The 57,269-nt window shown below is 37.0% G+C and carries 64 protein-coding genes and 1 pseudogene (1 of these 65 running past the window's edge); 58 read left to right on the forward strand and 7 right to left on the reverse strand.

Going from position 1 to position 57,269, the window contains the following annotated elements:
- Window positions 1-22 precede the first annotated feature (22 nt).
- Together ACYPXO_RS00010 and ACYPXO_RS00015 are read right to left on the reverse strand one after the other, a co-directional pair.
- Window positions 23-1,810 (reverse strand): aminopeptidase P family protein, encoded by a 1,788-nt coding sequence (locus ACYPXO_RS00010; RefSeq protein ID WP_459638702.1) that lies wholly within the window; start codon window positions 1,808-1,810, stop codon window positions 23-25.
- A gap of 138 nt (window positions 1,811-1,948) precedes the next feature.
- Window positions 1,949-3,319 (reverse strand): peptide MFS transporter, encoded by a 1,371-nt coding sequence (locus tag ACYPXO_RS00015; protein WP_459638703.1) that lies wholly within the window; start codon window positions 3,317-3,319, stop codon window positions 1,949-1,951.
- A gap of 498 nt (window positions 3,320-3,817) precedes the next feature.
- On the opposite strand from ACYPXO_RS00015, the gene ACYPXO_RS00020 reads away from it, so the two are divergent.
- The 18 genes from ACYPXO_RS00020 (at window position 3,818) to ACYPXO_RS00105 (ending at window position 19,933) form a co-directional block, all read left to right on the forward strand.
- Window positions 3,818-5,254, forward strand: a complete 1,437-nt coding sequence (locus ACYPXO_RS00020; RefSeq protein WP_459638704.1) for an acyl-CoA carboxylase subunit beta — start codon at window positions 3,818-3,820, stop codon at window positions 5,252-5,254.
- Between the two features lie 14 nt (window positions 5,255-5,268).
- Complete coding sequence (locus ACYPXO_RS00025; RefSeq protein WP_459638705.1) at window positions 5,269-6,033, forward strand: OadG family transporter subunit; 765 nt, start codon at window positions 5,269-5,271, stop codon at window positions 6,031-6,033.
- A 23-nt stretch (window positions 6,034-6,056) separates the two neighbouring features.
- Entirely contained in the window at window positions 6,057-6,416 is a 360-nt protein-coding gene (locus ACYPXO_RS00030; RefSeq protein ID WP_459638706.1) for a biotin/lipoyl-containing protein, read from the forward strand.
- Between the two features lie 63 nt (window positions 6,417-6,479).
- Window positions 6,480-7,631 carry a sodium ion-translocating decarboxylase subunit beta gene (locus ACYPXO_RS00035; RefSeq protein ID WP_459638707.1) on the forward strand — a complete coding sequence of 384 codons (1,152 nt, stop codon included), beginning with the start codon at window positions 6,480-6,482 and terminating at the stop codon, window positions 7,629-7,631.
- A gap of 14 nt (window positions 7,632-7,645) precedes the next feature.
- Window positions 7,646-9,058, forward strand: a complete 1,413-nt coding sequence (locus tag ACYPXO_RS00040; protein WP_459638765.1) for an oxaloacetate decarboxylase subunit alpha — start codon at window positions 7,646-7,648, stop codon at window positions 9,056-9,058.
- A 133-nt stretch (window positions 9,059-9,191) separates the two neighbouring features.
- Complete coding sequence (locus tag ACYPXO_RS00045) at window positions 9,192-10,121, forward strand: MurR/RpiR family transcriptional regulator (RefSeq protein ID WP_459638708.1); 930 nt, start codon at window positions 9,192-9,194, stop codon at window positions 10,119-10,121.
- Entirely contained in the window at window positions 10,122-11,351 is a 1,230-nt protein-coding gene (locus ACYPXO_RS00050; protein ID WP_459638709.1) for a BaiN/RdsA family NAD(P)/FAD-dependent oxidoreductase, read from the forward strand. It begins immediately after the preceding gene.
- 15 nt (window positions 11,352-11,366) lie between these two features.
- The gene (gene cmk / locus ACYPXO_RS00055; protein WP_459638710.1) at window positions 11,367-12,023 is read left to right on the forward strand and encodes a (d)CMP kinase; all 657 of its coding nucleotides are present in this window, start codon (window positions 11,367-11,369) and stop codon (window positions 12,021-12,023) included.
- A 10-nt stretch (window positions 12,024-12,033) separates the two neighbouring features.
- Window positions 12,034-12,888, forward strand: coding sequence for a 4-hydroxy-3-methylbut-2-enyl diphosphate reductase (ispH, locus tag ACYPXO_RS00060; RefSeq protein ID WP_459638711.1), 855 nt, complete (start codon window positions 12,034-12,036; stop codon window positions 12,886-12,888).
- Window positions 12,869-13,960 carry a 30S ribosomal protein S1 gene (gene rpsA / locus ACYPXO_RS00065; protein WP_459638712.1) on the forward strand — a complete coding sequence of 364 codons (1,092 nt, stop codon included), beginning with the start codon at window positions 12,869-12,871 and terminating at the stop codon, window positions 13,958-13,960. The genes ispH and rpsA overlap by 20 nt, the downstream gene beginning before the upstream one ends.
- A 191-nt stretch (window positions 13,961-14,151) precedes the next feature.
- A complete protein-coding gene (gene rsxC, locus ACYPXO_RS00070) occupies window positions 14,152-15,468 on the forward strand; it encodes an electron transport complex subunit RsxC (protein ID WP_459638713.1) in 1,317 nt (438 codons plus the stop codon).
- Between the two features lie 18 nt (window positions 15,469-15,486).
- Entirely contained in the window at window positions 15,487-16,419 is a 933-nt protein-coding gene (locus tag ACYPXO_RS00075; protein WP_459638714.1) for an RnfABCDGE type electron transport complex subunit D, read from the forward strand.
- A complete protein-coding gene (locus ACYPXO_RS00080; RefSeq protein WP_459638715.1) occupies window positions 16,419-17,027 on the forward strand; it encodes an RnfABCDGE type electron transport complex subunit G in 609 nt (202 codons plus the stop codon). Before ACYPXO_RS00075 ends, ACYPXO_RS00080 begins: the two co-directional genes overlap by 1 nt.
- Window positions 17,020-17,718: an electron transport complex subunit RsxE gene (gene rsxE / locus ACYPXO_RS00085; protein WP_459638716.1), complete on the forward strand. Its 699-nt coding sequence runs from the start codon at window positions 17,020-17,022 to the stop codon at window positions 17,716-17,718. Before ACYPXO_RS00080 ends, rsxE begins: the two co-directional genes overlap by 8 nt.
- Window positions 17,719-17,729: 11 nt before the next feature.
- On the forward strand, window positions 17,730-18,305 hold the full coding sequence (gene rsxA, locus ACYPXO_RS00090; RefSeq protein ID WP_459638717.1) for an electron transport complex subunit RsxA: 576 nt from the start codon (window positions 17,730-17,732) through the stop codon (window positions 18,303-18,305).
- A 12-nt stretch (window positions 18,306-18,317) separates the two neighbouring features.
- A complete protein-coding gene (locus tag ACYPXO_RS00095) occupies window positions 18,318-19,109 on the forward strand; it encodes an RnfABCDGE type electron transport complex subunit B (RefSeq protein ID WP_459638718.1) in 792 nt (263 codons plus the stop codon).
- 9 nt (window positions 19,110-19,118) lie between these two features.
- Complete coding sequence (locus ACYPXO_RS00100; protein ID WP_459638719.1) at window positions 19,119-19,556, forward strand: DUF2752 domain-containing protein; 438 nt, start codon at window positions 19,119-19,121, stop codon at window positions 19,554-19,556.
- 41 nt (window positions 19,557-19,597) lie between these two features.
- Window positions 19,598-19,933, forward strand: a complete 336-nt coding sequence (locus ACYPXO_RS00105) for a hypothetical protein (RefSeq protein ID WP_459638720.1) — start codon at window positions 19,598-19,600, stop codon at window positions 19,931-19,933.
- Between the two features lie 19 nt (window positions 19,934-19,952).
- On the opposite strand, the gene ACYPXO_RS00110 is transcribed toward ACYPXO_RS00105, so the two are convergent.
- A complete protein-coding gene (locus tag ACYPXO_RS00110) occupies window positions 19,953-20,948 on the reverse strand; it encodes an FAD:protein FMN transferase (protein WP_459638721.1) in 996 nt (331 codons plus the stop codon).
- Between the two features lie 125 nt (window positions 20,949-21,073).
- Here ACYPXO_RS00110 and ACYPXO_RS00115 point away from each other — a divergent pair, with 125 nt between their 5' ends.
- The 12 genes from ACYPXO_RS00115 (at window position 21,074) to ACYPXO_RS00170 (ending at window position 31,209) form a co-directional block, all read left to right on the forward strand.
- Window positions 21,074-21,430, forward strand: a complete 357-nt coding sequence (locus ACYPXO_RS00115; RefSeq protein ID WP_459638722.1) for a NusG domain II-containing protein — start codon at window positions 21,074-21,076, stop codon at window positions 21,428-21,430.
- A 9-nt stretch (window positions 21,431-21,439) separates the two neighbouring features.
- Entirely contained in the window at window positions 21,440-21,931 is a 492-nt protein-coding gene (locus ACYPXO_RS00120) for a Gx transporter family protein (RefSeq protein WP_459638723.1), read from the forward strand.
- Window positions 21,932-21,949: 18 nt separating this feature from the next.
- The gene (gene ruvA, locus ACYPXO_RS00125; RefSeq protein ID WP_459638724.1) at window positions 21,950-22,555 is read left to right on the forward strand and encodes a Holliday junction branch migration protein RuvA; all 606 of its coding nucleotides are present in this window, start codon (window positions 21,950-21,952) and stop codon (window positions 22,553-22,555) included.
- A gap of 16 nt (window positions 22,556-22,571) precedes the next feature.
- Window positions 22,572-23,573 carry a Holliday junction branch migration DNA helicase RuvB gene (gene ruvB / locus ACYPXO_RS00130; protein WP_459638725.1) on the forward strand — a complete coding sequence of 334 codons (1,002 nt, stop codon included), beginning with the start codon at window positions 22,572-22,574 and terminating at the stop codon, window positions 23,571-23,573.
- 73 nt (window positions 23,574-23,646) lie between these two features.
- The gene (locus ACYPXO_RS00135) at window positions 23,647-24,057 is read left to right on the forward strand and encodes a cell division protein ZapA (RefSeq protein WP_459638726.1); all 411 of its coding nucleotides are present in this window, start codon (window positions 23,647-23,649) and stop codon (window positions 24,055-24,057) included.
- A gap of 39 nt (window positions 24,058-24,096) precedes the next feature.
- Window positions 24,097-26,463 carry a U32 family peptidase gene (locus ACYPXO_RS00140; RefSeq protein WP_459638727.1) on the forward strand — a complete coding sequence of 789 codons (2,367 nt, stop codon included), beginning with the start codon at window positions 24,097-24,099 and terminating at the stop codon, window positions 26,461-26,463.
- Between the two features lie 8 nt (window positions 26,464-26,471).
- Complete coding sequence (locus tag ACYPXO_RS00145; RefSeq protein ID WP_459638728.1) at window positions 26,472-27,908, forward strand: FtsW/RodA/SpoVE family cell cycle protein; 1,437 nt, start codon at window positions 26,472-26,474, stop codon at window positions 27,906-27,908.
- A 115-nt stretch (window positions 27,909-28,023) separates the two neighbouring features.
- On the forward strand, window positions 28,024-29,355 hold the full coding sequence (locus ACYPXO_RS00150) for a peptidoglycan D,D-transpeptidase FtsI family protein (RefSeq protein WP_459638766.1): 1,332 nt from the start codon (window positions 28,024-28,026) through the stop codon (window positions 29,353-29,355).
- Window positions 29,356-29,380: 25 nt separating this feature from the next.
- Window positions 29,381-29,719, forward strand: coding sequence for a hypothetical protein (locus ACYPXO_RS00155; RefSeq protein WP_459638729.1), 339 nt, complete (start codon window positions 29,381-29,383; stop codon window positions 29,717-29,719).
- An 8-nt stretch (window positions 29,720-29,727) separates the two neighbouring features.
- Window positions 29,728-30,594 carry a DUF2953 domain-containing protein gene (locus tag ACYPXO_RS00160; protein WP_459638730.1) on the forward strand — a complete coding sequence of 289 codons (867 nt, stop codon included), beginning with the start codon at window positions 29,728-29,730 and terminating at the stop codon, window positions 30,592-30,594.
- A 23-nt stretch (window positions 30,595-30,617) separates the two neighbouring features.
- Complete coding sequence (locus tag ACYPXO_RS00165) at window positions 30,618-31,013, forward strand: GerW family sporulation protein (protein WP_459638731.1); 396 nt, start codon at window positions 30,618-30,620, stop codon at window positions 31,011-31,013.
- 49 nt (window positions 31,014-31,062) lie between these two features.
- Window positions 31,063-31,209 carry a hypothetical protein gene (locus ACYPXO_RS00170; RefSeq protein WP_459638732.1) on the forward strand — a complete coding sequence of 49 codons (147 nt, stop codon included), beginning with the start codon at window positions 31,063-31,065 and terminating at the stop codon, window positions 31,207-31,209.
- A gap of 61 nt (window positions 31,210-31,270) precedes the next feature.
- Here ACYPXO_RS00170 and rpmB read toward each other — a convergent pair whose 3' ends face one another.
- On the reverse strand, window positions 31,271-31,456 hold the full coding sequence (gene rpmB, locus ACYPXO_RS00175; RefSeq protein WP_009320597.1) for a 50S ribosomal protein L28: 186 nt from the start codon (window positions 31,454-31,456) through the stop codon (window positions 31,271-31,273).
- 194 nt (window positions 31,457-31,650) lie between these two features.
- On the opposite strand from rpmB, the gene ACYPXO_RS00180 reads away from it, so the two are divergent.
- The 6 genes from ACYPXO_RS00180 (at window position 31,651) to ACYPXO_RS00205 (ending at window position 37,176) form a co-directional block, all read left to right on the forward strand.
- Window positions 31,651-32,010, forward strand: a complete 360-nt coding sequence (locus ACYPXO_RS00180) for an Asp23/Gls24 family envelope stress response protein (RefSeq protein WP_459638733.1) — start codon at window positions 31,651-31,653, stop codon at window positions 32,008-32,010.
- Window positions 32,011-32,028: 18 nt separating this feature from the next.
- Window positions 32,029-33,690 carry a DAK2 domain-containing protein gene (locus tag ACYPXO_RS00185; protein WP_459638734.1) on the forward strand — a complete coding sequence of 554 codons (1,662 nt, stop codon included), beginning with the start codon at window positions 32,029-32,031 and terminating at the stop codon, window positions 33,688-33,690.
- 72 nt (window positions 33,691-33,762) lie between these two features.
- Window positions 33,763-35,823, forward strand: coding sequence for an ATP-dependent DNA helicase RecG (recG, locus tag ACYPXO_RS00190; RefSeq protein WP_459638735.1), 2,061 nt, complete (start codon window positions 33,763-33,765; stop codon window positions 35,821-35,823).
- A 117-nt stretch (window positions 35,824-35,940) separates the two neighbouring features.
- A complete protein-coding gene (locus tag ACYPXO_RS00195) occupies window positions 35,941-36,420 on the forward strand; it encodes a DUF2975 domain-containing protein (protein WP_459638736.1) in 480 nt (159 codons plus the stop codon).
- A 19-nt stretch (window positions 36,421-36,439) separates the two neighbouring features.
- On the forward strand, window positions 36,440-36,661 hold the full coding sequence (locus tag ACYPXO_RS00200; protein WP_459638737.1) for a helix-turn-helix domain-containing protein: 222 nt from the start codon (window positions 36,440-36,442) through the stop codon (window positions 36,659-36,661).
- Entirely contained in the window at window positions 36,658-37,176 is a 519-nt protein-coding gene (locus tag ACYPXO_RS00205; RefSeq protein WP_459638738.1) for a hypothetical protein, read from the forward strand. Before ACYPXO_RS00200 ends, ACYPXO_RS00205 begins: the two co-directional genes overlap by 4 nt.
- A 33-nt stretch (window positions 37,177-37,209) precedes the next feature.
- Here ACYPXO_RS00205 and ACYPXO_RS00210 read toward each other — a convergent pair whose 3' ends face one another.
- The gene (locus ACYPXO_RS00210; protein WP_459638739.1) at window positions 37,210-38,109 is read right to left on the reverse strand and encodes a class I SAM-dependent methyltransferase; all 900 of its coding nucleotides are present in this window, start codon (window positions 38,107-38,109) and stop codon (window positions 37,210-37,212) included.
- A gap of 149 nt (window positions 38,110-38,258) precedes the next feature.
- Here ACYPXO_RS00210 and ACYPXO_RS00215 point away from each other — a divergent pair, with 149 nt between their 5' ends.
- The 11 genes from ACYPXO_RS00215 to ACYPXO_RS00265 all read left to right on the forward strand — a co-directional run bounded on the left by ACYPXO_RS00215 (window position 38,259) and on the right by ACYPXO_RS00265 (window position 46,158).
- Window positions 38,259-38,465 (forward strand): small, acid-soluble spore protein, alpha/beta type, encoded by a 207-nt coding sequence (locus ACYPXO_RS00215; RefSeq protein ID WP_459638740.1) that lies wholly within the window; start codon window positions 38,259-38,261, stop codon window positions 38,463-38,465.
- 271 nt (window positions 38,466-38,736) lie between these two features.
- Window positions 38,737-39,618: a helix-turn-helix domain-containing protein gene (locus ACYPXO_RS00220; protein WP_459638741.1), complete on the forward strand. Its 882-nt coding sequence runs from the start codon at window positions 38,737-38,739 to the stop codon at window positions 39,616-39,618.
- Between the two features lie 132 nt (window positions 39,619-39,750).
- Complete coding sequence (locus tag ACYPXO_RS00225; protein ID WP_459638742.1) at window positions 39,751-39,876, forward strand: hypothetical protein; 126 nt, start codon at window positions 39,751-39,753, stop codon at window positions 39,874-39,876.
- Between the two features lie 21 nt (window positions 39,877-39,897).
- Window positions 39,898-40,182, forward strand: a complete 285-nt coding sequence (locus ACYPXO_RS00230; RefSeq protein ID WP_459638743.1) for a hypothetical protein — start codon at window positions 39,898-39,900, stop codon at window positions 40,180-40,182.
- Between the two features lie 21 nt (window positions 40,183-40,203).
- Window positions 40,204-42,891 carry a hypothetical protein gene (locus ACYPXO_RS00235; protein WP_459638744.1) on the forward strand — a complete coding sequence of 896 codons (2,688 nt, stop codon included), beginning with the start codon at window positions 40,204-40,206 and terminating at the stop codon, window positions 42,889-42,891.
- Window positions 42,892-42,949: 58 nt separating this feature from the next.
- Window positions 42,950-43,666, forward strand: coding sequence for a hypothetical protein (locus ACYPXO_RS00240; RefSeq protein ID WP_459638745.1), 717 nt, complete (start codon window positions 42,950-42,952; stop codon window positions 43,664-43,666).
- Entirely contained in the window at window positions 43,656-43,922 is a 267-nt protein-coding gene (locus tag ACYPXO_RS00245; RefSeq protein WP_459638746.1) for a PqqD family protein, read from the forward strand. Before ACYPXO_RS00240 ends, ACYPXO_RS00245 begins: the two co-directional genes overlap by 11 nt.
- A gap of 1 nt (window position 43,923) precedes the next feature.
- Complete coding sequence (locus tag ACYPXO_RS00250; protein WP_459638747.1) at window positions 43,924-44,376, forward strand: S24/S26 family peptidase; 453 nt, start codon at window positions 43,924-43,926, stop codon at window positions 44,374-44,376.
- 141 nt (window positions 44,377-44,517) lie between these two features.
- A complete protein-coding gene (gene rsmD, locus ACYPXO_RS00255; RefSeq protein WP_459638748.1) occupies window positions 44,518-45,087 on the forward strand; it encodes a 16S rRNA (guanine(966)-N(2))-methyltransferase RsmD in 570 nt (189 codons plus the stop codon).
- A complete protein-coding gene (gene coaD / locus ACYPXO_RS00260; protein WP_459638749.1) occupies window positions 45,081-45,557 on the forward strand; it encodes a pantetheine-phosphate adenylyltransferase in 477 nt (158 codons plus the stop codon). Before rsmD ends, coaD begins: the two co-directional genes overlap by 7 nt.
- Before the next feature lie 16 nt (window positions 45,558-45,573).
- Window positions 45,574-46,158, forward strand: coding sequence for an ATPase (locus tag ACYPXO_RS00265; RefSeq protein ID WP_459638750.1), 585 nt, complete (start codon window positions 45,574-45,576; stop codon window positions 46,156-46,158).
- 4 nt (window positions 46,159-46,162) lie between these two features.
- Here ACYPXO_RS00265 and ACYPXO_RS00270 read toward each other — a convergent pair whose 3' ends face one another.
- Together ACYPXO_RS00270 and ACYPXO_RS00275 are read right to left on the reverse strand one after the other, a co-directional pair.
- Window positions 46,163-46,516, reverse strand: a complete 354-nt coding sequence (locus tag ACYPXO_RS00270) for a hypothetical protein (RefSeq protein ID WP_459638767.1) — start codon at window positions 46,514-46,516, stop codon at window positions 46,163-46,165.
- A gap of 219 nt (window positions 46,517-46,735) precedes the next feature.
- Window positions 46,736-47,095: pseudogene (locus ACYPXO_RS00275) on the reverse strand (nucleoside recognition domain-containing protein); the annotation flags it as partial.
- A gap of 112 nt (window positions 47,096-47,207) precedes the next feature.
- Here ACYPXO_RS00275 and ACYPXO_RS00280 point away from each other — a divergent pair.
- The 11 genes in view from ACYPXO_RS00280 to hisE are tightly spaced (at most 52 nt apart) and all read left to right on the forward strand, a layout consistent with a single transcriptional unit that may run on beyond the window.
- Window positions 47,208-48,656: an aminoacyl-histidine dipeptidase gene (locus tag ACYPXO_RS00280; protein ID WP_459638751.1), complete on the forward strand. Its 1,449-nt coding sequence runs from the start codon at window positions 47,208-47,210 to the stop codon at window positions 48,654-48,656.
- Window positions 48,657-48,698: 42 nt separating this feature from the next.
- Entirely contained in the window at window positions 48,699-49,538 is an 840-nt protein-coding gene (locus tag ACYPXO_RS00285; RefSeq protein ID WP_459638752.1) for a M23 family metallopeptidase, read from the forward strand.
- 52 nt (window positions 49,539-49,590) lie between these two features.
- Entirely contained in the window at window positions 49,591-50,976 is a 1,386-nt protein-coding gene (locus ACYPXO_RS00290) for an RsmF rRNA methyltransferase first C-terminal domain-containing protein (RefSeq protein WP_459638753.1), read from the forward strand.
- Window positions 50,973-51,677, forward strand: a complete 705-nt coding sequence (locus ACYPXO_RS00295; RefSeq protein WP_459638754.1) for a pseudouridine synthase — start codon at window positions 50,973-50,975, stop codon at window positions 51,675-51,677. The genes ACYPXO_RS00290 and ACYPXO_RS00295 overlap by 4 nt, the downstream gene beginning before the upstream one ends.
- Complete coding sequence (locus ACYPXO_RS00300) at window positions 51,671-52,339, forward strand: HAD family hydrolase (protein ID WP_459638755.1); 669 nt, start codon at window positions 51,671-51,673, stop codon at window positions 52,337-52,339. The genes ACYPXO_RS00295 and ACYPXO_RS00300 overlap by 7 nt, the downstream gene beginning before the upstream one ends.
- Complete coding sequence (locus tag ACYPXO_RS00305) at window positions 52,340-54,238, forward strand: YgiQ family radical SAM protein (RefSeq protein ID WP_459638756.1); 1,899 nt, start codon at window positions 52,340-52,342, stop codon at window positions 54,236-54,238.
- 15 nt (window positions 54,239-54,253) lie between these two features.
- Window positions 54,254-55,006 (forward strand): SDR family NAD(P)-dependent oxidoreductase, encoded by a 753-nt coding sequence (locus ACYPXO_RS00310; protein WP_459638757.1) that lies wholly within the window; start codon window positions 54,254-54,256, stop codon window positions 55,004-55,006.
- Window positions 55,007-55,024: 18 nt separating this feature from the next.
- On the forward strand, window positions 55,025-55,600 hold the full coding sequence (locus ACYPXO_RS00315) for a hypothetical protein (protein WP_459638758.1): 576 nt from the start codon (window positions 55,025-55,027) through the stop codon (window positions 55,598-55,600).
- 14 nt (window positions 55,601-55,614) lie between these two features.
- Window positions 55,615-56,580 carry an RluA family pseudouridine synthase gene (locus ACYPXO_RS00320; RefSeq protein ID WP_459638759.1) on the forward strand — a complete coding sequence of 322 codons (966 nt, stop codon included), beginning with the start codon at window positions 55,615-55,617 and terminating at the stop codon, window positions 56,578-56,580.
- Window positions 56,581-57,123, forward strand: coding sequence for a Holliday junction resolvase RecU (locus tag ACYPXO_RS00325; RefSeq protein WP_459638760.1), 543 nt, complete (start codon window positions 56,581-56,583; stop codon window positions 57,121-57,123).
- Window positions 57,124-57,136: 13 nt separating this feature from the next.
- Window positions 57,137-57,269: the 5' end (the start) of a phosphoribosyl-ATP diphosphatase gene (gene hisE / locus ACYPXO_RS00330; RefSeq protein WP_459638761.1), read on the forward strand. Its footprint extends 1,121 nt past the window's final position; the window shows 133 of its 1,254 coding nt (coding positions 1-133); its start codon is at window positions 57,137-57,139; the stop codon falls past the right edge of the window.

Consider the following 57,269-nt stretch of genomic DNA (forward strand, 5'->3'; position numbering starts at 1 on the left):
CAAACTTTGGGATGCTCCCGAATTAGATGGCGCGAGTATATTCTTTTAACCATTCTCTCTCTTCTTCTGTAAGATGAGGAGCGATTTTTTCGTATACCTGCGCATGATAGTTGTTTAACCATTCAATCTCGAATTTTGTCATATATTGCGTATCGATACCGTCCAAGTCGATAGGAGCGAAAGTGATTGTTTCAAATTCCATAAACTGACCGTATTTATTTTGTTCTGCTTTTTTTACAATAAACTCATTTTCGATACGGATACCGAATTTGCCATCTTCATAAATACCCGGTTCATCTGTGATAACCATACCTTCTTCTAACTGATGATGTTCGTTTTTACTTGGAACAACATACCAACGGAAACCGGTAGGTGCTTCGTGAATATTTCCTAAGTAACCTACACCGTGTCCTGTACCACATTGGAAATCTAACCCTAAATCCCAGATAGGTCCTCTTGCGAGAATATCAAGGTTGTAACCGTAGCAACCGTATAAGAATTTTGCCCTTGATAAATTCATCATGGCACGAACAACTGCCGTGAAGTATTTTTTCATCTCATTGTCAACAGAACCGAGTACAAATGTTCTTGTAATATCCGTAGAACCTTCAAAATATCCTCCACCTGTATCGTTCAAGAAGAAAGCTCCGCTTTCTAATTTTACGTCTGTTTCAGGACAAGGAGAGTAGTGCATCATTGCTGCATGATCTTTAAATGCACAGAGAGGTTCAAAACTGTCGCGAATGTAACCTTCCTGCTCAGCGCGGAAACCTGTCAGTTTGTCGGCAGAACTTAGTTCTGTGATGGTTTCTTTGTCGTAGCGTGTTTTAATCCAGTGCATAAATTTTGTGATGGCAACACCATCTTTAATATGCGCCTGCCTGATGTTTTCTAATTCCACAGGATTTTTCATTGCCTTGAAAAGAATAGTAGGATTAGCGTGTTCTACGATTTTGCAAGGAATATTTTTGTAGAGCGCATAATTCATTTTCATTGGGTCGATCATAATGGTGTCATTGGCTGAAAGTGTTTTAATATCTTCGTAAATATCATTGTATGGATGAATATTTACATTGTTTTTGCCAAATTCAGATAAGATTTCATCATTTAATTTTTTCTCGTCTATGTATAGTTCAACGCTGTCCATCTTGACAATGGCATAGGAAAGCAAAAGTGGGAAGAAATCAATATCATCTCCGCGTACGTTTAAAAGCCAGCATACATCGTCAAGAGAAGCGATTGCATGAACAGTAGCGCCGTGTTCACGCATAACCTGACGTACACGCTCCAATTTGGAAGAAGTGCTTTCTCCCGAATATTTTTCAGGAAGGAAAAATGCAGGTTTATCTGAAAGTGGAGGTCTGTCCGTCCAAACTTTATCGATTAAGTCTTCAGAATAGTCAATGGAAATGTTTTTTGGTGAAAGGGCTTCTTCGTATTCCTGTCCTTCGCCCATTGATAATACACGCCCATCAAAACCTACTTTTCCGCCTTCTTTTACATTTGATGCGAGAAATTCCGTTACAGAAGGAGTGTCACCCACGAACATTTTCATTAAGCGTATTCCGCTTCCTTCCAATTCATTTGTTGCCTGAAAGAAGTATCTTCCGTCTGTCCAAAGACCTGCATCTTCTTGCATAATAACGGCAGTTCCGTAAGAGCCGCTAAATCCTGTGATGAATTTTCTTGACTTGAAATGTTCTCCTACATATTCACTTTGATGAAAATCAGCAGTTGGAACAACGTAAGCGTCAATTCCTTTTTCTGTCATTAGTGAACGAAGGTTTGCAATTCTTTCTGTTACTTTCATGTTGAAATAACCTCCTATTCGTATAATTTAAACTATACTAATATTTTATCACAGAAAAAAATAGAATCAATATTTTCATATAAAAAAACAGCCTGATTTCAGACTGTTTTTTTATGGAGCTTTAAGTAAATCTAATTCTTATTCTTCTCCTTCTGATGTTAAACCGTTTAATGGTTTGATTAAGAAGAACATAACGATTGCACAAACGAATGAAATAATCATGAATGCTAACATGATGTTAAAGTCACCCATTTTTTCAACAAGTTTCATGATTTCACCATTGATTGTTGAAGCAATGAAAGAAGCCATTGTCCAAATACCCATTAACAATGATAAGTATTTTTTAGGAGCAAATTTACTTACGAATGAGTTTCCAAGTGGAGAGAAGCAAATTTCACCACAAGTGATTAATACACCGAATAAACAGATCCATAAGAAGTGTGCTTTACCTGCACCTCTAATGATGTCCATAAGTGCTAACGCACCGTAAGATAATCCTAAGAATACGAATGATAAAGTAACTTTCTGGAACATAGATAAGTCACCCTGAGGTCTGGCTGAAAGTTTCTCCCAAAGTTTAGCAGCAGCCAAACTCATGAAGATACATAATAAACCGTTCCATGTTGTTGTTAAGTGAGCAGGTGAAAGTTCAAATCCACCAATTGTACGCATTACATTATCACGAATATAGAATGTAAGGAAAATGTCTTGCTGATAGTATGCTAACCAGAATACAACTGAGAATAATGTAACTAAAAGAATAGCAAGTACATTCTTTTTCTGTAATGTTGTAAGTGGAGCAGTAGATTTTTCTTTCTTTTCATGACTCTCCTGTCCGATAACATTTCCCTGTGTATCTGTAAGGTATTTGAAAGGTAATTTTCCTTGTCCCTGTAATAATCCGTAGCAGGCTGTGAAAATAGCGCCACCGATGAAGATAAGGATTGCACAGAGGAAGAATACCTGTCTGTAACCTAATACATCGCCTTTTTTGAATGTTGACATATATAATGCCGCACAAATCATCGAACCAAAGAAGGCACCGATATTAACGAATGAGTACTGAATTGAGAACGCAGTGTCAAGAAGTTTTTCATCATCAAACAAACGTCCGATGATAGCAGCAAGGTTTCCTTTGAAGAATGCTGTACCGATAGCTACGACAATAATCATAGCCCAAACCATTCCGACACTGTGAGATTGCCATCCGAGTAAATATCCGATACCCATTAAAATACAACCAAGTGTTACTGCATATCTAGCACCCAAGAAACGGTCGCAAATCCAACCGCCGATGATTGGTGTGATGTAAGTAAATGATGTTAATGCTGCTGCGATAGGAGCTGCATCAACTTCGCTAAGTCCAATACCACCTTCTGCAACTGAAGTTGCAAGGAAAAGTGCTAAAAGTGGTTTTGTACCATAGAAAGCGAAACGTTCAAATGTGTAAGTAATACAACAAATCCAATATCCAATAGGATATTTTCCTTTTTTTGCTGTTGCGCCCATAAGTTTAAACCTCCAATAAAAAATAAAATTTGTTTTCTCTTTTGTGAAAAAAGAGATTGCCATCAGAACTGGCGTGTAAATGAAAAAAACAAATTTCATTCGTGATATGTAAGGCTCCAGACTTACATAACTTAAAGCCATATGTTATTTTCAAAGTACACGTTTCTAGCGCCTTGCCTGTGCGGACAAAATAGTCCGTTACGGGATAGAAACAAAGCGTTAGGAATTTACTGATGTAATCATTTATCCCATGAAACTAATTATAACATAAAATACTATGGTGTGCAAATATAATTCTTTTCTTTTTTTAGAAAAACTTAAGAAAAATTTAATATACCCAGTATAGAGAAAACGAATAAAAGTATGTGAAAAAAATATCAGATCTTTTACGAAAATCATTGCTATTTGGAATATCGTATTATATAATATAATCGGCAGAGAATTTGGTTGAATTTTTTAAAATTTTATAGAAATTTAAAGAAAATGGAGGGCTTAAACATGAGCAACACAACAGCAAACCCAGCAAGTATGAGAATTGCCGCTTTACTTGATTCGGGAAGTTTCGTTGAAATTGGCGGCGCTGTTACAGCGAGAACAACTGATTTCAATATGCAGACAAAAGATACTCGTGCAGACGGTGTTATTACCGGATACGGAGTTATCGACGGCAATCTTGTATATGTATACAGTCAGGATGCTACTGTATTAAACGGGTCTATCGGAGAAATGCATGCAAAGAAGATTGCGGCTATTTACGATATGGCAATGAAAATGGGAGCGCCGGTTATCGCTTTGATTGACTGTGCGGGACTAAGACTTCAGGAGGCAACGGATGCGCTTCATGCTTTTGGAAGCCTGTATTTCAAACAGACAATGGCTTCGGGAGTAATTCCACAGATTACCGCTATATTCGGCACTTGCGGTGGAGGGCTTGCGATGGTTCCTGCTCTCACTGATTTTACTTTTATGGAAGAAAAACAGGGAAAATTATTTGTAAATTCACCAAATGCAATATCGGGAAATTCAGTAGAAAAATGTGATACAGCATCAGCTAAGTTCCAAAGTGAAGAAACAGGGCTTGTTGACTGTATCGGAAGCGAGGAAGAAATTTTAAGCCAGATTCGTTCTCTTGTAACAATACTTCCGGCAAATAATGAAGATGACCAGTCTTACGATGAATGCTTGGATGATTTGAACAGAGTCTGCGAAGGTATTGAAAATGCTTATGGTGATGCGAGAATGACTTTGGCAATGATTTCGGATAATTATGCATTTTTTGAAACAAAGAAAGAATATGCAAAAGAAATGGTGACGGGATTTATCCGTCTGAACGGAATGACTGTAGGTGCAGTTGCAAACTGCTCAAAACGTTATGATGAAGAAGGAACTCTTCAGGAAGAGTATGTAACTGATTTAACTGTAAATGGATGTAGAAAAGCGAAAGAATTTGTGGATTTCTGTGATGCATTTAATATTCCTGTGCTTACATTGACAAATGTAACGGGATTTGAAGCAACAAAATGTTCAGAGAAAAACATCGCAAGAGAAGTTGCAAAACTTACTTATGTTTTTGCAGATGCGACAGTTCCGAAAGTAAACGTAATTGTTGGAAAGGCATACGGAAGTGCCTATGTAGCGATGAACAGTAAATCAATCGGAGCGGATATGGTATACGCATGGCCTACTGCAGAAATCGGTATGATGGATGCTGTACTGGCAGCAAAGATTATGTATGCAGATGAGGGTGCAGATACTATTAAGGAAGAAGCAGAAAAATATAGAGAATTACAATCAAGTCCGCTTTCGGCAGCGAGAAGAGGTTATGTAGATACAATTATCAATCCGGCAGATACAAGAAAGTATGTGATTGGAGCGTTTGAAATGTTATTTACAAAGAGGGAAGAGCGTCCATCTAAAAAACACGGAACGGTTTAGTGAGGTGAAACAAAGTGAAAAAAAGAATTAGTTTATTGCTATGCGTTTTTGTGCTTACATTTAGTTTTGTCGGATGTGGAAGTGAGAAGAAAACGGTAGAGTATGATAGAGAGATGCTGGAACAGAGTGCGGAAATCATCATTCAAAGTTTTTCGGAGATGGACGATGAAACTTTTGCACAGTATGAAGACGGCTCGGAATTACAGGTAAATATGATGCTGCTTCAGTCAGGACTTCCGATAGAGAAGGAAGAGTTTGTATCTATGATTCATTCATGGCAGGCGTCTGTTGATGAGTGCGGAGAATATAAAAAACATGGAAAGTATAAAGTTGAAGTGAAAGCGAAAGAAGTTATTTTAAGTACGGAAGCAACATATGAGGAAAGGAAAGCAACTATTGAATTTAAGTTTGATGATAAATCAAATATGGAGTCTATGGATGTTTCAGCAAAATACTCAACAGCGGAAATACTTAAAAAAGCAGGAATGAACACGGTATTAGGTATGGGTACGGTGTTTGTAGTACTGATTTTCCTTGCGTTTATTATTTCTTTGTTAAAATATGTTCCTATTATCATGGGAAAATTCGGAAAGAAAAAAGAAGAGAAGGAAACGGTTGAAACAAAACCTGTAGTAGCAGAGCAGAAAGAAACTTCGGCTATGGACGATTTGGAATTGGTAGCGGTTATTACAGCGGCGATTGCAGCGGAAACCGGAACATCATCGGATGGGTTTGTTGTTCGTTCAATTAAACGAAGAACGTCGAATAATTGGAATTAGAATGAATTTAGGAGGAAATCATAATGAAAAATTATACAATTACAGTAAACGGAAATGTATATGACGTAACAGTAGAAGAAAAAGTTGGAGGAGTAGCACCGGCACAGAGAGCAGCAGCGCCAACAGTACCGGCAACAGCGCCGGTACAGAAACAGGCAGCCGCAGCAGGAAGTATTGAAGTAAAAGCAGGGGCAGCCGGTAAAGTGTTCAAGGTAGAAGCAAGTGTGGGACAGAAAGTATCAAAAGGAGATACGGTAATCGTTGTTGAAGCGATGAAAATGGAAATTCCGGTAGTAGCACCTGAAGACGGAACAGTTGCTAGTATTGATGTAGCAGTAGGGGATGCAGTAGAAGCAGGAGCAGTCATGGCTACATTAAACTAGGAATTACAAATATGAAAAATAATTGTAAATTCCCAAATTTAACGTAAAGTGGGAGGTTAAAAAATGGAATATATTACAAGTACATTAGGAAACCTCATGGACCAGACGGCGTTTTTTAATTTAACATGGGGAAACTATGTTATGATTGCTGTTGCCTGCGGGTTCCTATATTTAGCAATTAAAAAAGGATTTGAACCGCTTTTATTAGTTCCGATTGCTTTTGGTATGCTATTGGTAAATATTTATCCGGATATTATGTTGTCGATTGAGGAATCTTCAAATGGAGTTGGAGGACTGTTACATTACTTTTATTTATTAGATGAATGGGCAATTCTTCCGTCATTGATTTTTATGGGCGTAGGTGCAATGACAGATTTCGGTCCGCTGATTGCAAATCCGAAAAGTTTCCTTTTGGGAGCTGCGGCACAGTTCGGTATTTTTGCAGCATATTTAGGTGCAATGGCAATGGGATTTTCAGATAAGGCTGCCGCTGCTATTTCTATCATCGGTGGAGCAGACGGACCTACATCTATATTCCTTGCGGGTAAATTACAACAGACGGCTATTTTAGGACCGATTGCGGTTGCGGCATATTCATATATGTCATTAGTTCCGATTATTCAGCCGCCTATCATGAAATTATTAACAACGGAAGAAGAACGTAAAATTAAAATGGAACAGTTAAGACCGGTTTCACAGTTAGAAAAAATTCTTTTCCCGATTATTATTACAATTGTTGTATCCCTAATTCTTCCTACAACAGCACCGCTTGTTGGTATGCTTATGTTAGGTAACTTATTTAAAGAGTGTGGAGTAGTAAGACAGTTGACGGAAACAGCATCAAATGCATTGATGTATATCGTTGTTATCTTGCTTGGGACATCGGTAGGTGCAACAACAAGTGCGGAAGCATTTTTGAATATGGATACACTTAAAATTGTAGCATTAGGGTTAGTAGCGTTTTCATTTGGTACGGCGGCAGGTGTGCTGTTCGGTAAACTGATGTGTAAGATAACCGGCGGAAAGGTAAATCCTCTGATAGGTTCTGCCGGAGTATCCGCAGTGCCTATGGCGGCCAGAGTATCACAGAAAGTCGGTGCGGAAGCAGACCCTACGAACTTCTTATTGATGCACGCAATGGGACCAAATGTTGCGGGAGTTATCGGTACTGCTGTTGCAGCCGGAACATTTATGGCGATTTTTGGTGTTAAATAAAGATGGAGGACAATATAATGGAAATCGAAAAAAAACCAATTAAAATTACAGAAACAATTTTGCGAGATGCACATCAGTCTTTGATTGCAACAAGAATGACTACAGAACAGATGCTTCCGATTATTGATAAAATGGATAAAGTCGGTTATCATTCCGTAGAGTGCTGGGGTGGAGCGACATTTGACGCATCTCTTCGTTTTCTAAAAGAAGATCCTTGGGAAAGACTTCGTAAATTTCGTGACGGATTTAAAAACACAAAATTACAAATGCTATTCCGTGGACAGAATATTTTGGGATACCGTCCATATGCAGATGATGTGGTAGAATATTTTGTGCAGAAATCTGTTGCAAACGGAATTGATATTATCCGTATTTTTGACTGCTTGAATGATATTCGTAACTTAAAAACAGCAGTAAAAGCAGCAGTAAAGGAAAAGGCAGATGCTCAGGTTGCGTTATCTTATACATTAGGCGATGCTTATACATTAGATTATTGGATGGACATTGCGAAGAAAATTGAAGATATGGGTGCGACATCTATCTGTATCAAAGATATGGCAGGTTTACTTGTTCCATATAAAGCAACAGAATTGATTACAGCGATGAAAGAGGCAACATCTCTTCCGATTCAGTTGCACACACATTATACATCAGGCGTTGCATCAATGACTTACTTAAAAGCAGTTGAGGCAGGGGTAGATGTGATTGATACGGCAATGTCACCATTTGCTATGGGAACATCACAGCCGGCAACAGAAGTTATGGTAGAAACCTTTAAAGGAACTCCGTATGATACAGGGTTAGATCAAAACCTTCTTGCAGAAATTGCAGATTATTTCCGTCCGATTCGTGATGAGGCATTGGAATCAGGACTGTTAAATCCGAAAAATTTAGGTGTAAATATTAAGACATTACTATATCAAGTACCGGGTGGTATGCTTTCTAATCTGACTTCTCAGTTAAAAGAACAGGGAGCAGAAGATAAATTCTATGAAGTGCTTGAAGAAGTGCCAAGAGTGCGTAAAGATTTAGGCGAACCGCCTCTTGTGACTCCGTCTTCACAGATTGTCGGAACACAGGCGGTATTTAATGTGCTTATGGGTGAACGTTATAAAATGGCAACAAAGGAAACAAAAGATGTTTTATGCGGAAAATACGGTGCTACAGTAAAACCATTTAATAAAGAAGTGCAGAAGAAATGTATTGGTGATGCTGAAGTAATTACCTGTCGTCCGGCTGATTTGATTCCGGATGAATTGGATACATTAAAAGACGAGATGAAACAATGGTCACAACAGGATGAAGACGTATTATCATATGCGTTATTCCCGCAGGTTGCAACCGATTTCTTTAAATATAGAGAAGCACAACAGACAAAAGTAGATCAAAAAGTTGCAGATACAGAAAATGGAAGTTATCCGGTATAAGAGAGTTGAAAGAGTTAGCATTTGCTAACTCTTTTGCATTTATGAAAGAAAAATCAAAAGAAAGGGTTTTCTTTATTTCTGTAGTTGTGTATAATAAATCTTTAGAAAAAGAGAAGGAATACGGAGGCTGAGGATGAACAGCAATAATACGAATGAACTGTTAAGTAAAATAAATGAGAAGTATGCGAAACTGAGTAAGGGACAGAAACTGTTAGCGGAATATATCGCTGAGAATTACGATAAAGCAGTGTTTCTGACTGCTGCAAAACTTGGAAAAACAGTAGGGGTAAGTGAATCCACCGTTGTTCGTTTTGCGACACAGTTGGGATATGACGGATATCCGGGATTCCAAAAAGCGCTGGAGGAACTCGTTAGAAATAAACTGAACTCTATACAGCGTATGGAAGTGGCATATGGACGTATTGCACAGTCTGAAATATTGGAAACGGTATTGCAGTCTGATATAGAGAAAATAAAAATGACGCTGGCAGGGATTGAACAGGATGCCTTTGATTTGGCTGTAGAAACGATGCTTCACGCAAAACGTATATATATAGTAGGAATTAGAAGTTGTGCACCGTTGGCGAGTTTTCTTGGATTTTATCTGAATTTGATTTTTGACAATGTAACTTTAGTTAATACAAATAGCGCAAGTGAAATTTTTGAGCAGTTAATTCGTATAAGTGAAGATGATGTTATTATCGGAATTAGTTTTCCGCGTTACTCAATGCGGACCTTAAAAGCATTAGAATTTGCGAGCAACCGAAAGGCGAAAGTAATCACGCTTACGGACAGTGTACATTCTCCGATGAATTTATATTCATCATGCAATCTTATTGCAAGAAGCGATATGGCGTCCATTGTGGATTCGCTTGTTGCTCCTTTAAGTGTAGTAAATGCACTTGTCGTTGCATTATGCATGAAGAAACAGACAGAAGTCATTTCTACATTGGGAACTTTGGAAGAGATATGGGATGAATATCAGGTGTATAGCAGTGATGAATTAAATCCGGTAAATGATAAAATGTCACTGAAAACAGTGGAAAGAAAAGAGGACGAATAGATGAGTAAGGTAGTTATAATAGGTGGCGGTGCAGCCGGAATGTTTGCCTCCATTTTTGCGGCACGGAATGGAAATGAAGTACATCTGTTTGAAAAGAATGAAAAACTTGGTAGGAAACTTTTCATTACCGGAAAGGGACGGTGCAATATTACAAATGCGGGAGATATGGAAACGCTGTTTCAATCAGTTGTATCCAATCCAAAGTTTTTATATAGTAGTTTTTATGGATATACAAATGAGGATGTTGTTTCTTTTTTTGAAGAAATTGGAGTAAGAACAAAAATAGAGCGTGGAAACAGGGTGTTTCCTCTGTCAGACCATTCATCAGACGTTATAAATGGTTTGGCTGCAGAAATGAAAAGACTCGGCGTAAAAGTTTATTTAAATACGAAGGTGAAGTCTATTGAGGGGAATGCTGACGGATTTCAAAGAATAGTGCTTTCAAATGGTGAGAAGATTGTTGCAGACGATTGTATTGTGGCGACAGGTGGCTGTTCTTATCAGCCTACAGGCTCTACAGGAGATGGTTATCATATGGCGGATAGTGTTGGGCATACGGTTACGGAAGTTTATCCGGCGCTAGTACCATTGGAGATAGAAGAAGACTATGTCAGGGAATTACAGGGGCTTTCGCTTAGAAATGTGGAAGCGACAATTTATGACGGGAAGAAAGAAATTTACCATGATTTTGGAGAAATGTTATTTACCCACTATGGAGTCAGCGGACCTCTTATGCTGACAGCCAGCAGTTATATTACGAAAAAATTGCGTGACAGAGAGATGAAACTTGTCATAGATTTGAAACCGGCATTATCTGAGGAACAGTTAAACCAGAGAGTGTTGAGAGATTTTGAAGAGAATAAAAACAAACAGTTCAGAAATGCAATAACAAAATTGTTTCCGGCAAAATTGATACCGATTATGGTTATGCTGAGTGGAATTGAACCGGAAAAGAAAGTAAATGAGATTTCAAAGGAAGAGCGTATGGATTTTGTTCACCTGATTAAACATTTTACACTGACTATTAATGGAACAAGGTCTTTTAGAGAGGCAATTATTACGCAGGGTGGAGTGAAAACGAAAGAGATAAATCCGGCGACAATGGAATCAAAACTTGTTCCTCATTTATATTTTGTGGGGGAAGTGCTTGATTTGGATGCTTTGACAGGCGGTTTTAATTTACAGATTGCGTGGTCCACGGCGTATATGGCAGGTAGTAATATTTGGTAAAAAAGGAGAAAAAAGATGGGATATAATATAGCAATTGACGGTCCTGCAGGAGCGGGAAAAAGTACGATAGCGAAGAAAGTAGCAAAAGAATTAGGGTATATTTATGTGGATACAGGTGCGTTATACAGAGGAATGGCAGTATATTTCTTGGAAAATGGCGTGTCTGCGGATGAAACGGAAAAAATAGGACAGATGTGTAAAGAAGCGGTAGTTACATTAGGATATGAGGATGGCGTACAACAAGTATATTTGAATGGAGAAAATATTACTTCAAAACTTCGTGAAGAAGAAGTGGGGAAAATGGCGTCTGTCAGTTCTGCAATAAAAGAGGTTAGGATGCAGTTGTTGGAATTGCAGAGAGAGTTGGCTGTAAAAGAAAATGTCGTTATGGACGGAAGAGATATTGGAACAAATGTGCTCCCACAGGCAGAAACAAAGATTTACTTAACGGCAAGCGTGGATACAAGAGCAAAGAGAAGATTTTTGGAACTGAAGGAAAAAGGAGTACCTTGTGTACTTGAAGAAATTGCAAAAGATATTGAAGATAGAGATTACCGTGATATGAATAGAGATGTAGCACCGTTAAAACAGGCAGAAGATGCGGTCTATATAGACTCTTCGGAAATGACTATTGATGAAGTTGTTGCGGAAATTTTGAAACATTGTGAATAAAGGTGAGAGAATGGAAGTAAAAGTAGCAAAAACAGCCGGATTTTGTTTTGGAGTAAAAAGGGCTGTGAAAACAGTTTATGAGCAGGTTGAAAAAGAAAAGGATAAGCAGATTTACACCTATGGGCCTATTATACATAATGAAGAGGTCGTTAAGGACATGAAAAAAAGAGGAGTAAAAGTTATTCGGACAGAAGAGGAATTGGAAAATCTGGAGAGTGGAGTGGTGATTATACGTTCTCACGGTGTGCCGAAAAGAATTTATGACAAACTGGCAGAGAGGAATATTACCTGTGTGGATGCAACCTGCCCGTTCGTAAAGAAAATTCATAATATTGTGAAAAAAGAAAGTGAAACTGGGAGTCAGATTGTCATTATCGGAAACAATGAACATCCTGAAGTGGAAGGAATTAAAGGATGGTCTTTATCTCCTGTGACAGTTATTCAGACAATGGAAGATGTGAACAATTTTGAGCCTGATAAATCGAAGAAGGTGTGCATTGTATCACAAACGACATTTAATTACAAGAAATTTGAAGAATTAGTTGAAATTATTTCTAAAAAGCGTTATGATATAAGTGTTTTAAATACGATTTGTAATGCAACTACTGAACGTCAGACTGAGGCAAGAAGCATTGCAGAGGGCGTAGATGCTATGATAGTTATCGGTGATAAGCATAGTTCTAATACCCAAAAATTATTTGAAATATGTGATAAGGTATGCAACAATACGTACTATATTCAGACACTTGACGATTTGGATTTGAATCAATTAGGGTCGGCAAAAACGGTAGGTATTACAGCAGGGGCGTCAACGCCTAATAATATAATTGAGGAGGTTCAAAATAATGTCAGAATTAACTTTTGAACAAATGTTAGAAGAGTCTTTAAAAACAATACGAAATGGAGAGGTCGTAGATGGTACTGTAATCGATGTAAAGCCAGATGAAATCATCTTGAATATAGGGTACAAAGCAGACGGTATTATTACAAGAAGCGAATACACAAACGAGCCAAACGTTGATTTAACAACTTTAGTATCAGTAGGCGATACAATGACTGTTAAAGTATTGAAAGTGAATGACGGAGAAGGTCAGGTGTTGTTAACATATAAGAGATTAGCAGCAGAAAAAGGAAATGAAAGATTAAAAGAAGCTTTTGAAAACAAAGAAGTATTAAAAGCAACAGTAAACCAGATTTTAGGTGGTGGATTAAGTGTTGTTGTTGATGAAGCAAGAGTATTTATTCCTGCAAGTTTAGTATCTGATACATACGAAAAAGATTTAAGCAAATATCAGGGACAGGAAATTGAATTTGTTATCAGCGAATTTAATCCAAGAAGAAACCGTGTAATCGGTGACAGAAGACAACTCTTAGTTGCAGAGAAAGCAAAATTACAGGAAGAGTTATTTGCTAACCTTAAAGTAGGAGATGTCATCGAAGGAACTGTTAAAAATGTAACAGATTTTGGTGCGTTTATCGACTTGGGTGGAGTAGACGGATTATTACACATCTCTGAAATGTCTTGGGGAAGAGTTGAAAATCCAAAGAAAGTATTCCGAGTAGGAGAAACAATTAAAGTTCTTGTAAAAGACATCAACGATACAAAAGTTGCGTTAAGTTTAAAATTCCCAGAAACAAATCCATGGGCAAACGCAGAAGAAAAATATGCTGTAGGAACAGAAGTTACAGGTAAAGTAGCAAGAATGACAGACTTTGGAGCATTCGTTGAACTGGCACCTGGTGTAGATGCATTACTTCACGTTTCTCAGATTTCTAAAGCACACGTAGAAAAACCAGCAGACGTTTTAAGTGTGGGACAGGAAATTACAGCAAAAATTGTTGACCTTAACGTAGCAGATAAAAAAATCAGTTTAAGTATGAAAGTTCTTGAAACAGAAGAAGCAGCAGAAGAAGTAGAAGAGGCTGTTGAAGAATAAGATTTGACTGTAGTAGAGAAGTAGAAAAAATAGGGACGCAAGTCTCTATTTTTTATGTAAAAAAATATGTTAAAAATTCATCAAGATGTATATTAAAATATACAATCATTTGTAACAAGTTACTAGAATTATATAAAAAGTTCTTGTATGATATACATAAGGATTGAAAACAGATGAAAGGAAGAGATAAAATGAAACTTTTAACATTTAAAGGAGGCATTCACCCCAACGATGGAAAGCGGTTGGCAAAAGATAAATCGATTGTCAGCGTACTTCCAAAAGAAGAATTGGTTTATCCACTTTCACAACATATTGGTGCACCGGCGAAACCTATTGTGAACGTGGGTGACAAAGTTTTAAAAGGTCAGAAGATAGCGGAAGCGGGAGGATTTGTTTCAGCTTCGATATTTGCATCTGTATCAGGAGAGGTGAAAGGAATTCAAAAACGAATTAATCCTTCGGGAGCGAAGGTGGATTCTATTATTGTAGAAAATGATTTTCAGTATGAAGAAATTGTTTATCCTCCAATAAAACCTCTTGATGAGATGTCAAAGGAAGAAATTATTGAGCGGATTAAAGAAGCAGGGATTGTAGGAATGGGAGGCGCAGGATTTCCTACCCATGTTAAATTATCTCCAAAAGAACCGGAAAGAATTGATTATGTTATAGCAAACTGTGCGGAATGTGAGCCATATATTACAGCGGATTACAGAAGAATGCTGGAAAATCCTGAAGAACTGATTAGTGGGATGAGAGTTGTATTAAACATTTTCCCACAGGCAAAAGGAATTTTTGGTGTAGAGGATAACAAACCGGATTGTATTGAAAAATTAAGAAAATTGACGGAAAAAGAGCCGAGAATGGAAGTGAAGGCATTAAAAACAAAATATCCTCAGGGAGCAGAGCGACAGTTGATTTTTGCTACGACAGGAAGAGCAATTAATTCTTCTATGCTGCCGGCAGATGCGGGATGTGTTGTAGATAATGTGGAAACAATGATTGCCATTCACACAGCGGTAGTCGAAGGAAAGGCAGTAACGGAAAGAATTGTGACGTTAAGCGGTGATGCGGTAAATGAGCCGGGAAACTTCAAAGTATTATTTGGAACAAATCATCAGGAAGTGATTGAAGCGGGAGGCGGATTTAAAACCCCGCCTGAGAAAATCATTTCAGGTGGTCCTATGATGGGATTTGCCATGTTTACAACAGACACTCCGATTACAAAGACGTCTTCATCCATCCTTGCCTTTACGAAAGATGAGGTGAGGGCAAATGAACCTACAGCCTGCATTAATTGTGGACGGTGCGTGGAAGTTTGTCCGAGTCGTATTATTCCATCAAGACTTGCGGATTTGGCGGAAAGACATGATGAAGAAGCCTTTAAGAAAATGGAGGGACTTGAGTGTATAGAATGTGGCTCGTGCAGTTATGTCTGTCCTGCAAAAAGACAGTTGAAACAGTCTATTGGAACAATGAGAAAAATTGCGTTGGCAAATAGAAAAAAATAAAGGAAGAGGTGACGAAAAGTGAGTGAACAATTTAATGTATCGTCTTCACCACATATACGTTCAAAAACAACAACTGCAAATATTATGTTATGCGTAGTGCTGGCATTATTACCGGCTACGGCCTTCGGAATATATAACTTTGGAGTGCAGGCGTTGGGGGTTATACTGATTACGGTAGGCTCAGCAGTTCTAACGGAATATCTTTATCAGAAATTTATGCATAAAAAAGTAACGATTTGTGATTTTAGTTCGGCAGTGACCGGATTGTTATTGGCGTTAAATCTTCCGCCTACAGCGCCGTGGTGGATGTGTGTTCTTGGAAGTGTTTTTGCTATTTTAATTGTAAAACAACTTTTTGGCGGATTAGGTCAGAACTTTATGAATCCTGCATTGGCGGCGAGATGCTTTCTTTTGATTTCCTTTACGGGAAGAATGACAACGTTTGTTTATAACGATGCAGTGACAAGTCCAACCCCTTTGGCAGCGTTAAAAGCAGGAGAAGATGTAAAACTTATGGATATGTTTGTCGGAAATATTGCAGGAACAATCGGAGAAACATCCGTGATTGCTATTTTAATCGGAGCAATTTTCCTTCTTGTTATTGGAGTTATTCAAATTCGTATTCCGCTTACATATATCGTAACGTTTATTATATTCCTTCTCTTATTCAGCGGACACGGATTTGATGTGAATTACATTGCGGCACATCTTTGCGGAGGCGGACTAATGCTCGGAGCATGGTTTATGGCTACAGATTATGTGACTGCTCCAATTACAAAGAAGGGACAGATTTTATATGGTATCTGTCTGGGTATTCTTACAGGAACAATTCGTCTGTTCTCCGGTTCGGCGGAAGGTGTTTCATACGCAATTATTATTAGTAATCTTTTAGTTCCGTTGATTGAAAAGATAACAATTCCAAAACCTTTCGGAAAAGGAGGGGAAAAATAATGAATAAAATTGTGAAAAATGCACTGATTTTAACAGCGATTACCCTTGTTTCCGGTTTGCTGCTTGGCGGTGTGTATGAAATAACAAAAGAGCCGATACAGGCATCAAAAGAGAAAGCGAAACAGGAGGCATATAAATCGGTTATGCCTGATGCTGAAGAATTTGAAGCGGACAAAACATTTGATACAAAAGAGGCAGATAAAATTTTAGAAGAGAATAAAATTAAAGGTTGCTATCTCAGTGAAGTTGCAGTTGGAAAAGATAAATCCGGAAAAGAAATTGGTTATGTTATTACATCGGCTTCAAAAGAAGGATATGGTGGAGAAATTCAGATTTCAGTTGGGGTTTCCGTTGATGGAACGGTAACAGGTATAGAAATTTTATCTATCAGTGAAACAGCGGGGCTTGGAATGCAGGCAACTGAGCCGACATTCAAAAAACAGTTTGAGAATGTTAAGACAGATAAATTTGTAGTGAAAAAAGATGACCCAAAAGGAAATGTAGATGCATTAAGCGGTGCTACAATTACAACGAGAGCCGTTACAAATGCAGTAAATGCAGGACTTTTATATTTTCAGGGTGCGTTGGGAGGTAGTGTAAATGAATAAATGTGTGGAACGGTTATATAACGGTCTGATTAAAGAAAATCCTACCTTTGTATTGATGCTCGGAATGTGTCCGACATTGGCAGTTACAACTTCGGCCATAAACGGTGTGGGTATGGGACTTACAACAACAGTTGTATTGGTTATGTCCAATATGCTGATTTCTATGTTAAGAAAAATCATTCCGGATTCGGTAAGAATGCCGGCGTTTATTGTAGTTGTTGCATCTTTTGTAACAATTGTACAGTTTTTACTGGAAGGATTTGTTCCGGTTCTGTATGATGCTTTGGGACTATATATTCCTCTTATTGTAGTAAACTGTATTATTTTGGGGAGAGCGGAAAGTTATGCATCAAAAAATCCGGTACTTCCTTCTGTATTTGACGGAATTGGGATGGGACTTGGTTTTACGGTTGGTTTGACAAGTATCGGTATTGTTCGTGAACTGATCGGTGCAGGAGAGATTTTCGGATTTCGAGTAATGCCTGCATCTTATGAACCGGTAACTATTTTCATTTTAGCGCCGGGAGCGTTTCTTGTTCTTGCAGGTCTTGTCGCTTTACAGAATAAGATTAAGGCAAATGCAAAGAAAAAGGGAAAAGAAGTTGTCGAAACAAGTTGTGGTGAAGGTTGTGCATCTTGCGAAAATCACGGTTGCAAGGGAAGAATATTTCCTGTAGAGAACGATAAATAGGAGGGGACAAAATGAAAGAGTTATTGATTATTGCGGTAGGGTCTGCACTTGTAAATAACGTTATTTTAAGTCAGTTTTTAGGAATTTGTCCGTTTTTGGGTGTATCTAAAAAGGTGGAAACAGCGGCAGGTATGGGAGGAGCAGTTGTGTTTGTTATCACGATTTCATCTTTCTGTACAGGATTGATTTATAAATTCATTTTGTCGCCGTTACATTTTGAATATTTACAGACAATCGTATTTATTCTTGTAATTGCCGCATTAGTACAATTTGTTGAAATGTTTTTGAAGAAAATGATGCCTCCGTTATATAAAGCGTTGGGAGTATATCTTCCTCTGATTACAACAAACTGTGCAGTGCTTGGCGTGGCACTTACAAATGTACAGAAAGAATACGGAATTTTAGAAAGTGTAGTAAATGGATTTGCGACTGCTTTAGGATTTACAATCGCCATCGTAATTATGGCAGGTATTCGTGAAAAAACAGAGCATAATGATATATCACCGTCATTTCAGGGAACGCCAATAGTACTTGTAACGGCAAGTTTGATGGCGATAGCGTTCTTTGGATTTTCGGGATTGATTTAGGAGGCTGGAGAAATGAGTATAACGGGAATAGTAATTGCTGCCGTAATTGTAGGCGGAACAGGATTATTTATCGGGGCTTTTTTAGGACTGGCAGGAAAGAAATTTGCAGTGGAAACAGATGAGAGGGAAGAAGCGATTATAGGTGTTCTTCCCGGTAATAATTGTGGTGGCTGTGGATATGCCGGTTGTTCAGGTCTTGCGTCTGCGATTGTAAAAGGAGAGGCAGAGATTAGCGGTTGTCCGGTAGGAGGAGCGGCTGTGGCTGCGGAAATCGGTAAAATTATGGGAGTTGAGGCAAAAGAGCAGAAAAGAATGACTGCCTTTGTAAAATGTGCAGGGACTTGTGACAAAGCGAGCAAAGATTATGTCTATACGGGAATTGAAGATTGTACAATGATGAAATCTATGCAAAATGGAGGACCAAAGTCATGTAACTACGGTTGTCATGGTTTTGGAACTTGTGTAAAAGCATGTCCTTTTGATGCCATTCATATTGAAAATGGTGTGGCTGTAGTTGACAAAGAGGCTTGTAAGGCGTGTGGAAAATGTATCGCAGTCTGTCCTCAGAATTTGATTGAATTAGTGCCGTATGAGCAGAAACATTTAGTACAGTGTAATTCAAAAGATAAAGGAAAAGATGTAATGTCCGTATGTAAGGCGGGATGCATCGGCTGTAAGATGTGTCAGAAAGTGTGTGAGTATGATGCGATTACAGTAGAAGATAATATTGCACATATTGATCCGGAAAAATGTACAAATTGCGGAGCGTGTGCAGAGAAATGTCCGAAAAAAATTATTATGTAAGGAAGAAGAATGTGGAAACAGGCAGGTAAATTATTTTGGCAGGATGTAAAAAAGATGAGAACGGCACTTGTGTGTATTTGTCTTTATTTTGCATTTATGAAATTTGTTTTACATAGCGGATGTCCGTTCGTAGTGCTGACCGGATTTCCATGTGCAGCCTGCGGGCTGACAAGGGCGGGAGTTCATTTTCTTAAGGGGGAATGGATACAGGCGTGGAATGTACATCCGGCTATTTTTCCGATAGTGCTGTTGTTTATAGTTTTTGTGGTGCAGAGATATTTTCGACAGAAATCATTAAAAGGATTAAGAAAATATGCCATTATGCTCGTTTTAGGAATGGTAATTTTATATGTTTATCGGTTTGTCACACAATTTCCGAGCAATCCTCCTATGTCGTATTATAGCGATAATTTGGTGATGCGTATTGTGAAATGGCTAAGAATGTGATATTATAAATAACAAAATACGAACTAAAAGGAGTTGGAGTTATGGAAGAAAATTACAACAACAACGGACAGGAAAATGGACAGCCGTATCAGTATGATTATAACTATAATACGGAATATAACTACAATCAACAAAATGATAATGAAGTGATGTCAACAGGGGAATGGCTTCTGATTATTTTGGCAACAATTATCCCATGTGTAGGCCCTATTTTATATTTAGTTTGGGCGTTTGGTAAAAACGGAAATGTTAACCGCAGAAATTATTGTAGAGCATGGTTGATTTATTGGGTGATTCAGACAATTTTAACAATTATTTTAGTAGTGGTTTTATTTGCATTCATCGTTCCGGCATCTTCACAATATTATTATTACTAGAAAAAATAATGATACCTTCTTATTTCAAGATGGTATCATTTATTTTTTCTGAGCAATGTAATCGATAATCATTTGTGACAAACACAGCTTCTACATTATCTAATTGATTAATTAATTCCATTCCTTTTTCCAGCCCTAAAGTGAAGCAGGTTGTGCTGAGAGCATCACCATCAGCGGAAGAATCGGATAGAATTGTCACACTTAATAGATTATTTTCTTTTGGATAACCGGTGAAGGGATCCAAAAGATGATGATAGATTTTGCCGTCTTTTTTAAAATAACGTTCGTATACACCGGAAGAAACAATGGATTGATCATTTACCGGAATAGATGCAATTGTCGTATTCTGTTCGGCAAAGGGTTTCTGTATACCGATATGGAAAGGAGTGCCATTTGGCTTTTTGCCGATTGTCAAAACATTTCCACCAAGGTTAATCATGGCGTGTTCAATGTCATTTTTGATAAGAAATTCTTTCACGCGGTCGGCAATATAGCCTTTGGCAATTCCACCTAAATCTAAGGCGGTTTTAGGGTCAAGTAGTTGAACTGTGTTACCGTTAACGACTACATTTTTGTAGTTTACATGGCTTTTTGCCTCCTGAATAAGAGTTTCAGAAGGGATTATTCCGGCATTGTTTTTAAAATCCCAAAGATTACTTAGCGGTGCGATTGTGATGTCAAAAACTCCGTTAGATAATTTGCCGTAATCAAGTCCTTTTTGAATTAATTCGATTGTTTCATCAGAAACTTCTATAGGAGCACCGCCACTATGGTTAATCTTGGAAATTTCACTGTCAGAAATGGTGCGGCTGAATTTATTCTCATATTCGTCACATAATTGGAAACAGTCATCTAAAATGGAAGAATCATTTGTTCCCCAAATTTTAATGGAGATAAGAGTGTCAAAAAATATACCGCTTTTACTGATTGACTTTTCTGTAGAACTATTATTAGTGCAGCCACTTAAAAAAAGAAGACAAAATGTCAACACGATGCTTATATAACGATGTTTCATATATATCCTCATTTCTTTATTCTTTATAAAAAACAGTATATACTAATTCATATCCAAAATGCAATCGAACATATGATTGCATAGTTAGGATGAATATGATAAAATAAGCAGGGAGAAAATAGCAGATGAAAAAAAATGATTATAAATTAATGGTAATTGTTATTGCAGCAGCAGTTTTCTTATTTGTAGCAGCAAATTTAAAAGAGAAGGGCAGAGAGAACGTTATTGAAGTGAAAATAGACGGCGTTATACGGGGAAGATATGCTCTTTCAGAGAATAGAGAGATTAATCTGAATGGGACAAACCATCTTGTTATTAAAGAAGGAAAAGCGGATATTACGGATGCGAAATGTCCGGATAAAGTGTGTGTAAAACAAAAAGCCATTTCAAAGGTGGGAGAAAGCCTTGTATGTCTTCCTAATAAAGTTATTGTTACTGTAGTGGAAGGCGAAGAAAATGAGTTGGATGGGGTGGCGAATTAGGAGGATACCATGAGAAATAAAGTGGTCTGTTTCGGAATGTTTACGGCGTTGGCGTTGATTTTCAGTTATGTGGAGTCGCTCATTCCTTTTCATATCGGTATACCGGGAGTGAAACTTGGATTAGCAAACCTTGTTATTGTTATTGCCATGTATAAGGCGGACAAAAAGCAGGTCTACCTATTGTCTGTGACAAGGGTAGTTTTGGCGGGATTTATGTTTGGTAATCTTTTTAGCATTATTTATAGTCTTGCAGGCTCATTACTCAGTCTGACGGTTATGTATATCTTAAAGAAAAATGAGAAATTCAGCATTTTAGGAATCAGTATGGCAGGCGGAGTGTTTCATAATATTGGGCAGTTGCTTGTCGCTATGCTAGTGCTGGAAAGTTTGAATTTGGTTTATTATGCGGCAGTGTTATTGATTTCAGGGCTGATTACGGGAATTATTATCGGAATTATTTCAGGTGAGATAATAAAGCGGGTTGATAAAATCCATTTATAAAGAGAAAGCGAGGGCAATATGATTTCTTATATAAGAGGAGAATTAGTGTCAGTTGAAGAGGAAAAGGCGATTGTGGATGTAGGGGGTGTTGGATACGGTATTTTTATGCCGGCACAGTCTATGGGGAAATTGCCTCCGATACATAGCGAAGTAAAATTGCATACATATTTACATATAAAAGAAGATGCCATGCAATTGTATGGCTTTTTGACAAGAGATGATTTGAAAGTATTTAAACTTGTTATTGGTGTTAGCGGTATAGGACCGAAAGGGGCATTAAATATTTTATCTAATTTAAGTGCTGATGATTTGCGTTTTGCTGTATTGTCAAATGATGTTAAGGCAATTTCGGCCGCACAGGGAATTGGAAAGAAAACGGCAGAGAAGTTGATTATAGAATTAAAAGATAAATTGAGTATGGATGATGTTCTTGAACACATAGCAGCGGAAGAAGACGTCGTTTCCGGTGTGCAGAATAACAGTGTACAAGCGGAAGCAGTACAGGCGCTTGTGGCACTGGGATATGGAAATACAGAGGCGTTGAGGGCAGTACGACAGGCGGAAGTGATGCCGGACAGCAGCGTAGAAGATATATTGAAACAGGCATTAAGGCTGATGATGTAAAAGGCGGTAGAGTAAAATGAGTAAAAGGATTATTACAACTGAAAGTCTGGAAGAAGATTTAAAGATAGAAAATCATCTTCGACCTCAGTTACTGGAAGATTATATTGGACAGAAAAAAGCGAAAGAAATGCTCCGCATTTACATTCAGGCGGCAAAAGAAAGAAATGAGGCACTTGACCATGTTCTCTTTTATGGTCCGCCAGGTTTAGGAAAAACGACATTGGCGGGAATTATAGCAAATGAAATGGGAGTGAATTTGAAAATCACATCCGGTCCAGCCATTGAAAAGCCGGGAGAAATGGCGGCAATTTTGAATAATCTTCAAGAAGGAGATGTATTGTTTGTGGATGAAATTCATCGGTTGAACAGACAGGTGGAAGAAATTTTATATCCCGCCATGGAAGATTATGCTATTGACATTATGATTGGAAAAGGAGCGAATGCTCGCTCCATACGTTTGGATTTGCCACAATTTACTTTAGTAGGGGCAACGACAAGGGCAGGAATGCTCACAGCACCTCTTCGGGACAGATTTGGGGTTGTACAACGTTTAGAGTTTTATACGGAGAAGGAATTGCAGACAATTATTATCCGCTCCGCAGGAGTAATGGGAGTGGAAGTAGATGAAAAAGGCGCTATGGAAATGGCGAGAAGGTCAAGAGGGACACCGCGATTGGCTAACCGTCTGCTGAAACGAGTGAGAGATTTCGCTCAAATTAAATATGATGGAGTAATTACAGAAGAGGCTGCGAACTATGCATTGGATTTGTTAGAAGTGGATAAATACGGTTTAGACCATATTGATAGAAATATTCTTCTTACAATGATTCAGAAATTTAATGGTGGTCCGGTGGGATTGGATACGTTGGCGGCGTCTATTGGGGAAGATTCAGGAACGATTGAGGATGTGTATGAGCCTTATCTTATAAAAAACGGCTTTCTTCACCGTACACCTCGCGGAAGAGTAGTGACATCCCTTGCCTATCATCATTTGGGAATTTCAGAGGAAAATAGTTAAAATGGTTGGATTTTCAATCTGAATGGTTTATAATAGATAGAACATGAATTAGAAAGTAATAAGGAGGTGTCCTATGGCATCGTCAAAAAATTATACAGAAGTTTTAATTGGAGGAAAGGTTTTTACTTTAAGTGGCTTTGAAAGTGAAGACTATTTACAGAAAGTGTCTACATATCTAAATCGCAAGATGGAAGAATGTAGCAGTGTGGAAGGCTATAAGAAGCAGAGTGCAGATACAAGAAGCATTCTTCTTGCTCTTAACATTGCAGATGACTATTTTAAGGCGAAGAGTATGGCGACAACATCGGAGGCAGATATTGAGTTGAAAGATAAAGAAATGTACGACTTAAAACACGAATTGATTTCCGTACAGTTGAATTGCGAAAATGCCGAGAAAGAAATAGACAGGTTGAAAGAAGAAAATACAGAATTACAAAAAAAGATTGTAAAACTGGAAACAGAGTTGGAAAATCGTGAAAAATAAAAGGCTGTCAATGGACAGTCTTTTTTAAAGGAAGCAGGTATGAAAAGAGAAATAGAAATTTTAGCGCCGGCGGGATCATATGAAAGTTTGAAAGCGGCGATTGCAGCAGGTGCAGATGCAGTGTATGTGGGCGGAAATCGTTTTGGAGCGAGAGCATATGCCAATAATTTTTCAGAAGAAGAATTGTTGGAAGCAATAGACTATGTTCATTTGCACGGAAAGAAAATTTATCTGACAGTGAATACACTGTTAAAAGAGAAAGAATTAAAAAAAGAGTTATATGAATATCTTTTACCTTACTATAGGCAGGGATTGGATGCGGTTATTGTGCAGGATGTGGGAGTTCTTCGTTTTGTGCGGAAATATTTTCCTACTCTGCCGATTCATGCAAGTACCCAGATGACGATTACCGGAGTAGACGGGGCGAAATTTATGGAAGAACAGGGCGTGGAAAGAGTCGTTACCGCAAGGGAATTAAGTTTGAAGGAAATAAAGGAAATTTCTAAACAAACTTCTGTGGAGATTGAAAGTTTTGTTCATGGAGCGTTATGTTACTGCTATTCCGGACAGTGTCTGTACAGTAGCCTTTTAGGAGGACGCAGTGGGAATCGTGGACAGTGCGCCCAGCCGTGCAGACTTCCATACAGAGTGGACGGAAAGACTTCTTATGTGATGAGCCTAAAAGATTTATGTACGGTAGAATTTATTCCGGATTTGGCAGAGGCAGGTATTTACTCCTTTAAGATTGAGGGAAGAATGAAGAAGCCGGAGTATGTGGCGGCTGTGACGTCGATTTATCGGAAATATGTCGATTTATATTTAGAAAAGGGACGAAAAGGCTATTCCGTATCGCAAAAAGATAAAGAAATTTTAATGGATTTATATAATCGCGGTGGATTCCATACAGGATATTATCAAGCGAGAAACGGTAAAGAAATGTTATCTTTACATCGTCCAAATCACGCTGGTATAAAAGCTGTGAAAGTAGTCGGACAGCGTGGTAAAGAAATAGATATGCAGGCACTGACGGAGTTGCACAGAGGAGATATTTTGGAATTGCCTGATAAAGAAAACTATACATTGGGGCAGAGTGTGAGTGAAGGACAGAAATTTACCGTTGGATTGCGAAAAGGGCAACGTATCGGAAAAGGAGAAATATTAAACCGTACCCGAAATGAGCAACTGCTTCAAGAAATGAGAAAAGAATTTGTTGAGAGAAAAGTACAGGAAAAAATTAATGGGAAATTAATACTTTCTACAGAAAAAGATGCTACACTAACATTATGGTTTGATGATATGGAAGTTACTGTTTGCGGAGAAAAGGCAGAACAGGCTCTTAATCAGCCAATGAGTGAAGAGAGAATTGAAAAACAGATGAGAAAGACGGGGAATACTCCGTTTGTGTTTGATTCATTTACGATTTCTTTAGAAGATACTCTTTTTATGCCTATGCAGAAATTGAATGAGTTAAGAAGAAATGGTCTTGAACTGTTAGAAAAGGAAATTTGTGAAGTTTACAGACGATCTGATGAGAAGACCTTAGAGGAACAGGAAAAGGAAGAAAAACAAAAACAAAGACAAAGACAAAATATACAAGCGTTGTTTGCTTATGTTGAGAAAGAGGAGCAGTTTCTTAAAGTAATTGGCAATGAGTTTGTTAAGAGGATTTACCTTGACTGTACAATGGTGGAACGTGCTTGGGAAAATAAACGACTGGCAGAGATTACTTCTGTAGCCAGAGGGTGTGGGAAAGAAATATATTTTGCCATGCCGTATATTTTCAGAAAAGATACAGAAAAGAAATATATAGAAACTTTTGATGCATCTATTTTTGATGGGGTCCTAATTAGAAACTATGAGAGTTTTTATTATATGCGCGAACGGTTTCCGCAGGTCAATGTTATTTTGGATGCAAATATGTATCAGTTTAATCAGGAGGCAAAAAGGTTCTGGGAAGAACAGGGGATTGAAGAGTTTACCGCACCGTTGGAATTGAATTGCAGGGAGTTGCAGGAACTCGGTTGTGAAAAGAGTGAGTTGATTGTATATGGATATTTGCAGATGATGGTTTCGGCACAGTGTATTCATAAAACAACCGGAAAATGCAATCGACAGAGCGGATATACAAAGATGATTGACAGATATAATAAACAGTTTACGGCGAAAAACTGCTGCGATTACTGTTATAATATTATTTATAATGCAGAGCCGCTGTGTCTGCTTGAACAGAAGGAAGATATTTTGCGGTTAAATCCAAGAGAACTCCGACTTCATTTTACAATGGAAAGTGGAAGGGAAACTGAAGAAATCCTAAATAAATTTGCGGATGTTTTTGTTAAAAATAAAGAAATAGGAGCGTTTGAAAAGGAATTTACAAGAGGGCATTTTAAACGCGGAGTAAAGTAGGTGAAAATTTGGTAAATATTATAGTTGAATTATCGAAATATCTGATGATTATCTGTATAGCGATTTATACATATCTTTGTTTTTCGGTATTTGGATATGAAGATGAATATAAGAAAAGAAAATTGCTGAGAAGACAGAACAGATTGATGTTTTCCATACATTTTATGGCGTATCTCGTGCTGTTTTTGAAAATGGATGACGTTAAAGTGGGTGCTTTTTATCTTGTGCAGGTTGTTTTGCTTGGCGGGATTATTTTGCTTTATACGAAAATTTATCCGAAGATTTCAAGGCTTGTTGTAAATAATATGTGTATGCTTTTGACAATCGGATTTATTATTTTGACAAGATTGTCTTTTCAGAGGGCGATAAAGCAATGCGTCATTGTGACGGGGTCGATTTTAATTAGTTTAGTGATACCGGTAGTTATAAGAAAAATGAAGAAACTGGCGGATTGGACATATCTGTATGCGGGGATAGGAATATGTGCGCTTTTTCTTGTACTTGTTTTAGCGAGTACATCGGGGGGAGCAAAACTTGGTTTTACTATTGCGGGGATAGGTATTCAGCCGTCAGAGTTTGTTAAAATTTCGTTTGTATTTTTTGTTGCCAGCAGGCTGCAAAAATCAACAGAGTTTAAAGATGTAGTGGTAACAACGATTATAGCTGCAACTCATGTGATTATTCTTGTTTTGAGTACGGATTTAGGGGCAGCGTTAATTTTATTTGTTGTATATTTAATTATGCTTTACGTTGCGACAAGACAGCCGTTGTATTTATTTGCGGGTGTGTCCGGTGGTGGAATTGCCGCTGTGGCAGGATATTTTTTGTTTGGTCATGTGCGTACCCGCGTTGCAGTTTGGAAAGGACCTATCAGTCCTGAAACGGCAGGAGGACATCAGATTGCACAGTCTTTGTTTGCAATTGGTACGGGAAGTTGGTTTGGCATGGGACTTATGCAGGGAGCAGCAGATAAAATACCGGTTGCAACGGAAGATTTTGTTTTTGCGGCGATTGCAGAAGAATTGGGTTTAATTTTCGCCCTTTGTCTGATGCTGATTTGTGTAAGTTGTTATGTAATGTTTCTTAATATAGCAATGCAACTGAGAAATACATTCTATAAGCTGGTTGCACTTGGACTTGGAACGTGTTATATTTTCCAAATATTTCTTACAATCGGAGGAGTAACGAAATTCATTCCTCTAACGGGTGTTACGCTTCCTTTGGTAAGTTATGGAGGAAGCTCCGTACTGAGTACGATTATGATGTTTGCAATTATTCAGGGATTATATGTATTAAGGGAAGACGAGGAAGAAATCATTGAGAGAAAAAAAGAAAGACAGAAAACAAAGAAACAGCCGTCTGATAGACGACGATCTGGACGCACGTCTGGAGCGGCTTCCGAACAGTCAAGACGAAGACCGCGTACAAAAAAGACAGCCCGCTAAAAAGCAGGCACAGAAGAAACCGACAGAAAAGAAGAAAAAGAAAAAGCGTAAAAAAGTTACAAATAAGGAATTTGCGAGAATTTCATATTTGTTTGTCAGTCTGTTTCTTGTTTTAATGGGGTATATTGTATATTTTAATGCGTTTAAGGCGAAAAATATTATTAATAGCCCTTATAATACAAGACAGGATCTTTTTGCGGACAGAGTAATACGTGGAAAGATTTTAGATAAAAACGGGGAAGTGCTTGCAAGAACAGTAGTGGATGAAGAAGGAAAAGAGATAAGGGAGTATCCTTACGGGGATTTATATGCTCATGTTGTCGGGTATGCTTCAAAAGGTAAGGCGGGATTGGAGTCAAAAGAGAATTTTAATCTTCTCACATCCAATGCGTTCATTTTGGAGAAAATTATGAAAGAATTTAAAGGGGAGAAAAACATAGGAGATAATGTGGTGACAACCCTTGATACGAATTTGCAACAGGCGGCATATGATGCCTTGGGAGATAATAAAGGAGCGGTTGTCGTTATGGAGGCGGATACGGGAAAAATTCTATCACTCGTTTCAAAGCCTACGTTTGATCCGAATTATGTGGCAGAAAACTGGACAGAGTTAAATCAGGATAAGGACAGCGCTATGTTAAACCGTGCGATGCAGGGAAAATATGCACCGGGGTCGACATTCAAGATTGTGACTGCTCTGGAATATATAAGAGAGAATAGTGATTACGCATCTTATCAGTACAAATGTACAAGTAAAATTGAACATAACGGAACGGTTATTCATTGTAACAACAAGAAAGTACACGGAATGGAAGACTTGAGAAGTTCGTTTGCAAATTCATGCAACAGTTCTTTTTCTAACATTGGTTTACAGTTAGAGATTTCCAAATATAAAAAGACTGCGGAACAGTTGCTGTTTAATAAAGATTTACCGTCACCGCTTATGTACAGTGCAAGTAAATTTGTGTTATCTCCAAAAAACCCTTCTTCTGAAGTGATGATGACTGCTATGGGACAGGGGAAAACACAGGTAAGCCCATATCATATGGCGTTAATTACTTCATCCATTGCCAATGGAGGAAAGTTAATGAAACCATATTTGGTTGATAAAGTAGTGAATTATTCTGGAACAACGGTAACGAAAAATATGCCGGAAGAGTACGCTACATTAATGACAAGAGAGGAAGCAGCTCAACTGACAGAATATATGGAAGCGGTAGTAGAAGAGGGAACTGCAAAGACACTTAACGGACAGGGATATTCTGTTGCCGGTAAAACGGGAACTGCGGAATATAGCGTCGATAAAGAAAAGGTACATTCATGGTTTGTAGGATTTACAAATGTGGAAAATCCGGAATTGGTTATTAGTGTTGTGGTTGAAGGTTCGGATTCTACAGGAACAAAAGCGGTAAATGTTGCAAAAAAAGTTTTTAACAGTTATTATTAGTTAAAAGTCGTAAAGAAGGAATTGGATGAAATTTTATGGAGAGTTATATGTCGGAGAGAGTCTGAAAGCAAGACAGGTAAATGTTATAGAAAAATTAAAGGCAGGTAAAGTGCAATTTAGTTGTTATCTGATTGTACTTTCTAACAATCCGACAAATCAGTTAGAATGTTATGATTCTGTTTTGCTTTTGCAAAAGAAATGGATGGAAGAGCCGATGCTTGTCGTCGGCGTGGCATCCTGTTATGCGGAAGCATTGGAACTAATAAAACGGATTACAGAAGATACTTATCTTCACTACGGTGATGCGGATTTGCGGAGATATATTTTAGAAACGCAGCAGGAATTTCAGGAAAGTAAAGTATAGGTGTTTAAATGCTACATATTTTATGTATACTACTAAAAATAATAGGAATATTGATTTTAGTTATCCTCGGGCTTTTTGTTCTTCTGACGGGGATTGTGTTGTTTGTGCCTATTCGTTATCAGATAGACGCGAAAGGGAAAGGTACGTTGCAGTCTTTAGAAGTAAGGATAAAATTTTCATGGTTTTTACATTTACTGTCGGGGTATGTATTTTATGCGGACAAAAAACCGGAATGGCAGGTAAGAACTGCATGGAAAAAGTGGAATGTGGTAAAGCTGGAGAAAATGACAGAAACGGAAATAAAACCACAAAATGTAAAAAAAACGGAAGAACCGACAGAGAAGAAAGAAGAAAAGCAGTTTGAAAAAGTTGTGAAACAGATAGAAACAAACCAGCCGAAAAAACAGGTTAAGAACAAAAAAAAATCATTTGCAGAAAAATGCAATAAAATTTTTCAAAAGATAAAACGCACAATATGTAATCTTTGTGATAAGATAAAACTGCTCGGAGATAAAAAAGATAGAGTGTTAGAATTTTTACAGGATGAATTGCATCAGAGTGCATGGAAAAATGCGAAACGTGAAGCAGTAAGACTTTTGAAATATTTAAGACCGAAAAAGATAAAGGGTAGAGTACATTTTGGTTTTTCAGACCCTTATCTGACAGGAAAGACATTGGCGATACTTAGTATGTGGTATCCTTTTTATGCAAATACAGTTTCTCTGGAACCGGATTTTGAAGAGGCGGTTTTGGAAGGTGAATTAAGTATAAAAGGATGTGTGAGAGGATTTTATTTCTTATTTCCTGTTTTTAATATTATACGCAGCAGAGAAATCAGACAGACGTATAAACATATACGGGAATTTCAACTATAAACAAAATGAATGGAGGAATTAAAATGGCAGAAAACAATTTCAGAAATACGGTAGAATCTCTTTTTAAGGGAATGGACAGTGTGATTTCGTCAAAAACAGTAGTAGGTGAAGCAATTCATATCGGTGAAACGATTATTTTGCCTTTAGTTGATGTATCTTTTGCGGTGGGAGCAGGTGCTTTTGAGCAGGAGAAAAAGAATAAGGGAGCAGGTGGACTTGGAGGAAAAATGACACCGAGTGCGGTTCTTGTAATTCAGGATGGAAAAACAAGATTGGTAAATATAAGAAATCAAGATACAATTACAAAAATTTTGGATATGGTTCCTGATGTGGTAGAACGTTTCAGCAGTCAAAGCAAAGAAAAGAAGATGACGGAAGAAGATGTGGCTGAAATACTGGAAGAGGGAAGTAAGTCATAAAAAAGAATTTCTTTCATATAATGAATAAAAGTGTAATTGGAAGTGGAAGATGAAGAGGGTAATCGGATTTGCGCTGTTTTGGATAGCAGTGGGTATGTTGTTGTCCATGTTTCTTTCCAGTACATTTTTAGAGGTAGCAATTATTATTATTTGCTTCCTGTCAGGATATATAATGTTTTGCTGTGACGGAAAATAGAAGTTAGTGGCAACAAAAAAACGAGGTGATATAAAATCATCTCGTTTTATCATTGCGTAAATTAAGCACGTTCAACTCTTCCTGATTTTAAGCAAGAAGTACATACGTACATTTTTTTAGAACCACCTTCAGTTTTAACTCTTACTGATTTTACATTAGATTTCCACATTTTTGGTGTTTTTCTATGAGAGTGACTTACGTTGTTTCCAAAATGAGCACCCTTTTCACAAATAGCACATTTAGCCATGATTGCACCTCCTAACGATATTAATAGCCATAATAGACTCACAACACTAAGTATTTTAGCAGAAAAGTATAAAATATGCAAGAGTTTATTTTCCTCTTATTTAACTTTTCGGAAAATGTTGTAAAAAACGTTGAAACAGAGTATAATACAAATGTTAAATACGATTAAATCCAGAATGAATTGGAGGTATAGATATGAAAGGTAGTATGAGTACAGACTTTGGAATTATTACAATTGACCCTGAAGTAATTGCTAAATATGCAGGATCTGTTGCTGTGGAATGTTTTGGAATCGTGGGAATGGCAGCAGTGAATATGAAGGACGGTCTTGTAAGACTGCTAAAGAAAGAAAGCCTGACACACGGAATTCAGGTATATATTTCAGAAGATAACAGAATTACGCTGGATTTCCATGTAATTGTTTCTTATGGTGTTAGTATTTCGGCTGTCACAGAGAATTTAATCAGCAATGTGAAATATAAAGTAGAAGAATTTACAGGTATGTCAGTAGATAAAATTAACATCTACATCGAGGGCGTAAGAGTAATCGATTAGTTTAAGGAGGATTTTGTTGTGGCAACAAAAACAATAAATGCAGAAGTGCTTGCCAAGATGTTTTTGGCAGGTGCGGGTAACATAGAGGCGAAAAAAGAATTTATCAATGAATTGAACGTATTTCCGGTTCCGGATGGTGACACAGGTACAAATATGTCTTTAACCATTATGGCAGCAGCGAAAGAAGTGACAGCGATTGAACAGTTTGATATGGTATCACTGGCAAAAGCGATTTCTTCAGGTTCTCTTCGCGGGGCGAGAGGAAACTCAGGTGTTATTCTTTCACAGTTGTTCAGAGGATTTACAAAAGGAATTAAAGAACATAAAGAAGTTGATACGGTTATTTTAGCGAAAGCCTGCATGAAAGCGAAGGAAACAGCGTATAAAGCCGTTATGAAACCGAAAGAGGGAACGATATTAACTGTGGCAAGAGGAATTGCTGAGAAAGCAGTTGAATTGGCAGAAACTACTGATGATTTAGAAATTTTTATTCCACAGGTAATCGACCATGCGGAATATGTTCTTTCACAGACACCGGATATGTTACCGGTCTTAAAAGAAGCAGGCGTTGTGGATTCCGGCGGACAGGGATTACTTGAAGTGTTAAAAGGTGCTTATGATGCGTTCTTGGGCAAAGAGATTGATTATAGTAAGATTGCTCCAAGTACAAGTAAAAGCACTTTGAAGGTAAACAGTGATGTGCCGGCTGATATTAGATTTGGGTATTGTACTGAATTTATTATTATGACGGAAAAAGAATTTACGGAAAAAGACGAGAGAGAATTTAAGGCATATTTGGAATCCATCGGGGATTCTATCGTATGCGTGGCTGACGATGAGATTGTTAAAATTCATGTGCATACAAATGATCCGGGACTTGCTATTCAGAAAGCATTGACCTTCGGACAGTTATCGAGAATGAAAATCGACAATATGCGTGAGGAACATCAGGAAAAATTGATTCGTGATGCAGAGAAACTTGCACAGGAAGAAGCAAATAAGAAGAAAGAAGAACCTAGAAAAGAGATGGGATTTATTGCTGTTTCTATCGGGGAAGGATTAAATGAAATCTTTAGAGAATTAGGTGCAGATTATATCATTGAAGGCGGGCAGACAATGAATCCGAGTACGGAAGATATGCTTGCTGCAATTGATGCTGTAAATGCGGAACATATTTTTATTTTGCCAAATAATAAAAATATCATTATGGCAGCAAATCAGGCACAGTCTTTGACAAAGGATAAAGATATTATTGTTATTCCGACAAAGACAGTTCCACAGGGAATTACGGCAATCATTAATTATATGCCGGAGATGGATGTTAAGACAAATGAAGAAACAATGCTTGAAGAAATCAAGAATGTAAAAACAGGTCAGGTGACTTATGCAGTCAGAGATACACATATTGATGATAAAGAAATCCGTGAGGGTGACATTATGGGTATCGGTGATGCAGGTATTCTTTCTGTTGGAACATCTATCGAAGAAACAACAAAAGATATGCTTGCACAGTTAGTAGATGAGGACTCAGAACTTATCAGTTTGTATTTTGGCCAGGAAGTTTCAGAAGAGGAAGCAGATAGACTTTCGGCAGAAATTGAAGAGTTATATCCGGACGCTGATGTGGATACGCATTTCGGTGGACAACCGATTTATTACTATGTGCTTGCAGTAGAATAAAAAAGATGTAATATTAAGGAAAAGCGATTCTTCGGAGTCGCTTTTTCTGTATCAGAAGAGTGAGAAAATAGTATGAATGAATTATCGAACATTTCAGAATTAAAAGGTGTAGGAGAAAAAACAGAAAAATTGTTTTATAAGTTGGGTATTTTTACCGTCGGAGATTTGATCCGGTATTTTCCGAGGACCTATGACGTATATGAGAAACCGTTGGAAATAGTAGAAGTGGAAGAAGGAAAGACGGTCACGGTTACGGGTACAATCTGGGGAGCAGTTCAGATTACAGGAACACGCACAATGCAGATAACTACGTTGACTCTGCGTGATATTACGGGACAGTTAAAAGTGACATGGTTTCGTATGCCTTTTTTGAAGACAACTCTTCGATCGGGAAGTGTCATCACTCTGCGGGGAAAAGTAACACGGCGTAAGGGAATGCTCACAATGGAACAACCGGAAATTTTTTATCCGAGTAGCAAATACCAGGAAAAAGAAAATACACTTCAGCCTGTATATCCTTTAACAGCAGGGATAACAAATAATACAATTGCAAAGATGATGCAGCAGTCCTTAGAAAAATTGGATTTAAAACAGGAAATTATTCCGGAAAATATAAGGCTTCAATATCATTTGGCAGAATATAATTATGCGGTGAGGGGTATACATTTTCCACGAAAGAAAGAAGAATATTATTATGCAAGAGAAAGACTTGTTTTTGAAGAATTTTTGTTGTTTATTTTATCTTTAAGACAGTTAAAAGAAAAAAAGGAAAGAACAGAAAATGCATTTACATTTGCATTTCCAAAGGAAATAGAAAAGTTTTTAAATAGACTTCCGTATGAATTGACGAATGCACAGAAAAAAGTATGGGAAGAAATTAAAAAAGATCTCACCGGAGAGAAAGTGATGGCAAGACTCATTCAGGGAGATGTGGGTTCAGGGAAAACTATTATCGCTTTACTCGGACTAATTCTTGTTGGATTAAATGGGTATCAGGGGGCGTTAATGGCTCCTACAGAAGTGCTGGCAAAACAACATTATCAGTCTGTCTGTGAGATGTTTGATAAATATGATATTCCATTGCAGACAGAGTTACTTACAGGTTCTATGACGGCGAAAGAAAAAAGACTGGTGTATGAAAAAATTGAACAGGGAGAAGCGGATATTATTATAGGAACACATGCCTTAATTCAAGAAAAGGTGAAATATAAAAACCTTGCACTTGTAATTACCGACGAACAGCATCGGTTTGGTGTGAAGCAAAGAGAAAAACTGGCGGAAAAGGGGAACACTCCTCATATTCTTGTTATGAGTGCTACTCCAATCCCAAGAACATTAGCAATTATTTTGTATGGTGACTTGGACATTTCCGTTATTGATGAACTTCCGGCGAATCGTTTGCCGATAAAAAATTGTGTTGTAGATACATCTTATCGGAAAACTGCTTATGATTTTATGAAAAAACAAATCGGTCAAGGAAGGCAATGTTATGTTATTTGCCCTATGGTTGAAGAGAGTGAGATGTTGGAGGCAGAAAATGTAACAGATTATGCAAAAACTCTTCAGGAAGAATTGGGAAATCAAATTCATGTAGAATACTTACACGGTAAAATGAAGCAGGCACAAAAAGATGAGATTATGGAAAGTTTTGCAAAAAATGAAGTGCAGGTACTGGTGTCTACAACTGTGATTGAAGTTGGTATCAATGTACCAAATTCTACTGTGATGATGATTGAAAATGCAGAACGGTTTGGACTAGCCCAATTACATCAGTTGCGTGGGCGTGTGGGAAGAGGGGAACATCAATCTTATTGTATTTTTATGACCGGAACGAAATCGAAGGAAACGAAAAAACGCTTGGAGATTTTAAATAAATCCAATGATGGATTTTATATAGCCGGAGAAGATTTGAAATTGCGGGGACCTGGGGATTTATTTGGAATACGACAGAGCGGAATGTTAGATTTTAAACTTGCAGATGTATTTCAAGATGCAAAGACACTACAAAATGCAAATGAGGCGGCAAATAGACTTCTTGAAGAAGACGCTAATTTAGAGAGAGAAGAGAATAAAAATTTAAGAAAATATATACAGAAATATATGCGTGATATATTGCTGGAAACAACTCTTTAAAGTGAGATGGGAATTTGAAAAATAATTTATCGTAAAACAATAAAAAAATATTGATTTTTAATAATTTAAATGATATTATCTTGTTATATTAAAAGTAAGTCTTTAAGGAGGAGTAGAATGAAACGAGATGTAATATCTAAATTATTGAAGGGAATGATATTAGGGATGGGAATTTGCGGGACTGCTATTTATCTGTTGATTTTTCCAACAGTAAGTAAGGAACTTATAAGTAGGTATCCGGAGTTTTCAAATTACTATTTGCCATGGACTATTTTTATTTGGCTTACCGCAATTCCTTGTTATATTGTTTTAGGGTTGATGTGGAAATTTTCAACTTCTGTCCGTCAAGGAAATATATTTACTTTTATTAATGGAAAAAGAATGAAAAAAATGTTTTTTTGGACAGTTTTAGATACAACATTTTTTTTGCTGGGAAATATTGTACTGTTTTTATTAAATAAGAGTCATCCGAGTATTTTCATATTATCATTGGGGGTTATATTTATTGGGTATTCCGTTGCTGTTGTAAGTATTGCTTTTGGAGAATTTCTTAATGGTGCGGCTACATTACAGGAAGAAAATGCTTTGACGATTTAGGAGGTAGTTTAGGTAGTTTATGGAAGGCAAAATTATTTTTAATATTGATGTTATGCTTGCAAAAAGGAAAATGAGTGTGACACAGTTATCTGAAAAAGTGGGAATTACAATGGCAAATATTTCTATATTGAAAAATGGAAAGGCAAAGGCAATAAAAATATCTACGTTGACCAAATTATGTGAAGCATTAAAATGTCAACCGGGAGATATTTTGGAGTATCAGGAGAGTGAGTTAGAATGAAAAAATGTTTCGCAATAGTTGGGATTATTTTAGTTCTTACACTTCAGATAAGTGCCTGTGGTTCGGTTGATTTTTCAGAAGAAATTTCTGAGAAAATAGGCTTAGACGTATCTGCCGGCAAAGAAATTACTGTCCTTGATACACATGGTGGTTTTCATGGAGATGGGACAACATATGTTGTCTTGGATTTTTCTGGTGACAAACTGGAAAAACAGATAAAAGATGATGAGAGATGGAAGAAACTGCCTCTTGATAAAGAAGCGGAAACTTTAGCATACGGAACTAGGAAAGAAACTGATGACCCAATAGAAATTTCAGGTCCGTATATGACAGATGATAAAGGAAATGTACTTATGCCAAAAGTAGAAAATGGATATTATTTTTTACGCAATAAAGAAAGCGACAAAATAGGCACCACTTGTGAAGGAATTAGAAATGCGTGTCCCCTTAACGTGATACTGGCAATTTATGATACAGATAGACAAATGTTGTATTTCTGCGAAGAAGATACATAAAAAATGAAGAAAAATCGCTGAAGTTTTATAACTTTAGCGATTTTTTGTATGATTTGTCGGTTCTTTCACCCCTCTTATTATCATTATCAAAGATACGGCAGTATCCCATTGTTTAATTCCTTTGTTGTAGAGTTCCATTCGTTTGTCAAATTTAGACTGAGTCAATTCTTTCATTTTAATGAGGTCAGATGAAGTTATCATTTCAGACGTAATATGGGACAATGAATGGATAGAGTCAATACTTGTTTGACGCCATGAATTTATTATTTCATGGGCGGTTTCTCTAGAAACATTTGGATTGTCAGGGGTTAAATTAATTGTTAAATAATCTGTGGAAATATGATGAAATCCGTATTTTTCCATTTCATGAGGCAAATCTTTTTCGCTTATCGTATATTGCCCGATTTCGTATTTTTCATGTATATTTTGAAAAAAATGTTCCGTTCTTTGCCAAATTTCTTTTTCAAAAGTATTTTCTTGAGTAATACAGTCAGCCATTAACTGAATACCACGCCTTGCAGATAGTACAAGACAGACTCCGTTTGGTTTTAAGACTCTAAATTGTTCGTTAAAGAATTTTTCGGGAGGAATGTGTTCTTGAACAGTGTTAGAAATAACAACATCAAAAGTATTATCTTTAAAAGGTAAAGCGGTTGCATCAGCTTCAATAAATTTTAGGTGGGGCATTTTTTGTTTGGCAAATTCAATGAAAGAAGTATCCCTGTCTATTCCAATAATATTGGTATTAGGATACCAGCGAGAAAGAGAATTGGTTAATGCTCCCGGACCGCAGCCAATTTCTAAAATATCTTTTTTGTTACCGATATTGAAGAAATTCATGTAGTTTTCTTTGTAGGTATCGGAAAATCTTAATGTGCGGGAAAGGTATAGAGTATTTATGCTTTGTATATAATCAGACCATATCGTATTCATATTTTCATATCTCCTAAATAGATAACAAATTTTGTCAAAAAAAGAAAGAATTGCTAGTGTAATTTAAAAAATATTCCACATACTATTCTTGTAACAAAACAACAGGATGTTACAAAAAATCATTTCATTATTTAAAGGAGGAAATTATCATGGCAAGTCGTTCATCAAACAGGACTGCTGTTCCTGAAGCAAAAACAGCATTGGATAAATTCAAATATGAGGTAGCGAGTGAACTTGGAGTACCATTAACAGATGGTTATAACGGTGACCTCACATCAAGACAGAACGGTTCTGTAGGCGGATATATGGTAAAAAAAATGATTGAAGAACAAGAAAAACAGATGGCTGGTAAATAAAAAGCCAAGTATTTCTTAATAAAAAATCTGTTGGTAGTTAGAATTGCCAGCAGATTTTTTATGTGCATTCATCACAATAGAAAAAATTCTCCTTTATAAAAAGTATTTTGTATTTAATTAGATTATATCATGTAAATTATTAAAAAACAATATTTTATCCGATTGAAAGGTTTTATAACGCATGTTAATTTTCGTTGCTTGTATATTTTGAGATTACAACGTATAGTAAAGACAGTATCGATACAAAATCTCAGATAAAGAAGGTATGAACATGATAAGTGAAAATATAAAAAAATATCGTAAAGCAAAAGGCATGAGTCAGGAAGAAATGGCAGTCAAACTTCATGTGGTACGTCAAACGGTATCGAAGTGGGAGCAAGCATTATCCGTTCCGGATGCAGAGGTTCTGATGCGTATGGCCACTCTGTTGGAAGTGCCTGTCAGCACCCTTTTGGGTGTTGAAATTGAAAATGAAAATATGAACCGATTAACAGATGAACTTGCACAACTGAATAAACAATTAGCGGAAATACAGTGTGAGCAAGCAGTTCAGAAAAGAGCAAGTGAAAAAAGAGGGATAATTATCTTTCTTTCCTTTTTGGCAATGTTAGTTAGTTTGAGTGTAAAACAACCTATCGTATCTATAGTGCTGTCTGGAACTTGTATCATAGCAGCAGTTATTCTTTTATATAGAAATTTAACATTGTTGACAAGTGAAACAACAAAGGATATGCGGATAAAGACATTGCGGGTAACAACGATTTTCAATATAGTTGTATTAGGAGTTGCAATTACCGTTTCCATATTGACTGCATCAGGCATGGTTTCATTTTCAGAATATCAAGAAAGAGTATTTGCTATGTTATTGATTGCCTGCGTCATAATAGTTGTTGGAAGTGTTTCTCCTAAACTGCCATTTACAAGGCATACCGGTTTAAGACTTCCTTGGACGGTGAGAGATGAGGATACATGGAATGTAGCACATAGAATTATAGGAATTATTTCGTTGCCTATTGCCTGTCTGTATGTGGGGTGTTCGTTGACGATAGAAAATTTTGAAATAGTAACATTCATTACTGTATTATCATGGATTGGTATTCCTACAGTTGTTTCCTATTGCTTTTATATGAAAAAAATGTATGGAAAATATTAAAAAGGGAAGAAAAAGTCATCTGTTTTTCAATTTGGAAACAGGGGATAAATTTTGCTTGCATATCATAAAAAAATAGGATATAATCGTGGCGACAAAAAATAAATGAATTCATTAAGGAAAAGGAGATAAGTGATGAAAAGAGAGCAATATGATGGTTTAGAATTAAACGTAGTAAAATTTAATACGGAAGAAACTATTATGATGAGTGGAAATGGGGATAATGATGCTGAGAATCCATGGGAAGGTGTTCCAGACTAGAGCATATTAGATGGTGAGAGTATGAAGAAACGAAAAAGAATTGCCATTAGTATTCTTACAGGTTGTGTAGTATTATGCATTTGGTGTTTTCCGTTTTTAAAGAAAGAGATTAAGGTAAATAAAGACAAATCGGAAACTTCGATAGTTAGCCCAAAGCAAAATGATTTTTTGAAAACGAATGTTTCCGAAGATGAAAGACTTCCAAATGCAGAGAGCATAGATAAAAACAATAGTAGAAAAGAAACTCAACATTCACAGCGGGGAACTGATAATGAAATTACAGTCCCTAAAAGTTGGAATGAATAATAATTAGAAGGAGAAAGAAGAATGCCAAAAAGACTAAAAAAGACAATTTCTATATTTTTATTAGCCTTGACATTCGTATTAGGCAGTAGTGTATTTACATTAGCAGCAGAAGATGAAACATATATTCATACAGAAACTATGGAAATTCGGATGGAAGGAAATGTTGGACTTCGTGTCATTTCATCTATAGATAAAGCGTATTATCAAGAATTGATTGCACAAGGAAAAAAAGTCAAGTATGGTACAGTGATTATTCCTACAAGTGTTTGGCAAGCAGATGGAAAAGAATTGGTACTTGGAGGTACTTATAAGCTTAGTGGAAAATCTTACCAGTCGTTAGACATTCCTGCAATTAATAACTGGAAGATTACAAAGGATAAAATTTATTTCACAGGAGTTTTGACAGGACTTAATGCTTCAACGTACAATACACGTTATACAGTACGTTCTTATATAACCGTAGACGGAAAGACTACATATGGAAATACACTTACACAGTCTTCCTATGTAACAGCACAGAAAATGTTAGAATCAGCAGAAACTACTTCTGAGAATAGAGCATGGTTGGCAAAAAATATTATTGATGCCTGTGATGATGCAAAGAAAGTAACACAGCAGACATTGAGAATTACATCAACAGATGTAAAAAATGGAAAATTTACTTTAGAACCGACTGCAAAAGTCAGAAACTATAGAAATATAGTTGTAGATGGTTCTGTACAGAATGCAGAAATTATTTTCAATAATTTGCGTGTAAGAAATTTGGAAGTTTCTGAAAGTGCAAACTGTACAATTACAGCAAATAGTACAGTTTTTGATACAATTTCTAAGAAAAATTCTATTGGTAGAAATGATGGAAATCTAATACTTAATTTAGGTAACGGCACTTCTGTTTCAAAACTTTCTGCAGCAAGTAATTTGACAGTAAACGGAACATTAAAGATTGCAGAGATTGTAGTAAATAAAACAATTAAAAATTTTGTTGTGAACGCACCTGCTGAAAAACTAAATGTATTAGAGCAGGCAAGTGGTTCGGACATCAAAGTAAATAATACCGTAGATAATGCTGTATTAAATGGAGAAAATTCTACAATCAGCGGAAATGGAAAACTGGATAAGGTTCAGGATAACGGAAACAATAAAGTAGATGTGGAAATTGGTGAAGATTTATTGGCGAATGAAATTTTATCAGTGGAAGTACGCGGTATGAATCGTATGATTGTAACATTGAAAAAAGCAACTGAAAAAGTGTTGACTGCCGATGATATGAAAATTCTCTGCCACGGTGGAAAAGACATGACTATTCTGAAAGCAGAAACGACAGACAGAAAAGTATATACGGTAACAACATCTATTTTTGCGAAAGATAGTACATATACGTTTTCTATGGAAGTAGAGCCGGGAAAAATTATTCAGAAAAAATTTAGTTATAAAGTGGATTGTCCTACAGTCAGCAATGCGACTGTATTGAGAAGTGAAGCGACAAGAGCAGAGTTCGACCTTTTTGATGTGGATGAAGGTGGATATGTTTATGTATATATTCCGGGACATACACAGATTAGTAGAGATGTAACTGGAATACCATCTGTTGAAATGGTGAAAAAGGGATATAGACAGCAAATTAAGACCGGATTTAACAAAGTGATTATTAAAGGGTTAGAAGAAGGTGTTTCCTATCCGTTATATTATGTAATGGAAGCGTTTGATGGAAGGATATCGGATGTACTTGGATCAATTCAGATTAGTGGAAATATAGAAGAAGACCCGAATATTTCTTCGGTATATGAAATTGTAGAAGTCGGTGAAAAACCCAAAAATACAATTACAATTAAATTAAATAAAGCCCCTGAAGAAACATTAACATTGGATAATTTCTCTTTTATTTGTCCAAGCGATTCTGAAATTACAATTGATAAAGCAACATTAAAGGTAAGCGAAGACAGATGTACATATATGATAATCATTCCGGAGAATTATAACCACAAAGATAATCAGTATACTGCAAAAATTACATTTTCAGATGGAACTGTAGCAAAAAAGACGTTCGTTTCTAAGTTTGAACCGCCATCAACTACAGTTCACAAAGTAGAACGTATTGCTGAAAATAAAATTCGCTATAGTTTTACAGCAGATGAAGAGGGTGTATTCTATATCGGAACATATAACTTCAATGGAGATTATGCGTCAGGTAACAATACTCCTACAGGGAAAGATATTATTGATGGAGTAGTAGCAACAACAAGGAAACAGATGTATGCCGGATATAATGAGATTGAGATAACTTATAATGGAAAAGACAAAGATTGGTTTGCAATTCATGTAGATAAGTACGGAAACTATAAAAAGTTTACGGAACATGGGAAGATACCTGCATATGTTCCACCAAAACCGGAAGAATCGGAGTTGGCGATTGAGTCTATAGTATATAATAAAGAGAATTCTGATAGTATGAGTACTTGCTTGGATATTACATTTACAACAGCAATTGATGAAACTCCGGCACAGAATTTGATTAGATTTTCGGTAATCAGTGGAGGATCTTCCGTAGGAAAACTATTGCTGGAAAGAAGTTTTCTTGATGCAGAGCAAAAAGTATTGAGAATTCGTTCAATGAATGCTGCGTTTAAACCGGGAACTTATGAATTAAGTATGTATGTTTATAAAGATGGAATATTAAAACAGGTAAAAAAACAATTTGTAATTGACTAATCAAAAAGGACTTGGAGAAAATATCACCAAGTCCTTTTTTCAAAAGAAGGAGTGAAAAATGCGTTATAAAATTGCAGGATGTATTACAGAATATACTCCAATTTACGATATGCTGAGAGAAAAAATGAAACCTTATTTATATGATGGAGAAGGGAGAACGGACATTTATCTACAATTAACGGAGGAGTTTTGTAGAGCAAAACAAAGTGAACAGCCGCATTTGACAGTTGCGCAATGTGAATATATATTTGTGGGAAGTCAGTTTTATAGAAAGTTTCTTTTAAAAGGTGGATTTATGTTACACGCCTCTGCGGTTGAAGTGGATGGGAAGGCATATCTTTTTTCAGCGGACAGCGGCACAGGAAAATCGACCCATACAAAGCAATGGCAATCATTTTTCGGAGAGGAGCGGGCGCTTATTATCAATGATGATAAACCTGCCATTCGCAGAGAGGAAGAAGGTTGGTTTGCATATGGAACGGCATTTAGCGGAAAGACAGATGAAAATTTGAATCGTAAAGCTAAATTACAGGGAATCTGTATGCTAGAAAGGGGAGAAGTCAATCAAATTAAAAGGATTGAGTCTGCGGAAGCAATTTCTTTTTTGATGCAGCAGACTATTGTACCAAAAGAAATAGAATCTGCCGAAATGCTGTTGATATATCTTGACGGACTTTTGAATGAGGTTCCTATTTATCGTATGCAGTGTACGATTTCAGAGGAGGCAGCAAAAATGGCATATGAAACAATGAGGGAGAAGAAAGATGAGAATTAAAGAAGGATTTATCATGCGGAAAGTAGCCGGAAAATATGTGGTTGTGCCGGTTGGAGCAGGAACTGACATATTTAAAGGTATGATACAGATGAATGGACTAGGTGCATTCTTATGGGAAAAATTGCAGAAAGAACAGACGAAAGAAAGTTTAATCGAGAGTGTATTGGAAAACTATGAAGTAAGCAGCAATAGAGTGGCGGAGGATATAGATAAATTTATCATACAACTTTCAGATGCAGGAATTTTGGAGAAATAATATGATAGAGCGTGAGAAAAAAACGCTGGAACAGGCATTGAAAGAAGAAAAAGAGATTTTGACAGTGGCATCAGGAGTAAGTATGTTACCGTGCATAAGACCTCAGAAAGATGTTTTACATATCATACGTCCTACAGAAAAGATAGAAAAATATGATGTGATTTTATATCAAAGAAAAAACGGTGCGCATATTCTTCATCGGGTTATAGATGTCGGAAATACAGAATATATACTCTGCGGAGATAATCAGTATGTGCCTGAGTTTTGTATAAAGGATGAGCAGATTTTAGGAGTTTTACGAGGTTTTTATCGGGGAGAGCATTATATTGATTGCCGAACTAATTGGAAATATCGTATTTACGTTAAGATATGGTGCTATTCTTTGCGATTGAGGAAAGAATTTATTAGAGTATTAAATCTAACGAGAAGAGTGTGGAGTAAACTGTATATGTAAAAGTTCGTGCAAACGATGTTTGTACGGGCTTTTTTACATATATGAAATTCCTATAAATAACAAGGCAATATTTGACATTTGTTGCTTTACTAATTATAATAAACGAGAAAAAGATTGTTATCTCTTAGAGAAAGGGAATATATGAGAGTTATAGGCGGAAGTGCGAAAAGATTGCAATTAAAGACATTGGATGGCCTGGAAACAAGACCGACAACGGACAGGATTAAGGAAACATTATTTAACATGATTTCTCCATATTTGTGTGATTGTATGTTTTTAGATTTATTTAGTGGTAGCGGCGGAATAGGAATCGAAGCATTGAGCAGAGGAGCGAAAGAGGCTGTTTTTGTTGAGAACAATCCTAAGGCAATGCAATATATAAAGGAAAACCTAAGATTTACAAAGTTGGACAAGAATGCGGTTACAATGCAGACGGATGTGCTGACTGCTTTGAGAAAGTTGGAGGGGAAAACCCAGTTTGACTATATTTTTATGGACCCGCCATATGCGAAAGGATTAGAGAAACAGGTTTTAGAATATCTGGCAGAATCGGATTTGGTAAATGAGGATACGGTCATTATTGTAGAGGCAGCAAAGGAAACAGAATTTACCTATTTGGAACAATTTGGTTTTTATGTCACTAAAACAAAAGAGTATAAGACAAATAAACACCTGTTTATTGAGAGAGAGCGAGGCGAAGAAGTGTGTTAAGGGCAATTTATCCAGGGAGTTTTGATCCGGTAACTTTGGGACATATGGATATAATTAAACGTTCCTCTAAAATTGTAGATGAACTAATTGTAGGAGTGCTAAAGAATAACGCAAAAACTCCGTTGTTTTCTGTAGAAGAACGTGTTAAAATGTTGAGAGAAGCAACGAAAAAGTTAAAAAATGTTAAAGTAGTAGAGTTTGAAGGGCTTTTAGTTGATTTTGCAAAAGAAATGGATGCGAAAGTAGTTATCAGAGGATTGCGGGCAATTACTGATTTTGAATATGAATTACAGATGACGCAGACAAATCATAAATTAGAGCCGGATGTGGAAACGCTGTTTTTGACGACAAGTATAGAATATTCTTTCTTGAGTTCCACAACAGTAAAGGAAGTTGCTGCTTTTGGAGGAGATATTACTCAGTTTGTTCCGGAAGTAGTTGTAAAAGCAATAGAAGAAAAGATGAAGTAAAAGGAGAGTATAAATTATGAGTAGTCGTATTGAACAAATTATTGAAGAAATCGAAGAGTATATTGACAGTTGTAAATTTCAGGCATTGTCTACTTCAAAAATTATCGTAAACAAAGAGCAGATTGATGAATTATTACGTGAACTTCGTATGAAGACACCTGATGAGATTAAACGTTACCAGAAGATTATCGCAAATAAAGATGCGATTTTGGCGGATGCACAGGCAAAAGCACAGAGCATGATTGAAGAAGCACAGATTCAGACAAATGAACTTGTAAGTGAACATGAAATCATGCAGCAGGCATATGCACAGGCAAATGAAATTGTTATGACTGCAACAGATCAGGCACAGGAAATTCTTGATAATGCAACAAATGACGCAAACGATATTCGTATCGGTGCAATGCAGTATGCAAGCGATATTTTAGCAAATGCAGAAGGAATTATCGCACATTCCTTAGACACATATACAACAAAATATGAAAGCCTTATCAATTCTTTGCGTGAGTGTTATGAAGTTGTACGCACAAACCGTGCTGAATTAGAAGTACCTGAAAAATCAGATAGAGGAATTGAATCTGAGTTTGGGAGCGAAGAATAATATTTCATAGAGTAAAATAAATATAGAAAAATGAGAGAAAACTGGTTACCATAGCGGTAATCAGTTTTTCTATTGTGTAGGAAATAATGGAAAGCCCTGTGTCTTCCAACATACATTTTGTCTGGGCAATTGAGCAAAAACCTCCAAAAGAAACAAGGCTCATAATGCATGTGAAAGTAAGAGGAAAAGATAAACCGGATGTTAGAAGCATCGGAATACCGTTTGTGACTTCCAAAGACGGCAATATAAATGTTGTACATAATGGTGAGAGATAAGGAAGTTCCTTAAAAAGTGTAATGAATACGGAAAAGAGAATGATATAACCGCCTACTTTTGTAATCATTTCAAATCCGTTCATAATAGTGCTGTCCAATATATGAAAGTGAAAATATAAATGGGGGGAGGAAATGATAGAGCGAGATTGGGGCTGCTCTTTTCGCAAATAGTAAAGACGAAAAAGGAAACTGCATAAAATAGGAGAGAGGAACAAAATGAAAAGGGATGGAAAGAGTAACTCTTCATGTTTTAGGTTTTTGAGGACGACGTAGTTCATAATAAACATCGGACTTGTATTATTGCAAAAGGAGAGAAGATAAGCACCTTCATTTTTGGAAATTTTTCCGTTTTTTATTAAATCGGCAGTAACTTTTGCACCCATAGGGTATCCACACATAAATCCGGTTAAAATGGCAAATGTTCCATTAGGAGTTACGGAAAAAATCGGACTTAGGACAGGTGAAAGCCACTTGGAAAAATAGAACATAGTATTTGTACGGACGAGTAGGTTCGTAACAATCATGAAAGGGAAAAGTGTAGGGAGAACGATTTGAAACCACAGAAGGAGACCTTCGCTTGCTCCTAAAAATGTTGCGTTAGGTTTCACAAGCATAAAAAAGAATATACTGATGAGAGCGAAAGGAAAAAGTTTGCGTTTCATATAAAAAGACTCCGTTTTTTGTACAATATATAAAAAATATATGATAATACTTGATTTTTATGTACAATATGTGAAAATGATAGTAGAATTTTTGGCAAGGAAGGGAAGAAAGATGGCATTAGAAAATTTAGAACCAAAAGAGGTATTTCATTATTTTGAAGAACTGACAAGGATTCCAAGGGGGACTTATAATACAAAAGCAGTCAGTGATTATTGTGTGAATTTTGCAAAAGAATTAGGACTTGAGTATGTGCAAGATGACGCTAATAATGTCATTATTAAGAAATCCGGAACGAAAGGATATGAAAATGCAGAACCGGTTATTATTCAGGGACATTTGGATATGGTTTGCGAAAAGGTACAGGATTCAACACATGATTTTACAAAAGATGCGCTTGATGTATATGTGGAAGACGGATATGTGCAGGCAAGGGGAACGACGCTGGGCGGAGATGATGGTATTGCAATCGCTTACGCAATGGCTATACTTGCAAGTAAAGATTTAGAACATCCTCCTATTGAGGCAGTATTTACGGTAGATGAAGAAGAAGGAATGGGTGGAGCGAATGCAATTGATTTGTCTGTGTTGAAAGGTCGTATGTTACTGAATATTGATTCCGATGTAGAGGGAACGATTGTGGCAGGATGCGAGGGTGGATATGAGAATGTCGTTCGTATTCCTGTGGACAGAGAAGAAAAAGAAGGTACAATATTGACTTTCGGTGTTGACGGATTAAAAGGTGGACATTCCGGATTGGAAATTCATGAACAACATGGAAATGCCAATAAGTTAATGGGAAGAATGTTAATGATGTTGGCAATGGAGAAAGTGGATTTTGCTCTTGTTGGAATAGACGGTGGTTCAAAACCGAATGTAATCACACCTTTTGGAGAAAGTAAAATTGTTCTCTGTTCTTCAGAAGTGCAGAAGGCAAAAGATATACTTCAGGAATGTACAGAGGTATTCAAAGCAGAGTTTGGGCAGGATGAACCTGACTTATCGGTTAAAGTGTCAGAAGAAACGGCACAGAAAGTGAATGCCATGACAAAGGAAAGCACAAAGAAAATAATTTTCTTAGTGGCGGCAACACCTGACGGGGTACAGTGCTTTAGCAGAGATATTAAAGGACTTGTGGAAACTTCATTAAATCTAGGAATTGTAAAGACTGAAGAAGAACAGGTTACGGCAGTTTATCGTGTAAGAAGTGCTGTACAGAGCAAGAAAAACTATATGAAAAAAGTTCTCGCCATGTGGGCAGAATATTTAGGCGGAACATCTTCAGTAGAAGGTGAGTATCCGGCGTGGGCATATAAAACAGACTCAAAAATTCGTCCGATTATAGTGGATACATATAAAGAATTATTTGGCGTAGAGCCAAAAGTGACAACAATTCATGCCGGATTGGAATGCGGGTTGTTTGCAGGAAAATTGGAAGGTTTAGATTGTGTTTCGTTTGGACCGGAGATGTTAAGTATTCATTCGCCAAATGAGAAATTAAACATTGCGTCTACATATCGTACATGGGATTTGCTGAAAGCAATTTTAAAAAACTGTAAATAGAAATCAGATAAGAACATATAGTAATACAAAAAGGAGATTTTCATGAAGAAAAAAGCAGGTGGAAATTTACTCCTTCTTGCATTACTATTTTCTTTTTTTATAGTTTTGGGAAAATATAAGTTGGTAAGTGAAAGTCAGATAAAAAGATTGAATGAAAAAACAGTTGTATCGGAAAAATTCAGAAGTCAACAGATAGATGAAAAAATTATAAAAATTATTGAACAGGAAGAAAACAAAGGAAAGATAGCAGGATTATATTTGCTGGAAAGCAATTTTTCCGGAAAACAGTTTTTGGGGGCGGATAAGAGGAGTACATATAAAGAATTATACAAAAAATGGGTGGATAATAAAGAGTGGACAAAATATGATAAGATTTGCAAAGAAATTTGGAATGATTTGAAATATTTTCCTGTCCCTAGGTCTTCTGAAAATAAAAATCTGACTGTTTCCTATGTGGATAGTTGGCAGGCAAAACGGACATACGGAGGTGAGCGAGGGCACGAGGGAACGGATATTATGGCAAAAGAAAATGTTGCAGGCGTGTATCCTGTTGTAAGCATAACAGACGGTGTTGTATCGGAGAAGGGGTGGCTTGAAAAAGGCGGTTATCGTGTTGGAATTACCGGAAAATCGGGTGGATATTTTTACTACGCACATTTAGACTCTTATAGTGATATAAAAATCGGGCAGAAAATAAAAGCAGGCGAAGTTCTTGGCTATATGGGAGATACCGGATATGGAAAAGAAGGAACGAGAGGAAAGTTTCCCGTGCATCTTCATGTGGGAATATATTTTTATGACAAAGGAAAAGAGATAAGTGTAAATCCATACTGGCTCTTGCGATATTTGGAAAATCATAAATTAAAATATGCTTTCTCCTAGTCAAAGCAAATGAAATTATGTTATACTAAATGCTGATATGAAGGAGGCAAACATGAATTTACCAACTAAATTTGAAGAGAAAATGAAAATGTTATTGGGAGAAGAGTTTTCCGATTATATAAAATGTTATGATGAACCGAGATTTTACGGTTTGCGTGTAAATACAAAGAAAATCAGCGTAGAGAAATTTAAGGAAATCTGTCCGTTTGAAATCAGACCGATACCTTGGATTGAGAATGGTTTTTATTATGATGGCGATAAGGTTCAGCCTGCAAAACATCCGTATTATTTTGCGGGATTATATTATCTGCAAGAACCGAGTGCTATGACACCTGCGAACAGACTTCCGATAGAGCCGGGAGATAAGGTGCTGGATGTTTGTGCTGCACCGGGAGGAAAAGCGACTGAACTTGGAGCAAAGTTAAAAGGAGAAGGAGTCTTAATCGCCAATGATATAAGCAATTCAAGAGCGAAAGGGTTGCTGAAAAATATTGAGATTTTTGGCGTTGGCAATGTGCTTGTTTTAAGTGAAGAGCCGGGAAAATTGGAAGAATATTTTCCGGAATACTTTGACAAAATTTTGATTGATGCCCCATGTTCCGGAGAAGGAATGTTTAGAAAAGATAAAAAGATGGTGAAAGCGTGGGAGGAACATGGCCCATCCTTTTTTGCCAAAATTCAGCGAAGTATTGTGACACAGGCTGCAAGAATGTTAAAAAAGGGAGGAATGATTTTGTATTCTACCTGTACATTTGATGCAGAGGAAAATGAAGGGACGATTGAATACTTACTGAAAGAATATCCTGAATTTTTCTTAAAAGACATTATATCATATGAAGGATTTTCAGAAGGGAAACCGGAGATGACGGAGAGCAAATCAGAAGAGTTCAGAAAGACTGTCCGCATTTGGCCGCATAAAATGCATGGGGAAGGACATTACCTTGCGCTGTTACAAAAGGGCGATAAAATAGAAGAAGAAACTCCTTTGAAAAAACAAAAAAGAGCAAAAAAAGTTCCGGTAGAGTTGGAAGAATTTTTCTGTGATGTAACATGGGAAATGGATTGGAGCAGATTAGAGATTCATGGAGAGAGGGTTTATTATATGCCGGAAGGATTACCGGATGTGAAAGGAATACGTTTTTTGAGAACAGGGTTATATTTAGGGGATGTGAAAAAGAACCGTTTTGAACCTACACAGGCTTTTGCCATGTGTCTGAAAAAAGAAGAATATGCTCATACAATTTCCTTACCGGCAGACGATGAAAGAGTGATAAAATATTTAAAAGGAGAAACGCTTGAAGTGGATGACTTAGTTTCCACGAAAGACAAAGGTTGGCAATTGATTTGTATAGAAGACTATCCTTTAGGCTGGGGTAAACTTTCCAACGGAACGCTGAAAAATAAATATTTACCGGGGTGGAGATGGCAGTCAGCATGATAAGATTAGATAAATATTTATGTGAAATGAGTGTAGGAACACGTTCAGAAGTGAAAAAATATATTCGTCAGGGAAGAATTACGGTGGATGGCAAAAAAGCGACAAAGCCGGAAGAAAAAATAGATGAACATTCCCAACAGGTTTGTATGGATAATCAGGTGGTAGGTTATGAGGCATTCGAATACTATATGCTTTACAAGCCTGCGGGCTTTGTTTCTGCAACAACGGATAAAATGGATAAAACAGTATTAGATTTAATCGAAGATAAAAAGCGGAAAGACTTATTTCCGGTGGGCAGACTCGATAAGGATACGGAAGGGCTTCTTCTGATTACAAATGACGGAGAATTGGCACACCGTCTGCTCGCACCGAAAAAGCACGTTGATAAAGTCTACTATGCTAAAATAGACGGAACAGTGACAGAAAAAGAAGTACAACTATTTTCAGAAGGTTTGGCGATTGGAAATGATGAGTATGCAAAGCCGTCGGTATTAAAAATCTTAAAGTCCGGTGAAACTTCAGAGATAGAATTGACTATACAGGAAGGAAAATTTCATCAGGTGAAACGGATGTTTCATGCTGTGGGAATGGAAGTTACTTATCTGAAACGGATTTCCATGGGAAGTCTTGTGCTTGACGAAAGTCTGCAAAAAGGAGAATATAGACGGTTGACAGAGAAAGAGGTTGAACAGTTATGTTAGAAAATATCAAAGCGGTTATTTTTGATTTGGACGGTTCGCTTGCAGATTCTATGTGGGTCTGGACAACTATTGATATGGAATATATTGAAGAGTATCATTTAGAAGTTCCTCCGCATTTTTATACGGAAATGGAAGGGAAAAGTTTTACGGAAACGGCACAATATTTTTTGGATGTCTTTCCGGTTCTTCCGTTTACTTTGGAGGAAATAAAACAGGATTGGATAAATAGGGCATACGATAAATATACAAAAGAAGTGAAACTAAAAGAAGGTGCGCTAGGATTTCTCCAAATGTTGAAAGAACGAGGCATTCTCATGGGAATTGCGACAAGTAACGGCAGACAGTTAGTGGAGGAATTTTTAAAAGCAAATCATATAGAAAAATTTTTTGGCACGGTTTGGACTTCTTGCGATGTGTGTGCAGGAAAGCCATCGCCGGACGTTTATTTAAAGGCAGCGGAAAGTTTGGGAGTTTTGCCTGAAAACTGTCTTGTATTTGAAGATGTTCCAATGGGCATTTTGGCAGGAAAAAATGCAGGAATGAAAGTATGTGCAGTGGAAGATAAATTTTCCAAAGTACAGGAGAAAAAGAAAAGAGAACTGGCAGACTATTACATACAGGATTATAATGATATTCAAAAGAAAACCTACGAGGTACTATAAATGCAACAAGGATTTTTACCAATTTCAAAAGAAGAAATGAAACAAAGAGGGTGGGATCAGGTAGATTTTGTCTATGTATCAGGTGATGCTTATGTCGACCACCCTTCTTTTGGGCACGCAATTATTACGCGAGTTTTAGAGGCACACGGATATAAGGTGGGGATTATAGCCCAACCGGATTGGAAGAAGAAAGAAAGCATTATGGTTTTTGGTGAACCCAGACTTGCTTTCTTAGTTTCCAGCGGAAATATGGACTCTATGGTAAACCATTATACCGTGTCAAAGAAAAGAAGAAAAACAGACGCATTTACGCCGGGCGGAGTTATGGGAAAACGCCCGGATTACGCGACAGTCGTATACAGTAATCTGATTCGTCAGGTGTATAAGAAAACACCGATTATTCTCGGTGGAATTGAGGCTAGTCTTAGAAGACTGGCACACTATGATTATTGGAGCAATAAGTTAAAACGTTCTATTTTACTTGATTCTGGAGCGGATATTCTTTCTTACGGAATGGGAGAACGCTCTATTGTAGAGATTGCCGAGGCGCTGGATAGCGGTATGTCGGTTTCAGATATTACTTATATTGATGGAACGGTGTGTAAAGTGAAAAGTTTGGACTGTGTCTATGATGCGATTACATTACAGTCTTATGATGAATTACAGCAGGACAAGTTGAATTATGCGAAGAGTTTTTATGTGCAGTATTGTAATACAGATCCGTTTACGGCGAAACGCCTTGTCGAACCGTACGGGGAGCATTTGTATATTGTACAGAATCCGCCGTCAAAACCGCTAAATCAGTCTGAAATGGATAGAGTATATAGTTATCCATATATGCGTACTTATCATCCGTCCTATGAAAAATTAGGAGGAGTTCCGGCTATTGAAGAAGTGAAGTATAGTCTAATCAGCAACCGAGGATGTTTTGGCGCTTGTAGTTTCTGTGCGTTGACATTTCATCAGGGAAGAATTATCCAGACGAGAAGTCATGAATCGCTTATTTCTGAAGCAAAAAAATTTATTTGGGATAAAGATTTTAAGGGATACATACATGATGTGGGAGGACCAACCGCAAACTTTAGAGCGCCTGCCTGTGAGAAACAGTTGACGCATGGTGCTTGTAAGAATAAGCAGTGTCTGTTTCCTAAACCGTGTAAAAATATGAAGGTAGACCACAAAGATTATTTACGCCTGCTGCGTAAATTAAGGGAATTACCAAATGTAAAAAAGGTATTTATCCGCTCAGGTATCCGTTTCGATTATTTAATGGCGGATAAGGATGATACATTCTTTAAAGAACTATGTGAGCATCATATCAGCGGGCAGTTAAAAGTTGCACCGGAACATATTTCCGATGCAGTTTTACAGAGAATGGGTAAGCCGGAAAATAGTGTTTATCAGGCATTTACAAAAAAATATAAACAGATAAATGAAAAATTAGAAAAAAAACAGTTTCTCGTTCCGTATTTAATGTCGTCACATCCGGGGTCAACGATGAAAGAGGCGGTAGAACTTGCAGAATATTTGCGTGATTTAGGATATATGCCGGAACAGGTGCAGGACTTCTATCCGACGCCGTCAACGATTTCCACCTGTATGTATTATACGGGAGTAGACCCGCGTACAATGGAAAAAGTGTATGTGCCGGTAAATCCGCATGAAAAAGCAATGCAGAGAGCATTAATTCAATATCGCAATCCGAAAAATTATGATCTCGTATTAGAAGCGTTAAAAATAGCGGATAGAATGGATTTAGTCGGTTATGATAAAAAATGTCTTATCAGACCAAGACAAAATAAACAGCAGCAGTGGGAAAAAACACATCAGCAGCAACAGAACAAAAAACCAAAGAAAAAAAAGGCAATACGAAATGTGCATAAAAAGAAAAATAAATAGCGGGGAGAATGAAAAATGAAAATAGCAATTATTACAGGGGCATCTTCCGGATTTGGAAGAGAATTTGTAAGACAGATTGACAGTTTATATAAAGAACTGGATGAGATATGGGTAATTGCCCGCAGAGTTGAAAGACTTCGTGAATTGCAGAGCAGAACAATGACGAAACTGCGTGTTTTTGGTGGAGATTTGCTTAAGGAGGAAATTTATGATGAACTTTCAGGTGCACTTGCGGCAGAACAACCAAATATCAGAATGCTCGTAAATGCGGCGGGATTTGGTAAAACGGGGACAGTGGAAGAAATTGATGAAAAGACACAGTTGGAAATGATTGATACGAACTGTAAATCATTGACATATATGACATTAATCTGTCTTCCGTATTTGGAAAAAGGAAGTCGTGTCGTAAATATTGCTTCCGCAGCAGCATTTTGTCCTCAGCCGTCATTTGCAGTATATGCAGCGACAAAATCTTATGTATTAAGTTTCAGCAGAGCGTTGAGAGCAGAACTGGAAGACAGGAGAATATATGTTACAGCAGTTTGTCCGGGACCGGCAAAAACGGAGTTTTTCGATATTGCCGGAATGAGTGCAAATATTTTAAAGAAGATGACGATGGCAAAACCGGAAAAGGTAGTTAAACAGGCACTTATAGATGCGAAAAATAAAAAAGAAGTTTCCGTTTACGGAGTCGCAATGAAAGCGGCGAGAGTTTTGACGAAAATTATTCCGCATAAATTGGTAGTGGAAATAATGAAACAGTTTTAAAAGGCAGGCGAAGTAGACATGAGAGTGGAAAAAGGAAACTCCGGTTATATACAATCAAAGAAAAAATGGGAAATTACAAAAACCTGTATAGAATTTGGTATGGTTCTTGTTGTGTTTTTAACAGGTTATCTGACAACAAAGACAAGGTTGAATTTATTGACGGTGGCAGCTGTTTTGGGCTGCCTTCCGGCTGCAAAGGCATTGGTGGGGGTGATCATGCTTTTTCCACATCACAGTATGGAAAAAGAAAAAGTAGAAGAGCTTGAAAGAAAAGCGCCAAAACTTGTAAAAGTCTATGATATGATTTTGACCAGTTATGAAAAAATCATGCCGATAGACAGTATAGTTATTTTTGAAAATATTGTATGTGGGTATACAAGCAGTAATAAGGTAGATGTAAACAGTACGGCATCATACATAAAAAAAATGCTTGGAAACGACAGATATGATAAAGTGTCCGTAAAAATTTTTACGGATTATAAAACATATCTGACACGTGTGGAAGGTATGGAAAATATGGCGGAGGCGGAAAAAGAAAATTCGCCAGAACATGAAGAGGGAATAAAAAGAACAATATTAAGTTTATCAATGTAAGAGAGAGGAAAAAGATGCAGGAAATTCAAATTTCAGCAAATGAAGCAGGACAGCGTTTAGATAAACTGTTGGCAAAATATTTGAATGAAGCACCGAAAAGTTTTCTATATAAAATGCTCCGTAAAAAAAATATTGTTTTGAACGGGAAAAAGGCATCGGGAAATGAAAAACTTGCAGAGGGCGATAGTGTAAAACTATTTTTATCGGATGAAACCATACAAAAATTTTCTAAAGAGATTCGTGTTTATAAGGTGGATACCGATTTGGATATTATTTATGAAGACAAAGATATATTGCTTATCAATAAACCGACAGGAATGTTGTCACAAAAGGCAGAGGCTAAGGATGTTTCTTTAGTGGAGCATCTTATCGCTTATCTATTGGCGAGCGGGCAGTTGACAAAAGAAAATCTGAAAAGTTTTAAACCGTCTATATGTAACAGGTTAGACAGAAATACGAGCGGACTTGTTGTGTGTGGGAAAAGTTTAAAAGGTCTTCAAGTAATGGGACAGTTATTTAAAGAAAGAACGCTGAGAAAATATTATCGTTGTATCGTGGCAGGAAAAGTGACGGAAAAGCAGTATGTAAAAGGGTATCTGATAAAAGATGAAAAGAAAAATCAGGTGACCGTAAGTGAAACATACTTTCCGAATAGTCTGGAAATAGAAACAGAATACAGACCTATTCAGCAATTGAAAGAGGGAACTCTGCTGGAGGTGCATTTAATTACGGGAAAAACACATCAGATTCGAGCACATTTAGCTTCTCAGGGTCATGCTATTATCGGTGATTATAAATATGGTAACAAAGAAACGAATGACAGATATAAAAAGCAATATCATTTATCCCATCAACTTTTACACGCATATAGGTTGGAATTACCTAAAATGGAGAAAGAACTTCCACAACTTTCCGAGAAAATTTTCGTTGCTCCTTTGCCAAAACAATTTGAAAAAATTGTAGAAGGTGAGAGCATATAAATGGGAACTTGGAATTCAAGAGGGCTTAGAGGCTCAACACTGGAAGAGTTTATTAATCGAACAAATGAAAGATATTTGGAAAAGGGATTAGCGTTGATACAAAAAATTCCGACACCAATTACTCCGGTAAGGATAGATAAAGAGCACCGTCATATTACTTTGGCATATTTTGAGCAGCAAAGTACGGTAGATTATATCGGGGCAGTGCAGGGAATCCCCGTCTGTTTTGATGCAAAAGAGTGTAGTGCGGATACATTTCCCCTGCAAAATATACATGAGCATCAGATTACATTTATGCAAAATTTTGAAAAGCAGGGGGGGATTGCGTTCCTGCTGATTTATTATAGTGGGAAAAATATTTTATATTATATGCGTTTACAAGAGTTGCTACAATATCGGGAGCGTTCTCTAAACGGTGGGAGAAAGAGTTTTCGATTTGACGAACTGGACAGCGAATTTTTCCTGACCCTTTCTAATGGTTGTTTTGTACCATATTTGAATGCGATACAAAAAGATTTGGATATGAGGGAAATCGTTGATTAGATAGGAGAAAGGTATGAGTTATAAAAGATTAATTCCGTGTATATTTATATACAATGGAAAAGCAGTAAAATGGTTTCGTGACAGAGAAATTATTGCGGAAAATGCAGTTGAACTGGCACAATATTACAGTAATCAGGGTGCTGATG

It is taken from the genome of Faecalimonas canis (assembly GCF_054601575.1).

Coding starts and splice junctions, on each gene's coding strand:
- ACYPXO_RS00010 (WP_459638702.1), bottom strand. CDS start 1,810: ATGAAAGTAACAGAAAGAATTGCAAACCTTCGTTCACTAATGACAGAA.
- ACYPXO_RS00015 (WP_459638703.1), bottom strand. CDS start 3,319: ATGGGCGCAACAGCAAAAAAAGGAAAATATCCTATTGGATATTGGATT.
- ACYPXO_RS00020 (WP_459638704.1), top strand. CDS start 3,818: ATGAGCAACACAACAGCAAACCCAGCAAGTATGAGAATTGCCGCTTTA.
- ACYPXO_RS00030 (WP_459638706.1), top strand. CDS start 6,057: ATGAAAAATTATACAATTACAGTAAACGGAAATGTATATGACGTAACA.
- ACYPXO_RS00035 (WP_459638707.1), top strand. CDS start 6,480: ATGGAATATATTACAAGTACATTAGGAAACCTCATGGACCAGACGGCG.
- ACYPXO_RS00045 (WP_459638708.1), top strand. CDS start 9,192: ATGAACAGCAATAATACGAATGAACTGTTAAGTAAAATAAATGAGAAG.
- ACYPXO_RS00050 (WP_459638709.1), top strand. CDS start 10,122: ATGAGTAAGGTAGTTATAATAGGTGGCGGTGCAGCCGGAATGTTTGCC.
- cmk (WP_459638710.1), top strand. CDS start 11,367: ATGGGATATAATATAGCAATTGACGGTCCTGCAGGAGCGGGAAAAAGT.
- ispH (WP_459638711.1), top strand. CDS start 12,034: ATGGAAGTAAAAGTAGCAAAAACAGCCGGATTTTGTTTTGGAGTAAAA.
- rpsA (WP_459638712.1), top strand. CDS start 12,869: ATGTCAGAATTAACTTTTGAACAAATGTTAGAAGAGTCTTTAAAAACA.
- rsxC (WP_459638713.1), top strand. CDS start 14,152: ATGAAACTTTTAACATTTAAAGGAGGCATTCACCCCAACGATGGAAAG.
- ACYPXO_RS00080 (WP_459638715.1), top strand. CDS start 16,419: ATGAATAAAATTGTGAAAAATGCACTGATTTTAACAGCGATTACCCTT.
- rsxE (WP_459638716.1), top strand. CDS start 17,020: ATGAATAAATGTGTGGAACGGTTATATAACGGTCTGATTAAAGAAAAT.
- rsxA (WP_459638717.1), top strand. CDS start 17,730: ATGAAAGAGTTATTGATTATTGCGGTAGGGTCTGCACTTGTAAATAAC.
- ACYPXO_RS00095 (WP_459638718.1), top strand. CDS start 18,318: ATGAGTATAACGGGAATAGTAATTGCTGCCGTAATTGTAGGCGGAACA.
- ACYPXO_RS00100 (WP_459638719.1), top strand. CDS start 19,119: ATGTGGAAACAGGCAGGTAAATTATTTTGGCAGGATGTAAAAAAGATG.
- ACYPXO_RS00105 (WP_459638720.1), top strand. CDS start 19,598: ATGGAAGAAAATTACAACAACAACGGACAGGAAAATGGACAGCCGTAT.
- ACYPXO_RS00110 (WP_459638721.1), bottom strand. CDS start 20,948: ATGAAACATCGTTATATAAGCATCGTGTTGACATTTTGTCTTCTTTTT.
- ACYPXO_RS00115 (WP_459638722.1), top strand. CDS start 21,074: ATGAAAAAAAATGATTATAAATTAATGGTAATTGTTATTGCAGCAGCA.
- ACYPXO_RS00120 (WP_459638723.1), top strand. CDS start 21,440: ATGAGAAATAAAGTGGTCTGTTTCGGAATGTTTACGGCGTTGGCGTTG.
- ruvA (WP_459638724.1), top strand. CDS start 21,950: ATGATTTCTTATATAAGAGGAGAATTAGTGTCAGTTGAAGAGGAAAAG.
- ruvB (WP_459638725.1), top strand. CDS start 22,572: ATGAGTAAAAGGATTATTACAACTGAAAGTCTGGAAGAAGATTTAAAG.
- ACYPXO_RS00135 (WP_459638726.1), top strand. CDS start 23,647: ATGGCATCGTCAAAAAATTATACAGAAGTTTTAATTGGAGGAAAGGTT.
- ACYPXO_RS00140 (WP_459638727.1), top strand. CDS start 24,097: ATGAAAAGAGAAATAGAAATTTTAGCGCCGGCGGGATCATATGAAAGT.
- ACYPXO_RS00150 (WP_459638766.1), top strand. CDS start 28,024: ATGGGGTATATTGTATATTTTAATGCGTTTAAGGCGAAAAATATTATT.
- ACYPXO_RS00155 (WP_459638729.1), top strand. CDS start 29,381: ATGAAATTTTATGGAGAGTTATATGTCGGAGAGAGTCTGAAAGCAAGA.
- ACYPXO_RS00160 (WP_459638730.1), top strand. CDS start 29,728: ATGCTACATATTTTATGTATACTACTAAAAATAATAGGAATATTGATT.
- ACYPXO_RS00165 (WP_459638731.1), top strand. CDS start 30,618: ATGGCAGAAAACAATTTCAGAAATACGGTAGAATCTCTTTTTAAGGGA.
- ACYPXO_RS00170 (WP_459638732.1), top strand. CDS start 31,063: ATGAAGAGGGTAATCGGATTTGCGCTGTTTTGGATAGCAGTGGGTATG.
- rpmB (WP_009320597.1), bottom strand. CDS start 31,456: ATGGCTAAATGTGCTATTTGTGAAAAGGGTGCTCATTTTGGAAACAAC.
- ACYPXO_RS00180 (WP_459638733.1), top strand. CDS start 31,651: ATGAAAGGTAGTATGAGTACAGACTTTGGAATTATTACAATTGACCCT.
- recG (WP_459638735.1), top strand. CDS start 33,763: ATGAATGAATTATCGAACATTTCAGAATTAAAAGGTGTAGGAGAAAAA.
- ACYPXO_RS00195 (WP_459638736.1), top strand. CDS start 35,941: ATGAAACGAGATGTAATATCTAAATTATTGAAGGGAATGATATTAGGG.
- ACYPXO_RS00200 (WP_459638737.1), top strand. CDS start 36,440: ATGGAAGGCAAAATTATTTTTAATATTGATGTTATGCTTGCAAAAAGG.
- ACYPXO_RS00205 (WP_459638738.1), top strand. CDS start 36,658: ATGAAAAAATGTTTCGCAATAGTTGGGATTATTTTAGTTCTTACACTT.
- ACYPXO_RS00210 (WP_459638739.1), bottom strand. CDS start 38,109: ATGAATACGATATGGTCTGATTATATACAAAGCATAAATACTCTATAC.
- ACYPXO_RS00215 (WP_459638740.1), top strand. CDS start 38,259: ATGGCAAGTCGTTCATCAAACAGGACTGCTGTTCCTGAAGCAAAAACA.
- ACYPXO_RS00220 (WP_459638741.1), top strand. CDS start 38,737: ATGATAAGTGAAAATATAAAAAAATATCGTAAAGCAAAAGGCATGAGT.
- ACYPXO_RS00225 (WP_459638742.1), top strand. CDS start 39,751: ATGAAAAGAGAGCAATATGATGGTTTAGAATTAAACGTAGTAAAATTT.
- ACYPXO_RS00230 (WP_459638743.1), top strand. CDS start 39,898: ATGAAGAAACGAAAAAGAATTGCCATTAGTATTCTTACAGGTTGTGTA.
- ACYPXO_RS00235 (WP_459638744.1), top strand. CDS start 40,204: ATGCCAAAAAGACTAAAAAAGACAATTTCTATATTTTTATTAGCCTTG.
- ACYPXO_RS00240 (WP_459638745.1), top strand. CDS start 42,950: ATGCGTTATAAAATTGCAGGATGTATTACAGAATATACTCCAATTTAC.
- ACYPXO_RS00245 (WP_459638746.1), top strand. CDS start 43,656: ATGAGAATTAAAGAAGGATTTATCATGCGGAAAGTAGCCGGAAAATAT.
- ACYPXO_RS00250 (WP_459638747.1), top strand. CDS start 43,924: ATGATAGAGCGTGAGAAAAAAACGCTGGAACAGGCATTGAAAGAAGAA.
- rsmD (WP_459638748.1), top strand. CDS start 44,518: ATGAGAGTTATAGGCGGAAGTGCGAAAAGATTGCAATTAAAGACATTG.
- ACYPXO_RS00265 (WP_459638750.1), top strand. CDS start 45,574: ATGAGTAGTCGTATTGAACAAATTATTGAAGAAATCGAAGAGTATATT.
- ACYPXO_RS00270 (WP_459638767.1), bottom strand. CDS start 46,516: ATGAACGGATTTGAAATGATTACAAAAGTAGGCGGTTATATCATTCTC.
- ACYPXO_RS00280 (WP_459638751.1), top strand. CDS start 47,208: ATGGCATTAGAAAATTTAGAACCAAAAGAGGTATTTCATTATTTTGAA.
- ACYPXO_RS00285 (WP_459638752.1), top strand. CDS start 48,699: ATGAAGAAAAAAGCAGGTGGAAATTTACTCCTTCTTGCATTACTATTT.
- ACYPXO_RS00290 (WP_459638753.1), top strand. CDS start 49,591: ATGAATTTACCAACTAAATTTGAAGAGAAAATGAAAATGTTATTGGGA.
- ACYPXO_RS00295 (WP_459638754.1), top strand. CDS start 50,973: ATGATAAGATTAGATAAATATTTATGTGAAATGAGTGTAGGAACACGT.
- ACYPXO_RS00300 (WP_459638755.1), top strand. CDS start 51,671: ATGTTAGAAAATATCAAAGCGGTTATTTTTGATTTGGACGGTTCGCTT.
- ACYPXO_RS00305 (WP_459638756.1), top strand. CDS start 52,340: ATGCAACAAGGATTTTTACCAATTTCAAAAGAAGAAATGAAACAAAGA.
- ACYPXO_RS00310 (WP_459638757.1), top strand. CDS start 54,254: ATGAAAATAGCAATTATTACAGGGGCATCTTCCGGATTTGGAAGAGAA.
- ACYPXO_RS00315 (WP_459638758.1), top strand. CDS start 55,025: ATGAGAGTGGAAAAAGGAAACTCCGGTTATATACAATCAAAGAAAAAA.
- ACYPXO_RS00320 (WP_459638759.1), top strand. CDS start 55,615: ATGCAGGAAATTCAAATTTCAGCAAATGAAGCAGGACAGCGTTTAGAT.
- ACYPXO_RS00325 (WP_459638760.1), top strand. CDS start 56,581: ATGGGAACTTGGAATTCAAGAGGGCTTAGAGGCTCAACACTGGAAGAG.